This window comes from Aliidiomarina sp. (assembly GCF_047920995.1).
Taxonomy (GTDB): domain Bacteria; phylum Pseudomonadota; class Gammaproteobacteria; order Enterobacterales; family Alteromonadaceae; genus Aliidiomarina.
This window is the reverse complement of sequence record NZ_JBLRWZ010000004.1, coordinates 57,672-111,711: the sequence shown is the minus strand read 5'-3', so window position 1 is coordinate 111,711 and position 54,040 is coordinate 57,672. Positions and strand designations below refer to the sequence as shown.

Annotated in this window: 47 protein-coding genes and 1 tRNA gene (1 of these 48 running past the window's edge); 32 read left to right on the top strand and 16 right to left on the bottom strand. The window is 46.0% G+C overall.

Annotated elements, in window-relative coordinates; genetic code table 11:
* Positions 1–328 (top strand): terminus macrodomain insulation protein YfbV (yfbV, locus tag ACNA7P_RS02245; protein WP_416256972.1); only part of this gene is annotated, 328 nt, incomplete at its 5' end.
* Positions 329–426: 98 nt separating this feature from the next.
* Here the strand turns inward: yfbV and xthA are convergent.
* Entirely contained in the window at positions 427–1,236 is an 810-nt protein-coding gene (gene xthA, locus ACNA7P_RS02240; protein WP_416256971.1) for an exodeoxyribonuclease III, read from the bottom strand.
* Positions 1,237–1,491: 255 nt separating this feature from the next.
* Here xthA and ACNA7P_RS02235 point away from each other — a divergent pair, with 255 nt between their 5' ends.
* The 5 genes from ACNA7P_RS02235 (at position 1,492) to ACNA7P_RS02215 (ending at position 5,456) form a co-directional block, all read left to right on the top strand.
* The gene (locus ACNA7P_RS02235) at positions 1,492–1,818 is read left to right on the top strand and encodes a DUF3392 domain-containing protein (protein ID WP_416256970.1); all 327 of its coding nucleotides are present in this window, start codon (positions 1,492–1,494) and stop codon (positions 1,816–1,818) included.
* An 18-nt stretch (positions 1,819–1,836) separates the two neighbouring features.
* Positions 1,837–2,901 carry an alpha/beta hydrolase gene (locus ACNA7P_RS02230; RefSeq protein WP_416256969.1) on the top strand — a complete coding sequence of 355 codons (1,065 nt, stop codon included), beginning with the start codon at positions 1,837–1,839 and terminating at the stop codon, positions 2,899–2,901.
* Positions 2,902–3,116: 215 nt separating this feature from the next.
* Positions 3,117–3,326 carry a DUF3185 family protein gene (locus ACNA7P_RS02225; protein WP_416256968.1) on the top strand — a complete coding sequence of 70 codons (210 nt, stop codon included), beginning with the start codon at positions 3,117–3,119 and terminating at the stop codon, positions 3,324–3,326.
* Positions 3,327–3,412: 86 nt separating this feature from the next.
* The gene (locus ACNA7P_RS02220) at positions 3,413–4,285 is read left to right on the top strand and encodes an AAA family ATPase (protein WP_416256967.1); all 873 of its coding nucleotides are present in this window, start codon (positions 3,413–3,415) and stop codon (positions 4,283–4,285) included.
* 4 nt (positions 4,286–4,289) lie between these two features.
* On the top strand, positions 4,290–5,456 hold the full coding sequence (locus ACNA7P_RS02215) for a vWA domain-containing protein (protein WP_416256966.1): 1,167 nt from the start codon (positions 4,290–4,292) through the stop codon (positions 5,454–5,456).
* Here the strand turns inward: ACNA7P_RS02215 and ACNA7P_RS02210 are convergent.
* The 3 genes from ACNA7P_RS02210 to ACNA7P_RS02200 form a co-directional block, all read right to left on the bottom strand.
* Positions 5,453–6,256, bottom strand: a complete 804-nt coding sequence (locus tag ACNA7P_RS02210; protein ID WP_416256965.1) for a prolipoprotein diacylglyceryl transferase family protein — start codon at positions 6,254–6,256, stop codon at positions 5,453–5,455. The two genes, ACNA7P_RS02215 and ACNA7P_RS02210, sit on opposite strands and share 4 nt — an antisense overlap.
* Before the next feature lie 116 nt (positions 6,257–6,372).
* Positions 6,373–7,245 carry an MBL fold metallo-hydrolase gene (locus tag ACNA7P_RS02205; RefSeq protein WP_416256964.1) on the bottom strand — a complete coding sequence of 291 codons (873 nt, stop codon included), beginning with the start codon at positions 7,243–7,245 and terminating at the stop codon, positions 6,373–6,375.
* An 84-nt stretch (positions 7,246–7,329) separates the two neighbouring features.
* Entirely contained in the window at positions 7,330–8,202 is an 873-nt protein-coding gene (locus tag ACNA7P_RS02200; RefSeq protein WP_416256963.1) for a LysR substrate-binding domain-containing protein, read from the bottom strand.
* A 136-nt stretch (positions 8,203–8,338) separates the two neighbouring features.
* Here ACNA7P_RS02200 and ACNA7P_RS02195 point away from each other — a divergent pair, with 136 nt between their 5' ends.
* The 11 genes from ACNA7P_RS02195 (at position 8,339) to trxC (ending at position 21,971) form a co-directional block, all read left to right on the top strand.
* A complete protein-coding gene (locus ACNA7P_RS02195; RefSeq protein WP_416256962.1) occupies positions 8,339–9,457 on the top strand; it encodes an S-(hydroxymethyl)glutathione dehydrogenase/class III alcohol dehydrogenase in 1,119 nt (372 codons plus the stop codon).
* 34 nt (positions 9,458–9,491) lie between these two features.
* Positions 9,492–10,358: an S-formylglutathione hydrolase gene (gene fghA / locus ACNA7P_RS02190; RefSeq protein ID WP_416256961.1), complete on the top strand. Its 867-nt coding sequence runs from the start codon at positions 9,492–9,494 to the stop codon at positions 10,356–10,358.
* 124 nt (positions 10,359–10,482) lie between these two features.
* On the top strand, positions 10,483–11,841 hold the full coding sequence (locus ACNA7P_RS02185) for an MBL fold metallo-hydrolase RNA specificity domain-containing protein (RefSeq protein WP_416256960.1): 1,359 nt from the start codon (positions 10,483–10,485) through the stop codon (positions 11,839–11,841).
* Between the two features lie 10 nt (positions 11,842–11,851).
* Positions 11,852–13,135: an acetyl-CoA hydrolase/transferase family protein gene (locus ACNA7P_RS02180; RefSeq protein ID WP_416256959.1), complete on the top strand. Its 1,284-nt coding sequence runs from the start codon at positions 11,852–11,854 to the stop codon at positions 13,133–13,135.
* Positions 13,136–13,140: 5 nt separating this feature from the next.
* Positions 13,141–14,829, top strand: coding sequence for a cation-translocating P-type ATPase (locus tag ACNA7P_RS02175; protein WP_416256958.1), 1,689 nt, complete (start codon positions 13,141–13,143; stop codon positions 14,827–14,829).
* A 2-nt stretch (positions 14,830–14,831) separates the two neighbouring features.
* Complete coding sequence (locus ACNA7P_RS02170; protein WP_416256977.1) at positions 14,832–15,863, top strand: HAD-IC family P-type ATPase; 1,032 nt, start codon at positions 14,832–14,834, stop codon at positions 15,861–15,863.
* Between the two features lie 61 nt (positions 15,864–15,924).
* Entirely contained in the window at positions 15,925–17,475 is a 1,551-nt protein-coding gene (locus tag ACNA7P_RS02165; protein ID WP_416256957.1) for a phospholipase D family protein, read from the top strand.
* A 110-nt stretch (positions 17,476–17,585) separates the two neighbouring features.
* A complete protein-coding gene (locus ACNA7P_RS02160; protein WP_416256956.1) occupies positions 17,586–18,386 on the top strand; it encodes an alpha/beta fold hydrolase in 801 nt (266 codons plus the stop codon).
* Positions 18,387–18,396: 10 nt separating this feature from the next.
* Positions 18,397–19,359 (top strand): diguanylate cyclase domain-containing protein, encoded by a 963-nt coding sequence (locus tag ACNA7P_RS02155; protein WP_416256955.1) that lies wholly within the window; start codon positions 18,397–18,399, stop codon positions 19,357–19,359.
* 122 nt (positions 19,360–19,481) lie between these two features.
* Positions 19,482–21,266, top strand: a complete 1,785-nt coding sequence (locus tag ACNA7P_RS02150) for an EAL domain-containing protein (RefSeq protein WP_416256954.1) — start codon at positions 19,482–19,484, stop codon at positions 21,264–21,266.
* Positions 21,267–21,524: 258 nt separating this feature from the next.
* Positions 21,525–21,971: a thioredoxin TrxC gene (gene trxC, locus ACNA7P_RS02145; RefSeq protein ID WP_416256953.1), complete on the top strand. Its 447-nt coding sequence runs from the start codon at positions 21,525–21,527 to the stop codon at positions 21,969–21,971.
* A gap of 14 nt (positions 21,972–21,985) precedes the next feature.
* Here the strand turns inward: trxC and ACNA7P_RS02140 are convergent, their stop codons facing one another.
* Positions 21,986–22,519, bottom strand: coding sequence for a hypothetical protein (locus tag ACNA7P_RS02140; protein WP_416256952.1), 534 nt, complete (start codon positions 22,517–22,519; stop codon positions 21,986–21,988).
* A 155-nt stretch (positions 22,520–22,674) separates the two neighbouring features.
* On the opposite strand from ACNA7P_RS02140, the gene ACNA7P_RS02135 reads away from it, so the two are divergent.
* A tRNA-Val gene (locus ACNA7P_RS02135) sits at positions 22,675–22,751 on the top strand.
* Positions 22,752–22,880: 129 nt separating this feature from the next.
* Positions 22,881–23,369: a DUF2569 domain-containing protein gene (locus tag ACNA7P_RS02130; protein ID WP_416256951.1), complete on the top strand. Its 489-nt coding sequence runs from the start codon at positions 22,881–22,883 to the stop codon at positions 23,367–23,369.
* Here ACNA7P_RS02130 and ACNA7P_RS02125 read toward each other — a convergent pair.
* Complete coding sequence (locus ACNA7P_RS02125) at positions 23,366–23,674, bottom strand: hypothetical protein (RefSeq protein ID WP_416256950.1); 309 nt, start codon at positions 23,672–23,674, stop codon at positions 23,366–23,368. The genes ACNA7P_RS02130 and ACNA7P_RS02125 overlap by 4 nt on opposite strands.
* Positions 23,675–24,008: 334 nt before the next feature.
* On the opposite strand from ACNA7P_RS02125, the gene ACNA7P_RS02120 reads away from it, so the two are divergent.
* The 3 genes from ACNA7P_RS02120 (at position 24,009) to katG (ending at position 29,206) form a co-directional block, all read left to right on the top strand.
* Positions 24,009–26,099, top strand: coding sequence for a TonB-dependent receptor family protein (locus ACNA7P_RS02120; protein WP_416256949.1), 2,091 nt, complete (start codon positions 24,009–24,011; stop codon positions 26,097–26,099).
* Positions 26,100–26,191: 92 nt separating this feature from the next.
* Positions 26,192–26,779 carry an acyl-CoA dehydrogenase family protein gene (locus ACNA7P_RS02115; RefSeq protein ID WP_416256948.1) on the top strand — a complete coding sequence of 196 codons (588 nt, stop codon included), beginning with the start codon at positions 26,192–26,194 and terminating at the stop codon, positions 26,777–26,779.
* 219 nt (positions 26,780–26,998) lie between these two features.
* Complete coding sequence (katG, locus tag ACNA7P_RS02110; protein ID WP_416256947.1) at positions 26,999–29,206, top strand: catalase/peroxidase HPI; 2,208 nt, start codon at positions 26,999–27,001, stop codon at positions 29,204–29,206.
* A 95-nt stretch (positions 29,207–29,301) separates the two neighbouring features.
* Here katG and ACNA7P_RS02105 read toward each other — a convergent pair whose 3' ends face one another.
* On the bottom strand, positions 29,302–30,012 hold the full coding sequence (locus tag ACNA7P_RS02105; RefSeq protein ID WP_416256946.1) for a pseudouridine synthase: 711 nt from the start codon (positions 30,010–30,012) through the stop codon (positions 29,302–29,304).
* 150 nt (positions 30,013–30,162) lie between these two features.
* Here ACNA7P_RS02105 and ubiG point away from each other — a divergent pair, with 150 nt between their 5' ends.
* From ubiG to ACNA7P_RS02080, 5 genes are all read left to right on the top strand, one after another.
* Positions 30,163–30,921, top strand: coding sequence for a bifunctional 2-polyprenyl-6-hydroxyphenol methylase/3-demethylubiquinol 3-O-methyltransferase UbiG (gene ubiG / locus ACNA7P_RS02100; protein ID WP_416256945.1), 759 nt, complete (start codon positions 30,163–30,165; stop codon positions 30,919–30,921).
* A gap of 40 nt (positions 30,922–30,961) precedes the next feature.
* Positions 30,962–32,788 (top strand): long-chain-acyl-CoA synthetase, encoded by a 1,827-nt coding sequence (locus tag ACNA7P_RS02095; RefSeq protein ID WP_416256944.1) that lies wholly within the window; start codon positions 30,962–30,964, stop codon positions 32,786–32,788.
* A 168-nt stretch (positions 32,789–32,956) separates the two neighbouring features.
* Entirely contained in the window at positions 32,957–33,385 is a 429-nt protein-coding gene (locus ACNA7P_RS02090; protein ID WP_416256943.1) for a hypothetical protein, read from the top strand.
* Positions 33,386–33,463: 78 nt separating this feature from the next.
* Positions 33,464–34,633 (top strand): murein transglycosylase domain-containing protein, encoded by a 1,170-nt coding sequence (locus ACNA7P_RS02085; protein WP_416256942.1) that lies wholly within the window; start codon positions 33,464–33,466, stop codon positions 34,631–34,633.
* A gap of 88 nt (positions 34,634–34,721) precedes the next feature.
* On the top strand, positions 34,722–35,162 hold the full coding sequence (locus ACNA7P_RS02080; RefSeq protein WP_416256941.1) for a DUF3010 family protein: 441 nt from the start codon (positions 34,722–34,724) through the stop codon (positions 35,160–35,162).
* Between the two features lie 82 nt (positions 35,163–35,244).
* On the opposite strand, the gene ACNA7P_RS02075 is transcribed toward ACNA7P_RS02080, so the two are convergent.
* Complete coding sequence (locus tag ACNA7P_RS02075; protein ID WP_416256940.1) at positions 35,245–36,192, bottom strand: 1-phosphofructokinase family hexose kinase; 948 nt, start codon at positions 36,190–36,192, stop codon at positions 35,245–35,247.
* Positions 36,192–38,276, bottom strand: a complete 2,085-nt coding sequence (locus ACNA7P_RS02070; protein WP_416256939.1) for a prolyl oligopeptidase family serine peptidase — start codon at positions 38,274–38,276, stop codon at positions 36,192–36,194. Before ACNA7P_RS02070 ends, ACNA7P_RS02075 begins: the two co-directional genes overlap by 1 nt.
* A 263-nt stretch (positions 38,277–38,539) precedes the next feature.
* Here ACNA7P_RS02070 and ACNA7P_RS02065 point away from each other — a divergent pair, with 263 nt between their 5' ends.
* Positions 38,540–38,749: a cold-shock protein gene (locus ACNA7P_RS02065; RefSeq protein ID WP_416256938.1), complete on the top strand. Its 210-nt coding sequence runs from the start codon at positions 38,540–38,542 to the stop codon at positions 38,747–38,749.
* Between the two features lie 89 nt (positions 38,750–38,838).
* Here the strand turns inward: ACNA7P_RS02065 and ACNA7P_RS02060 are convergent, their stop codons facing one another.
* The 3 genes from ACNA7P_RS02060 to ACNA7P_RS02050 form a co-directional block, all read right to left on the bottom strand.
* Complete coding sequence (locus ACNA7P_RS02060) at positions 38,839–40,758, bottom strand: propionyl-CoA synthetase (RefSeq protein WP_416256937.1); 1,920 nt, start codon at positions 40,756–40,758, stop codon at positions 38,839–38,841.
* A 111-nt stretch (positions 40,759–40,869) separates the two neighbouring features.
* The gene (locus ACNA7P_RS02055) at positions 40,870–41,553 is read right to left on the bottom strand and encodes a cupin domain-containing protein (protein WP_416256936.1); all 684 of its coding nucleotides are present in this window, start codon (positions 41,551–41,553) and stop codon (positions 40,870–40,872) included.
* A 160-nt stretch (positions 41,554–41,713) separates the two neighbouring features.
* Positions 41,714–43,942, bottom strand: coding sequence for an NADP-dependent isocitrate dehydrogenase (locus tag ACNA7P_RS02050; RefSeq protein WP_416256935.1), 2,229 nt, complete (start codon positions 43,940–43,942; stop codon positions 41,714–41,716).
* 167 nt (positions 43,943–44,109) lie between these two features.
* On the opposite strand from ACNA7P_RS02050, the gene ACNA7P_RS02045 reads away from it, so the two are divergent.
* Positions 44,110–45,366, top strand: coding sequence for a cation diffusion facilitator family transporter (locus tag ACNA7P_RS02045; protein ID WP_416256934.1), 1,257 nt, complete (start codon positions 44,110–44,112; stop codon positions 45,364–45,366).
* On the opposite strand, the gene ACNA7P_RS02040 is transcribed toward ACNA7P_RS02045, so the two are convergent.
* The 4 genes from ACNA7P_RS02040 to ACNA7P_RS02025 are packed head-to-tail and all read right to left on the bottom strand — an operon-like array spanning position 45,349 to position 51,761.
* On the bottom strand, positions 45,349–46,764 hold the full coding sequence (locus ACNA7P_RS02040; RefSeq protein WP_416256933.1) for an efflux transporter outer membrane subunit: 1,416 nt from the start codon (positions 46,762–46,764) through the stop codon (positions 45,349–45,351). The two genes, ACNA7P_RS02045 and ACNA7P_RS02040, sit on opposite strands and share 18 nt — an antisense overlap.
* Positions 46,764–49,898 (bottom strand): efflux RND transporter permease subunit, encoded by a 3,135-nt coding sequence (locus tag ACNA7P_RS02035; RefSeq protein WP_416256932.1) that lies wholly within the window; start codon positions 49,896–49,898, stop codon positions 46,764–46,766. The genes ACNA7P_RS02040 and ACNA7P_RS02035 overlap by 1 nt, the downstream gene beginning before the upstream one ends.
* A gap of 10 nt (positions 49,899–49,908) precedes the next feature.
* A complete protein-coding gene (locus ACNA7P_RS02030) occupies positions 49,909–51,075 on the bottom strand; it encodes an efflux RND transporter periplasmic adaptor subunit (protein WP_416256931.1) in 1,167 nt (388 codons plus the stop codon).
* The gene (locus ACNA7P_RS02025) at positions 51,072–51,761 is read right to left on the bottom strand and encodes a TetR/AcrR family transcriptional regulator (protein WP_416256930.1); all 690 of its coding nucleotides are present in this window, start codon (positions 51,759–51,761) and stop codon (positions 51,072–51,074) included. The genes ACNA7P_RS02030 and ACNA7P_RS02025 overlap by 4 nt, the downstream gene beginning before the upstream one ends.
* Positions 51,762–52,080: 319 nt before the next feature.
* Between ACNA7P_RS02025 and ACNA7P_RS02020 the strand changes: the two genes are divergently transcribed.
* The 3 genes in view from ACNA7P_RS02020 to ACNA7P_RS02010 are tightly spaced (at most 28 nt apart) and all read left to right on the top strand, a layout consistent with a single transcriptional unit that may run on beyond the window.
* Positions 52,081–53,250 carry an amino acid ABC transporter substrate-binding protein gene (locus ACNA7P_RS02020; RefSeq protein ID WP_416256929.1) on the top strand — a complete coding sequence of 390 codons (1,170 nt, stop codon included), beginning with the start codon at positions 52,081–52,083 and terminating at the stop codon, positions 53,248–53,250.
* Complete coding sequence (locus ACNA7P_RS02015) at positions 53,240–53,794, top strand: M48 family metallopeptidase (protein WP_416256928.1); 555 nt, start codon at positions 53,240–53,242, stop codon at positions 53,792–53,794. Before ACNA7P_RS02020 ends, ACNA7P_RS02015 begins: the two co-directional genes overlap by 11 nt.
* 28 nt (positions 53,795–53,822) lie before the next feature.
* Positions 53,823–54,040: the 5' end (the start) of a patatin-like phospholipase family protein gene (locus ACNA7P_RS02010; RefSeq protein WP_416256927.1), read on the top strand. Its footprint extends 2,113 nt past the window's final position; 218 of the gene's 2,331 nt are visible here — the first part of the coding sequence; its start codon is at positions 53,823–53,825; the stop codon falls past the right edge of the window.

Sequence of the window (54,040 nt, the reverse complement as noted above, 5' to 3'; positions counted from 1 at the left end):
TAAGCTTGGGGTTAAAGTACTGCCTGTAGCGGCAGTAGCCAACTTCTTTGTGCAATTTCAATATTTAGGTAGTGAATTGTTGCCACAAATATTGGCAACTTCGTTATTTATTCTGGTACTGCCGTTACAGGGGTATTATTGGCTTGGCAAACGGGCATATCAGATTCTGCCTCCGGCATTGAATAATTGGTATTTTGAGTTACAGAACAAATTGAATGCAGCGGGTGAAGACATCCGCTTGCCGGGCCATCGGAAAGGCCCATGCTATGTAGATTTAGCACGAGTATTACGCAAAGCCTTAGCGGTGTTACCACCTGAAGAGCAGTAAGGCTATGCTTGATTATCAAGTAATTAAAAAGCCAGAACATTGTTCTGGCTTTTTGTTTTCTATAGCTAAGTTACGCAGTTTAAAAGCAGGGGTGCCCGCTAGAGTTTGAACGTACTCCAAATGGGTGCGTGATCAGAAGGCTTTTCAATGCCACGCAATTCATAATCGATACCGGCATCAACACAACGTTCGGCCAGCTGTGGCGTAGCAAGAATCAAATCAATGCGCAGCCCGCGATTATCATCGAATCCGCGTGAGCGATAATCAAACCAGCTAAACTGGTTATCAACTTCAGGATTAAGAGCGCGGAATGTATCCGTAAAACCCCAATCCATTAAACGCTGCATCCATTCCCGCTCTTCCGGCAGAAAACTACACTTGCCAGTAGCTAACCAACGTTTTCGGTTTGGCTCGCCAATACCGATATCGGCGTCCGTAGACGAAATATTCACATCGCCCATCAAAATTAGCGGTTGCTCGGGGGATTGGGTGGTATTCAAGTAATCCATTAAATCAGCATAGAATTTTTCTTTTGCTGGAAACTTGAGTGGGTGGTCACGGGATTCCCCTTGTGGAAAGTAACCATTCATTACGCGGATGTTTTCACCGGTAGGGGTGGTTACGGTTGCCATAATCATTCGGCGTTGGGCTTCTGCATCATCACCAGGCCAGCCGTAGCAAACATCGGTGTACGGTAACTTAGTAAGCAAGGCTACGCCATAATGGCCTTTCTGGCCAAAATAGAGCACCTGATAGCCCATTGCTTCTACCGCGGCGAGGGGAAATTGCTCATCATGCACTTTAGTTTCTTGTAAGCCAATTACATCGGGTTGATGCTTATCAATTAAGGCTTGTAGTTGGTGTAAGCGGGCGCGTAGGCCATTGATATTAAAACTAATAAATTTCATAAAAAGATTCTTATAAGGTTCTTAATGGATGATTACGAAAGATGTTGATGAAAAGAATACCATTGCCGAGCAATTGATGCAGCACAGAAGTGTGGTAATCCTTTGCGCATGTTGATTTGCCAAGTTTAGCGCCACCAGCAAGCGGCTTGTTGCAAAGGAAAATAGCCACCGCTATCTGTACATCAATGCGGCTCTGGTTATACTATGGCGCTTGTAACCGCATAGATAATAATAAATAACGTTCAGGAATACGCAGTGATCAACGAATTATTAGTGGAAATCGGCGCATGGATGCGTGGTCATCTCGCCTATATCAGCCTAATGATTGCCGCCACTTTGTTAGTGATTTTTGGCAATGATATTAATCGCGCAGTGAAACGGCAAATCAGCCATTATCATTTTCTCTTTCGTACCATTATTTTTGTCCTTTTATGTGCGTTTGGCTATGGCATTCTCATGAATTGGATGGCGCCATTTATTCAGTTGCAACTAAGCCAACTATCGGTGCGATATCTAGGGCTGGTAGTGATCGGAATTATGCTTGCGCTTGGTATTATCGCTGAGCGTAAACACACTTTTTAATTAGGATTTTGAGTTCTCATGATGAAATGGGCAGAAATAAAAGCTGGGGCTGATGCACTTGTGCACATTCGTGAGCAAGGTTTAGCGGCTAATGATGTGAGTACAATGCTTGGCGCATCGGGTGGCCCAAAGTGGTTTATTTTACAAGGTTTAGATAACTACTTTTTTGGTGAGTTTTTTGCCCATCGCCAAGTACCTTTGAATTTATTGGGCACCTCAGCGGGCGGTTGGCGTTTTGCCAGCTTAGGGCGTAGTAATGCCGCCGAGGCAAGTGCGCTGTTTAGTAGGCTATATCGGGCAACGGTATACACAGAAAAGCCGGATGTGCGCGAAATTACTGATAAAGCAATCGATTTGCTACACGAGTATGTACCCGATTCAGCGGTAACCGAGATATTGCAACAAGATACGTTTCTACATCATATGATCGTAGTGCGTTGCAAAGGCTTAAATGCCGCTAATGGGCGATTGGGTCAGGGCTTAGGCTTAGTAAAGGCTGCTGCACTTAATATGCTGTCTCGAAAAACCTTACAAAGCAGTTATCAACGGGTGGTGTTTCATCATCCTAATGCGCAGCCGCCAATGGGTAGAAATTGGCATGATTTACCCACTGAGCATGTGGCGTTAAGTGCGGATAACTTTCGCCAAGCATTACTGGCTACGGGCTCGATTCCGTTGGTTTTAGATGGGGTGCGTGATATTCCCGGTGCGCCGCCTGGGGTGTATCGCGATGGTGGCGTAACCGATTATCACTTTGATGTACCGCTTGATGATCAAGCGGGTTTAGTGCTGTACCCGCATTTTCAGCGTGAGGTGATACCGGGGTGGTTTGATAAGAATACTAAGCGCCGTACTACCGGAAAAAATTGGCGAAATGCGGTAATGATCATGCCAACGCAAGCGTTTATTGATGCATTACCTTATGGGAAAATTCCAGATCGGCATGATTTTGCAAATTTAGATGTGGCGGCTCGACAAAAATTTTGGCAGCAAGCAACTGATGCTGGCTATCGTTTAGCCGAAGAAGTAGCGGAAAGCTTGGCCACGGGTAGCATTCGCGAGCATGTACAAGCGTGGGAATAGCTGCTGATTCTCTAGAAAATAAATGTAGCTTACTGTTAATTAAAAGGAAATATTAATAAGCAAACTTTACTTTCGGTCAACATGAACTACTCTATTGGGGTAGTTGAAAAAAGTGTGAGTTAAACAAATCAATAAACAGAACAACGAACAACGAATAAAGTAAGAATGAGCTAGAAAGGATAGAAGAACAACAACATCTCATAGGAGACGTGTTTATGAATAAATTTGTATCACTTGCTATTTTAGTTGCCGGCTTAATTGTTTTATATTTTGGTTGGCAAGAGCGCGAATCGGCCGCAGGGCAGATTTCTGAAGCGATTACTGGGCAACCAACCGACAACGCGATGTGGTTCTTGATTGTTGGTGCTGTGCTTACCATTATCGGTATCGGTGGTGTACTTACTGGCTTGAAGAATAAATCCTAACTTAGATTTATTTAGGTTCTGCGATTAGCGCCATGATTTGTTATCATGGCGCTAATTTTTTGGGCGTTCGAAAAGTGAGATGATGTATGGCGGTAAATGAAACAGTGGGCTTGCACAAGCAAGGTTTTCAGAGCACAGAGAATTATATTGTATCAAGCGAGCTAGCGTTGGCTGTAAACGCGGCTGTTACCTTGCAAAAGCCGTTGCTGATTAAAGGTGAACCGGGCACTGGTAAAACAAAGCTAGCAGAAGAACTCGCGGCGGCCTTGCACACCGATTTATTGCGTTGGCATATCAAATCAACTACTAAAGCTCAGCAGGGGTTGTATGAGTATGATGCTGTATCGCGCTTACGTGATAGCCAATTAGGTAGTGAACGAGTACACGACATTAGTAATTACATCAAACCAGGCAAGCTATGGCAGGCATTTACAGCTGAGAAGCGCCCTGTGTTACTGATTGATGAAATTGATAAAGCCGATATCGAATTCCCCAATGATTTATTGCATGAGCTGGATCAGATGGAGTTTCATGTTTATGAAACTGGTGAGCAGATTAAAGCGCAGCAACGTCCTATTGTGATCATTACCTCGAATAATGAGAAAGAGCTTCCCGATGCCTTCTTGCGCCGCTGTTTCTTTCATTATATTCGCTTCCCGGATGCGGAAACGCTGGCAGCTATTGTGCAAGTGCATTACCCAAATATACAGAAGCAACTGCTGGCTACCGCATTAGAAGTGTTTTTTGATTTACGCCAAGTGCCGAACTTAAAGAAAAAACCCTCTACATCGGAGCTTTTAGATTGGTTGAAGCTATTACTGGTAGAGGAAGTGTCGCCGCAAGATTTAGCAAATAGCCAAAGCGGCTTAATGCCCATGTTCGGTGCGTTATTAAAAAACGAGCAAGATGTGGAATTAGTTGAAAAGTTAGCCTTTATGGCTCGTCGTAACTCACGGTAATCCGATGCTAATTGAATTCTTTTTTCGGCTACGAGTGCACGGTTTAAAGGTAAGTATTACCGAGCTATTGGATTTGCTGAATGCATTAGAGCAGCAGGTTGTTTTTGCCAGTGTGGACGATTTCTACGCCTTATCGCGCATGATATTGGTGAAAGATGAAAGCCAGTATGATCGCTTTGATCGAGCATTTGCAGAATATTTTGCGGGCGTAAATGAAGTAGATATTGCTGCCAGTATTCCGCAGGAATGGTTGCAAAAGAGCTTACAACGCCAACTCAGTGATGAAGATAAAGCAAAGCTGCAAGCGCTTGGTGGCCTAGATGAACTGTTAAAACAATTCAATGAACGGTTAGCCGAGCAGCAAAAGCGCCATGCCGGCGGTAATAAATGGATTGGTACTGGCGGCACTTCGCCTTTTGGTGCCTATGGGTATAATCCGGAAGGTATTCGTATTGGCCAAGAGGGTAGTAATGCCCGCCGCGCGGTAAAAGTGTGGGATAAGCGCGAATTCGCTGATTTGGATACCGATGCAGAGCTCAGTAATCGCAATATTAAGTTAGCATTGCGAAAGCTGCGTAAATTTGCCCGTACTGGGGCAGCTAGCGAACTTGATTTAGCAGAAACGATTCGAGCTACGGGCAAGCAAGGTATGTTAGATCTACGTTGGCAGCCGGAGCGCCATAACGCGATCAAAGTTCTTATTTTGTTTGATGTTGGCGGCTCAATGGATGATTATATTTATGAGTGCCAGCAACTCTTTGCAGCAGTTCGCTCTGAATTCAAACACCTCGAGTTCTATTACTTTCATAATTGCGTGTATGAAGGCGTGTGGAAAAGCAACCAACGGCGTTTGCATGAGCAAACCCCGCTTGCCGAAGTGCTCAATAAGTATGGTAATGATTACAAGCTGATTTTCGTGGGCGATGCCACCATGGGGCCCTATGAAATCGCTTATCCAGGTGGCAGTGTGGAGCATTGGAATGAAGAGCCAGGGCAGGTATGGATGCAGCGCTTGCTTAACCATTACCCTAAGGCAGCTTGGTTAAATCCACAGCCACAAAACCGCTGGGGTTATTATCATTCGGTACAAATGATGGCGGAAATCATGGAAAACCGCATGTTTCCGCTCACCTTAGATGGCTTAAGTTCAGCAATTGCCGCGCTACGTTAGCGAATTCGTTCGATAGCTTGTTGTAACCGCGCAGCTGAAAACTCACCAACATGGGTATCAATTAGCATACCATCGGCATTAAAAAATAATGTGGTGGGTAACGCAAATGAACCAATTTCGTTACTTAAGCGGCTATTGGTATCCAATAACATATCGTTTAGGTTTAAGCCTTGCTCGGCAACAAAGTTGAGCACCATATCTTTGCTATCGCCTTGGTTTACCGTAACGATGGCAACATCGGGCCATTTTGCTTGTGCATCCTCCAGCAGTGGCATTTCGCGCACGCAAGGTGGGCACCAAGTAGCCCATAAGTTCACAACCATAGGTTTGCCACGATATTCGCGATCTAGATAAACGCTACGCTCATCTAAGGTTTGCGCTTGTATGCGGGGCACAAATAATTCACCGCCGTAACGGTGTTGATAGAACCCTTGCATAGCACTGTAAGCAACTACGCCGGTAATACATGCAATAGCTAGGGGTTGCCACACTTTACGGTTACGGCTAATTTCCCAGGTTGCCATGAGTAAACCACCGATAACCCCAGCCCATAAATCAAAGCCGCCATCGCGAATATTAATAATTTGCCAAGGCGCCTCCGCATAAAGCTCAAAATATCGAATCACAAAACTGATTCGAGCCACAATGATGCTCACGGCGAGAACATGAAATACGGCATCGCTGATGGATAGTTTATAACGCTTACCAATCAACCAAGCGGCAAGCATCGTGATCACCACGGCAAGAATAAATATGAATTGCGGCATACCCATAGCAAATGGGCCAAATGAAACAGACATAACCTACCTTGTATTTTAATGGGTAATATTGGCTCGTATTAGCAGCCATTTCTTGCTGGCGAAGTTCTCATCCCACAGTTGCTGAGGCCTGCTACTACTCATGTTGAACTCGCTTCTCATAATTGATTCAACGGAATCTTTAAATATACGATGCCATTATCTTCCGCAGGAGGCATTTCACCAGCACGGATATTCACCTGAATTGCCGGTAAAATCAAACGCGGCATTGCTAGTGTTGCATCTCGTTCTTCGCGCATACGTACAAATTCGGCTGCGGTAACATCGTTACGCACGTGAATATTATTCGCACGTTGCTCTGCAACAGTGGTTACAAATTGGTGAGCTCGGCCTGCTGGCGGATAATCATGGCAGATAAAGATTTGTGTTTCATCTGGGTAACTCAGAAGCTTGCGAATGGAGTTAAATAGTGTGGCCGCGCTACCGCCCGGAAAATCACAACGCGCGGTACCTACATCGGGTAAAAATAGGGTATCGCCAACGAACAGAGCTTTGCCATTAATGAGATAGGCAAGATCCGCTGGGGTATGGCCTGGGCTGTGAATTACTTGAAAGTGTAAACTGCCCACAGCAAATGTATCACCATCGGCGAATAGAGCATCAAATTGCTCTCCGTTGGGTAGAAATTCCTTCTCTAGATTAAACACATCTTTAAATATGCTTTGTACTTTAGTGATGTGCGTACCAATGCCGATTTTGGCATGCAAGGCATCGCGCAAAAATGGTGCCGCTGAGAGGTGATCTGCATGAGCGTGAGTTTCAAGTATCCACGGAATGGTAAGTTTTTGCTCGCGTACAAATGTGAGCATTTCTTCAGCACTGCGGGTGCTTGTGCTGCCAGCTTGCGGATCGAAATCAAGTACCGGATCAATAATTACTCCGTATTTCCCTGAGCCTTCGTATACAATGTAACTAAAGGTTTCGCTATCGTTATCTAAAAACGCTTTTACCTGAAAATCTAACCCGTTCATGCTTACTCCCGTATCTAATATTACCTTGTGCTAATTTGCCACACTTTACAGTACTTTTATATAACCTTAGCATCGCCCGGTAGGCTATAAACGCGCAGCAAGGAATTCTACCAACCGGCGCACTTTTGCTGAGAGATGCCTATTTTGCGGGTATACCGCCCAAATACCATCATCGGGTAAACGAAAATCTTCTAGAACTGCTACTAAATCGCCAGCGCTTAGCGCGCTTTGAACATAGTAATCCGGTAGCTGCACCAATCCCAACCCTTGTATCGCCGCATTTAATAGCGTGGGGCCGCTATTACAGCGCATGCGGCCTTTAGGTTTGGTGATTACAGTTTTACCCGTACTATCGCGTAGGCGCCAACCTTCCACACTGCCCACTAAGCATTGGTGCTGATGCAAATCGGCGATAGTATATGGTGTACCCTTGCTTGCTAAGTAATTAGGCGCGGCAACAATATGCTGAGTTCGGTTTGCTAAGCGCTTGGCAATCAGTGATGAGCTTTCGAGTTGGCCAAGGCGAATAGCCAAATCAAAGCCACCTTGAATGAGATCGAGCTTATTATTGGTAAGGTGTAAATCGAGCTCAACTTCTGGGTATATAGCTAAGAATTCGTTGAGTAATGGGGCTAGGTGATATTCGCCGTAATACACCGGTGCGGTGATCTTTAATAGCCCGCGCGGCGTTGCCTTTAAATTAGTAATAGTGCGATTCGCTTCATCTAGGCTACTAACTAGGTTGCGGCAATGCTGCAGGTAAAGTGCACCTTCCTCACTTAAACTGACTTTGCGAGTAGAGCGGTATAACAGTTTTATATCCAAGCGATGCTCTAATTCACTAATATTTCGGCTCACTTGCGCTACCGATATCTGCAAACGTTTAGCAGCCTCAGTGAAGCTGCCGGTATCCGCTACAGCAGTAAATTCGCTAATGCCTTGCCAAATCTTGGTCATCGCAGCGATTATTCCATATATGAAAAAGTGAATTTAACTATACGCCATTATCATTCAGTAAGAAACAATTACAATGTACTACACTGTTGATATGCATCATGTGCAATAGCGCATGGAATATAAGAAGGAATCAAACATGGAAATGATTAAAACACGCGCTGCTGTAGCTTGGGCGGCCGGCGAGCCTTTAAAAATAGAAGAAGTAGATTTGATGCCGCCGCAAAAGGGCGAAGTGCTAGTGCGTATTGTGGCCACAGGCGTTTGCCATACCGATGCGTACACTTTGTCGGGCGCTGATCCTGAGGGTATTTTCCCGGCAATTCTGGGCCACGAAGGGGCCGGTATTGTAGAAGCTATCGGTGAAGGCGTTACTTCAGTTGCAGTGGGCGATCATGTGATTCCGTTATACACTCCTGAATGCGGTGAATGTAAGTTTTGCACGTCCGGTAAAACGAATCTTTGCCAAGCGATTCGCAGCACTCAAGGTAAAGGGTTAATGCCTGATGGCACTACGCGCTTCTACAAAGACGGCCAGCCTATTTTCCATTATATGGGCACCAGTACTTTTGCGGAACGCACTGTAGTTCCGGAAATAGCGCTGGCGAAAATTAACAAAGAAGCACCATTAGAGAAAGTGTGTTTACTTGGCTGTGGTGTAACAACAGGGATGGGTGCAGTAAAGAATACGGCAAAGGTAGAAGCAGGCGATACCGTAGCGATATTTGGCCTTGGTGGTATTGGCTTATCAGTGATTATTGGTGCAGTAATGGCTGGTGCAAGCCGAATTATAGCCATTGATATTAATGAATCGAAATTTGATATCGCGAAAAAGCTTGGTGCTACTGAATGCATTAATCCAAATGATTACGATAAGCCGATTCAAGATGTAATTGTAGAACTCACTGATGGTGGTGTTGATTATTCATTTGAATGTATTGGTAATGTGAAAGTAATGCGCTCGGCGTTAGAAAGTTGCCACAAAGGTTGGGGTGAATCGGTAATTATTGGTGTTGCGGGTGCTGGAGAAGAAATTTCCACCCGGCCGTTTCAGTTGGTTACCGGCCGCGTATGGCGAGGAAGTGCGTTTGGTGGTGTAAAAGGCCGTAGCCAATTGCCAGATTATGTTAATCGCTATCTTGCGGGTGAGTATGAATTGGATACTTTTATTACCCATACCATGGGCCTTGAAGATATTAATAAAGCATTCGATTTAATGCATGAAGGTAAATCGATTCGCAGCGTGATTCACTATTAATCATAGCGTTACATGCTTAAGCTAAGGAGGTTGCATGGAGTATTTCAGCAAGCGCGCAGATGTTGAATTAACTGATCAAAAGAAAGTGTTTGGTGGCCAGCAGCTGCGTTTCTCGCACCGTTCCGAAACGCTAAATTGTAGTATGGAATTTTCTGTATTTTTGCCGCCACAAGCGGCACAACAAGCGGTTCCTGCGGTGTATTGGCTTTCTGGTTTAACCTGTACGGATGAAAATTTCTCAAGTAAATCAGGAGCTCAGCGGGCAGCTGCCGAGCTAGGCATCGCTTTAATTATTCCTGATACGAGCCCGCGTGGCGAGGGTGTAGCTGATGATCCCGATGGCGCTTATGATTTCGGCTTAGGTGCAGGGTTTTATGTGAATGCAACGCAAGAACCTTTTGCCCAAAATTATCAAATGTACGATTACATCGTGTATGAACTACCAACGTTGGTAGAGGCGGGGCTGCCGATTACTGCAGATCGAGCCATCAGCGGACACTCCATGGGTGGCCATGGTGCGTTAGTAATCGGCTTACGAAACAGCGAGCGCTACAGTTCAATTTCGGCATTTGCGCCAATTGTAAATCCGATGCACTGTAGTTGGGGAAAGAAGGCATTTAACGGCTATTTAGGCGCAGATGAACAACAATGGCGAACCTACGATGCTTCGGTTTTATTAGCCGAACGTGGCCAGCAGAAGATTCCGCCGATTTTAATCGATCAAGGTGACGCAGATAACTTCCTAGCAGAGCAATTGCGTACTGATACGATCATTAAAATCAATGCGGAAACTGGTGCTGGCGCAAATATCCGCTATCAACCTGGCTATGATCATAGCTATTACTTTATTGCTACTTTTATTGACGAACATTTGCGCTTTCACGCAAGTAATTTGCGCTAGCGCAAGATGTTGATAAATAAATAAGCTTTGTGCCCAATACGAGTGAAATTTAACCTTTAGCGCTCTAGTTTCCTTGCCCAACAGGGGCTATGCTTAAACTCTATGATTGCTAACGGAGTTGCATATGCGCATTGTATTTCTTGGCGGCACGGAAACAGTTACTGGCTCTAAGTATTTAGTAGAAACTGAAACAACCCGCATTCTTATTGATTGCGGGTTATTTCAGGGTTACAAGTGGCTGCGAAAACGCAATTGGCAACCACTCCCTTTGGGCATTGATAACGTTGCTGCTGTGCTCCTCACCCATGCGCACCTCGATCATTCTGGTTATGTTCCTGTACTCTACAAACACGGTTATCGTGGGCCGGTGTATGCCCATCAAGGCACCCTCGATTTATGCCAAGTGTTGTGGGCCGATTCGGGCCGTATTCAAGAAGAGGATGCTAAGTATTTAGGCAAGCATCGCTTGAGTAAACATGAAAAGCCCGAAGCTTTGTACACCGAAGATGATGCTCTGAAGGCATTTAAACTATGCCGCTCGGTAGAGTTTAAGAAACAGCTACAGATTGGTGATATTAGCGTGGAGTTTACTGCGGTTGGCCACATTTTAGGTGCGGCAAGTATTGTAGTAGAAGCCAACGGCAAACGTGTTGGCTTCAGCGGTGATGTTGGGCGTAGCAACGATTTGCTGATGAAGCCACCGGAGATTCTCCCGGCAGTTGATGTATTGTTATTGGAATCAACCTATGGTGATCGCCGTCATGAAGAAGTGGATCTTTGTGGGCAGCTTGCAGACATTATTAATAGCACGATGAAAGCCGGTGGTGTAGTGCTGATTCCAAGCTTTGCAGTGGGCCGTGCGCAATTATTGCAGCACCTGATTGTAACTTTAATGGATGCTGGAAAAATACCGAAAGTACCGGTGTTTTTAGATAGCCCTATGGCGATTCGAGTTTCTCATATCTATCGCCGCCATCATGAGTATCATCGCTTGAGTGCCGAACAATGTGAGCGCGCTGAGCAGGTAATCGAATACAGCAAAACAGTAGATGATTCGAAAGCCATCGGCAGCGTACAAGGGCCGCATATTATTATTGCAGGCTCGGGCATGGCTACCGGCGGGCGTATTTTACATCACTTTAAACACTGGCTTGCAGACCATAGAACAACAGTACTGTTTTCTGGCTATCAAGCGGGCGGCACACGTGGCGCAAAGATGCAGCAAGGCGTGCAGCATATCAAAGTGCATGGCGATTGGATTCCCGTGCGCGCGCGAATTGAGATTCTCGATGGTTTATCCGGCCACGCCGATTACTTTGAGCTTCATGAGTGGCTCAAAGCATCGAGGTTGCCAGCGGGCACGAATATTCAATTAGTGCATGGCGAGCCAGATACCTTGGAATGCTTCCGTGATTACCTTTCTGAACATAGTGATTATGATGTTGATATTCCAGATTACATGAGTATTTTGCGAGTTGAATAAGGAGTTTGTAATGCGGGTAAACACGGCCGTAGAGGCTGTTTCTGTAATTGATAATAACGATGTGATTTGGTGCCAATCAATGGCGGCAACGCCTTATCTACTTCTTGATGCACTCGCCGAAGTAGCGATGGAGCGGCACAATCTTACATTGTTGCAGTTACATACCGAGAAAAGTGGCGCCTTGTGTAATCCCGAACTGCAAGGCCATCTTCGCCAACGAGCATTTTTTGTGGGTGCCGCAACTCGCAATGCAGTTAAACAGGGCTTGGCCGATTATGTGCCGATGTTTTTATCGGAGATACCCAAACTATTTCGTTCCCAAGAGCAGCATTTAGATGCAGTTCTAATTCAGGTGTCACCTCCAGACGCGCATGGCTACTGTAGCTTAGGCATATCAGTTGAAGCTACTCGGGCAGCACTGCAAATGGCGAAGAAAGTTATTGCGTGGATTAATCCGAGAATGCCAAGAACCCATGGCGATTCTTTCGTACACGTGAGCCAGTTTACCCGTTATTTTGAACACAGCGCGCCAATGCCATTGCATGCGCAGCCGCAGCAAAGCGAAGTAACACAACAAATTGGCCGTAATGTGGCAGCATTGATAGGCGATGGTGATTGTTTACAAATGGGAATTGGTGCAATTCCCGATGCTACTTTGGCCTGTTTAGGTGATCGGCGTGATTTAGGTATCCACACAGAAATGTTTTCTGATGGAGTGCTACCGCTAGTGCGAGCTGGCGTAATCAATAATTCCCGCAAACGCAAGCATCGAGGCCGTATTGTTACAACCTTCGCGATGGGCAGCCAAGCTTTGTATGATTTCGTAGATGATAATCCCGAAGTGGCGTTTCTTGATGTGGAATATACCAATGATACCTCGGTAATTCGCCAGAATAAGCAAGTGATGGCAATTAACAGTGCTTTACAAGTGGATTTGAGTGGCCAAGTGTGTGCTGATTCGCTGGGTACTGCAATTTACTCAGGAGTTGGTGGGCAAATGGATTTCGTGCGCGGGGCGAGTTTGTCGGAAGGCGGGCGCTCGGTAATTGCGTTGCCAGCTACTGCAGCAGGTGGTTCAGTATCGCGGATTAGCACGATGCTTAGCCCCGGTGCTGGTGTAGTTACTACGCGGGCGCATGTGCATTACATTGCTACCGAATATGGTGTAGCCAACCTGCGTGCACGCAGTATGAATGAACGCGCTAGTGAGCTTATTAAGGTAGCGGCGCCGCAGTTCCAGGAACAGTTAGCTCGTGAAGCCCGCGATACGTGGGGCTTACATATCACAGGATAGTTATTATGCAGGGCTGGCATGCGAAATCCGCAAGCGAAATTCAGCAACACTTTGCAACCTCACTTGAACAGGGATTAACTTCCCAAGAAGCTGAGCGTAGGCTAGCGGAAAACGGCCCTAATGAATTGCCAACCAAGCCTGCAGTTCCGGCTTGGAAGCGCTTTTTACAGCAATTTAATAATTTGTTGATCTACGTGTTATTGGTAGCCGCTTTGCTGGCGGGCATATTAGCTGAATGGCTTGATATGGCGGTGATTTTAGCGGTAGTGATCGTCAACGCGAGTATAGGCTTCTATCAAGAAGGACGTGCTGAAAAAGCCCTTAATGCTATTCAAAAAATGCTGCAGATTCAGAGTACAGTGCGGCGCTCTGGCAAAAACGAGAAAATACCCGCTCGCAATTTAGTGGTGGGCGACATCGTTATTCTTGATGCGGGTGATAAAGTGCCAGCCGATTTACGGTTAATTAGCACTCATAATGTGGCCATGCAAGAAGCACCGTTAACCGGAGAATCTATAGCTGTGGAGAAATCCACTGCGGCGATTGATTCGAACACTCCCTTGGCGGATCGTAACAATATGGCCTATTTTGGCACCCTTGTTACCCAAGGTAGAGCCGTAGGTGTGGTGATTGCTACAGGCCTAAACACTGAACTTGGCCGCATTAATCGGTTATTGAACAAAGTAACCACATTAACCACGCCGTTAATTCAACAAATGGCGCAGTTTGCTAAGTACCTTACTTTGGTTGTGGTGGGCTTTGGTTTGCTAGTATTTTTACTCGGCCTATTGCGCGGTAACGATCCTACGTACTTGTTTATGGCGGTAGTGAGTTTAATTGTTGCTGCGATACCCGAAGGATTACCCACAGTTCTCACTGTTGCACTAGCCATTGGTGTAACCCGGTTAGCCCACCGTAAAAGTATTATTCGTAAACTCCCCGCCGTAGAAACCTTAGGTGCGGTGTCTACGATCTGTTCAGATAAAACGGGCACGTTAACGCGTAATGAAATGATGGTGGCGCAAATTGTTACCGAATCTGAGGCGTGGGTTATTTCTGGAAGTGGTTATAACAAAGACGGAACGTTTAGCCACTCTAAGTTTAATAATCCAGATGCAGATGCGAAACTAATTAACCTGCTGCATGTGGGGGTGTTGTGTAACGATAGTGAAGTAAAGGATGAAGGAAATGCTTGGGAAGTAGTAGGTGATCCTATGGAAGGGGCGTTACTTGTTGCCGCACAGAAAGCTCAGATCTCTTGCGAACAGATTACTAGCGCGCATGCTCGGGTTGATTTTATTCCGTTTGATTCCCGCCACAAGTATATGGCTACTTTGCACAATGCGGATTTTTTACAATTTGCTGATGAACCCAGCCCAGTTAGATTAGAACAAAAACGAATTATTTTAATTAAGGGCGCGCCAGAACGCATCATAGCGATGGCACACTTAAGTAAGGAAGAAGAGCAGGGCTTACATGAGCAGATTGATAATCTAGCAACCAACGGTATGCGTGTACTGGGGTTTGCATATAAATTCGTGAATGCTGAGTGTACGAAAATAACTCATGATGATCTTAATGCCTCATCGCCATTGAACGGCATAAGTTTCCTCGGTTTTGCTGGGCTAATAGACCCGCCGGCGAAGAGGCGAAGCAAGCAATCGCAGAGTGCAAAACCGCAGGGATTCAAGTGAAAATGATTACCGGCGATCACTTGGGCACCGCAAAAGCGATCGGTGCTCAGCTAGGTTTAGAGGATACCGATAATGCCTTGTCGGGAACTGATATTGATAATATGAGTGACGAGGAGCTGGCAGCAACTATCGGCAAAGTTAATATCTATGCACGAACAACGCCGGAACATAAATTACGCTTGGTAACTGCGCTGCAAAAGAATGGTGATGTAGTAGCAATGACCGGCGATGGGGTGAATGATGCTCCTGCATTGAAGCGTGCCGACGTTGGTATTGCGATGGGCAAAAGTGGAACTGAGGCCGCGCGCGAAGCGAGCGAGATGGTGATCACCGATGATAACTTTGCCAGTATTGTAAGCGCAGTGCGCGCAGGGCGCACTGTGTACGATAACCTGAAGAAAGCGATTGGGTTTTTATTGCCTGTGAATGGGGGAGAATCGTTAGCGATTATCTTAGCGCTTTTGTTTGCTCTTACGTTACCTATCATGCCGCTGCAAATATTGTGGGTGAATATGGTAAGCTCTATCGCCTTAGCATTAGCGCTGGCCTTTGAGCGCAGTGAGCCAGGGGTAATGCAGCGCCCGCCAAGAAACCCACTAGAGCCATTGATTTCCCGCCTATTGTTGTGGCGCATTGCATTTGTTTCTGTGGTGTTTACTGTGGGTATTTTTGGTGTATTTCAATGGTCTCTTGCGCAAGGGCTTTCCGAGAGTTACGCGCGAACCATGGCGGTAAATACGCTGGTAGCAATGGAAGTATGGTATTTGTTTAGCGTACGTTATTTACATGGCAAATCGCTTTCATTGCAGGGCATTAAAGGTACTCAGCCAGTTCTTATTGCGGTGTGCTTGGTATTTGTATTGCAAGCGATTTTCACTTACGTACCCTTTATGCAGCAATTATTTGGCACCACAGCATTAACATTCCAACACGGATTGATTTGTGTTGGTATTGGTATCTTGGTGTTTTTCGTGTTGGAAATGGAAAAAACGATTCGCAAAGCGCGGCTGGGCAAAACGCTGCAAAAACAGTAAACTTAGCGCCGCAAAATCGATCTATGTAGTTGGCTTACCCACCGCAGAGGATGAAAACGCTGTGCGTTATGTTCAAATATTCGTTGTGTTGTTACTAGCTCTGTTGCTCAGTGCATGCACCACGTTACCGCCATTAGAAGAGCGTACGCTATCGCAGGCGCTTAGTGTTGACGCAGCAAAACAAACACGCCTAGGCAAAGAGCTTGCCCCGGTACTTTATGAAAATGGTGATAACTCGGGCATTTTGCCGTTAGCAGATGCCTGGGATGCGTTTGCCGCGCGTATTTTAATGGCTGAGCGCGCGGAAAAAACACTCGATGTGCAATATTATATCTGGCGCGCCGATGATACTGGGTTACTGTTGTTATCTGCCTTGTTTGAAGCAGCAGAACGCGGCGTACGTGTTCGTTTATTGCTTGATGATTTAAATACTACTGCGCTTGAGGGGTATTTACTGCACGTACATCAGCATCCCAATTTTGAAGTTCGTTTATTCAACCCATTTGTGCATCGCCGATCACGAGTGCTAGGTTTTATTACTGATTTTGATCGAGCAAACCGGCGCATGCACAACAAATCCTTTACTGCCGATAATTTAGTAACCATTGTGGGTGGCAGAAATGTAGGTGATTCTTATTTTGGCGCTGGCGAGGGCATGTTGTTTAACGATCTTGATATTCTTGCCGTTGGGCCGGTAGTAAATGAGGTATCGCAAGATTTTGATTTGTTCTGGCATAGTGGTTCATCTTATCCATTACATCAAATAGTTGATATCGACAACCAGCGTTCACGTTATTCACCACGCCCAGTATCCTTACTTTTGCACGAACGCGCAGAGTTACTCGATTACATGCAATCAGTTATGGATACGCAGTTTATTCGTAATATTTTAAGTGGTGAAGTAGAGTTCGATTGGGTGCAAACCACCATGGTAAGCGATGATCCCAGTAAAGGCCTAGGTAACGCGGAAGGTGAGCAACTTATTAGCTACCAACTTCGCAAAGCAATTGGTGAACCGCAAGCATATTTTGAGCTCATTACTCCTTATTTTGTTCCTACCCGGGCTGGTACCGAGGCATTGATAGCTTTGGCAAACCAAGGAGTGCAAATTACCATTTTAACTAATTCGTTAGAAGCAACAGATGTTGCAATGGTGCATGCTGGTTACGCGAAGTGGCGGAAAAAATTATTGCGGGCTGGTATGCAAATTTTTGAGGTGCGGCGAACACAAACTCAGCGCGAAGGCAAAGGTGACGCAGATCTTGGGCGATTCGCAAGTAGTGCTGGAAGTTTACATGCGAAAACCTTCGCGATTGATGGAGAGCGGGTGTTCGTGGGCTCGTTTAACTTTGATCCCCGATCTGTAAGCTTAAATACAGAGCTAGGCTTTGTGATTGATAGCCCCGATTTAGCGAAAATGATCGATGAAACCTTTCATGAACGGATGCCATTTCAAGCATATGAGCTGAGGCTTGCTGATAGTGGCAGGTTATATTGGCTTGAACGCCAGCCTGGTGAAATGCGCCGATATGATTACGATCCTGGCACTACCTGGTTACAACGCATGTCGGTGCGCTTCTTCTCATTACTCCCCATCGATTGGTTGCTTTAAGTTAATAACTTCTTAAAGTATTTTATAGCTTGCATCGTGTTGGCATTGATACTGTGCTCGATGAGTGCAATTATTTGCTTATTATTTTTTAGGTAATGCGGAAACGTTGCATGAATATTTTGCAAAGAAATAACGTTAAGGTGATTGGTAATGGGCCAAAAACTTTGGTTTTTGGCCATGGCTTTGGTTGTGATCAACATATTTGGAATGCCGTTGCGCCAACCTTTACAAGTAATTATACCGTAGTGCTTTATGATTATGTGGGTAGCGGTAATTCTGATAGAAATGCATTTAGTGAGGAACGCTATGGCAACCTTGAAGGCTATGCACAAGACTTGTTAGAGATTCTCGGTGCGCTGAATTTAGAGCAGGTTATCTTTGTTGCGCACTCCATTAGTGGGGTTATTGGCTATTTAGCCGCAATTCAAGAGCCTCAGCGTTTTCAGCAAATTATCGCTATAGGCCCCTCGGCTTGTTATATCGACCACCCTAACGATAACTATCAGGGCGGATTCTCAAAAGATGATATCGATAGCTTACTTAACATGATGGAACACAACTTTTACGAGTGGGCAGGGCTACTAGCACCACAAGCAATGGCGAATGCGGAAAACCCGCAGTTTGCTAATCAGTTAACAGAACGTTTTCGGGGTAACGAGCCACGAATGCTTCAGTGTTTTGCGCGTGCAACGTTCTACGCGGATTTCCGCAATCAACTAAAAGAGCTGCGGGTTCCGGTACATATTCTATTTGCGCGCGCTGATGTAGTAGTTCCGCGCCAAGCGATTGATTATCAATTGCAACATATTCCAGCCTGCACATCGCAGGAACTTAATGCCACCGGACACTATCCGCATATTAGTAAGCCAAGCGAAGTTATTCGCGCTCTAAATGAGCAATTAACAAAGTAGTGGTGCAATTATGAACGATTCTAACAGTGCTTTAAGTACCTGTAATATCGGAGATATTAACGCTCTACCAGCTGGAGTGTTGTACGTAAATCATGAAGGGATTATTCAATACTTAAACACAACTTTGCAGAATTGGTTGGATGGAATTGATTGTATTGGCCTTCCGTTTGCAGATATTTTATCGGGTGCTGGCCGAATTTTTAATTTAACTCACATTCAACCATCGCTACAACACAGTGCACAAGTGGAAGAAATGTTTGTTCAACTTAAGAGCAGCGCTGGAAGCTTGGTGTCGTTAGTACTTAATGCTAAACGTTTCGCGAATATGGATGTGTACGTATTTACCCCAATGGGGAAACGACAACATTTCGAAGCTGAAATTATCAATGCTCGAAAAAAGGCTGAGCAATCGGCATTCGCAACCAATGAAGCATATAATACTCTGCAAGAACTGCAGCAAGCACTCGAAGAGAGCAACCGCGAGCTAGAGGCATTAGCAAGTACAGATGCTTTAACTGGGATCGCGAACCGTCGCCATTTTCAAAATGCGTTTAAACAGCAAATTTCCATATTTGAGCGAACACAAAATCCCTTGGCATTACTAATGTTAGATGTTGACCATTTTAAATCAATTAATGATTCTGCGGGCCACGATGTTGGTGATCAAACGCTCCAACGCTTGGCTGAATTAGTGAGTAGCTGTATTCGACAGGGCGATATTTTTGCTCGAACTGGTGGCGAAGAATTTGCCATAATTATGGCAAATACAGATTTAGACACTGCCACAAATGTAGCAGAGAGAATTCGTACTTTAATAACAACCAGTAAATTCCCCCATCAAATGGTAACGATAAGCTGTGGTATCGCCGTGGCAAAGCCAGCAGATACACCACAAAGCTTGTACATGCGAGCAGATAAAGCCCTTTATGTGGCTAAAAATAACGGCCGTAATCGAACGGAAGTTGCTGAATAGTTAATCACTTTTTCCTTTCCGCTTCATGGGGGTTTCCCCCAATTTTATGAACGACATATATCGTCGCAGTTAGTTATTGGTTATAGTAAATTTATTAATAGCTTAAGTGGGTAATGATGCACATGGAGGCAAGCACCAACGAAGTGTTTAGAGCACTCGCCGATACGTTCAGTTTTAGCGAGCAGGAACACTTTTTTGAACTGATCTGTGAGCAACTGACAGAAATTCTAGCAGTTGACCATGTGCTATTGGCGCGGGTGAAGCCCGATGAACTCGTGGCTAAAACAATTGCGCTCTACTCAAATGGCCAGCATCATGGTGAGTTCGAGTATTCTCTCACGGGCACACCCTGTGCAACGATTAATGAGCAAAATGTTTGCTTATATAACGGCGATGTAGCGAAACGATTCCCTAATGATCTAATGCTCTCCGATATTGGCGTGGAGAGTTATATTGGCTTCCCATTAATAAACCGACAAGGCAAGAAACTCGGTTTAATTGCTTTGATGCACAATCAAAAAATTGCCAATCCTGAACTTGCTATCGAAGTATTGCGGGTTGCGGCTAGTTTCTTGGCTATGGAAATGCAACGGCGTGAACACGAACGTAAAATTGCTGATATTGCATTTACTGATCTGGTTAGTGGGCTTCCTAACCGTGTTTCCTTTATTCACCGAGTGGATGCGGCTATCGAAAAAGCTCAACTTACTCAGCAAACATTGAGTGTATTGATGATTAATATTCGCCGCTTTAAAGAGGTGAATGATACTTATAATCATGCAGTGGGTGATGCGCTTCTTAAAGCAGTTGGCCAAAGGCTAGTAGAATATGTAGATACAGGCAGCTGTGTTGCTCGATTCAGCAGTGATGAATTCGGTATATTGTTACCACAAACTAGCGTAGCACAGTTGCCGCAAGCAATTGAGAATGTTAAATCTGCCTTCTTTGAGCCCGTGCAGGTTGATTCCCGTAACTTTTCGGTACAAGTGCTAGTAGGCGCTGCCAATTATAGTGCGTTAGATAGGCAACAAATAGCGCACGGCATTTCAAGTGATGGCTTGTTACAACGCGCAAGTATCGCACTGGAACACGCTCGCGTAGCAGCTACACAAAGCCGCATATATGATGTATCGATGAGCGAGGCACTGCTAACAGAACAGCACATGCTGGAACGCTTGCAGCTGGCAATTGCCAACGAAACATTGTTGCTCTACTACCAACCGCAATTTGATATCGATACCGGCAAGCTGCGCGGTGCTGAAGCATTATGTCGTTGGTATGATGACGAACTCGGTTGGGTAAGCCCAATGCTATTTATCCCGTTAGCAGAAGAGCGGGGTTTAATTCATGAGCTCGGTGATTGGGTGATGCGCAAAGCTGTACATCAGTTACATGATTGGCTTCCCAGCTATCAAGGCTATTTAAGCGTAAACATTTCCGCGCGCCAATTTGATGACCCCTATATGGCAGATTATCTGATTGAGCAAACGCGTAATTTACCGAAAGGGCGGTTGGTTGTTGAGTTAACGGAAAGCATTATGATGGGAAAATCCGTGCAGGCTTTGCGCCAATTTCAGCGTATAAGTGATCATGGTATCTCGATTGCTGTGGATGATTTTGGCACTGGCTTCTCTTCACTTGCTTATTTAACCCAATTTCCGATTTCAATGTTAAAAATTGATCGCTCGTTTGTGCAAAATCTAGCGGCGGGAGCGCACGAATATACGATAGCCGCCACCATTATTGCGATGGCAAAGGCATTGAACTTATCCACGGTAGCTGAAGGTGTAGAAACTGCTGAGCAGGAAAAAATGCTAGCAAACCTGGGTTGTAATCGCACTCAAGGCTTTTTGCGCGGCAAGCCAGTAGCAGCAGAAGAGTTTGCAGCACGCTGGTTTAATCAGTAGTTTGGTGCTTAAATGTACGCTACATAACTGATTAAGTTTGCGTAAGCAAAGGAGCACTGCATGTCGTTAGGCCCAGTTTTAATGTTGGTATTTATTCCAGTGGTATTTATCGCCATCATTGGCGGTTATTTATTCTGGTTTTTTCGTAACGAAGAAAAGAAACGGTAATTCCTTTGTAGTTCATGTTAACCGCGTGAGTGTGTATAGCATGAACACCCTGAGCAATGATAAGAAGAATAAGTAAGTAAGGCGACCCATATGAGTGAAGCGGTAGTTATCGCATGTTTACACTGTGGCAAACGGAATAAATTTGCTGCCGAGCGGCTTAGCGATCATCCCCATTGTGGTTCCTGCAATGAGGAACTTATTACGGGCGTGCCGTTTAATTTAACCTTAAACAATCTTAAAACACACATGAGCAGTGATATGCCAGTAGTGGTAGATTTCTGGGCCCCTTGGTGTGGGCCATGTAAGCAATTTGGGCCAATTTTTGAAATGGTTGCTGCACCTTTCGCCGAACGTGCTCGCTTCGCAAAAGCCAACACCCAAAACGAAACTGTTCTTGGCCAACGCTATAATATCCGCAGTATTCCTACGCTGGCGGTATTCCATTATGAGCAGGAATTAGCTCGCGTTTCTGGTGCAATGCCACCGCAACAGCTGCATCAATGGTTAGATTCGGTGCTAAGCAAAGTAGGGTGGTAACCCTACGTGTAGAACTAACGTTGTGTGATTCGTTTATGCCCGCGCCGTATCCAAACAAGGAACATGAGATATGGGTAAAGAACTAACACGCAAATAAATATAAAAAAGCCTAATCCGTGTGTTTCTTCTTCTAGGTAATCAATTTCTGCAGCTGCATCTAGCGCATATACTCTCGGATCGCTAGCGAGCGATACAATAGGCACCTGAGAGAATGATTCAGGTATGTGATAACTATATACGGTTCTCCCAGACATTCTTGGATTATCATCTGCGAATAAAAACTTGAACGAGTAGCGTTGATTGTGCCTACCTTCGTTATGAATGAAGTAGTTATCTTGCAAATTTACGTATCGCACCTGAAGCGAGTTAAGCGCTTCATAATCACCGGCAAAGTAAGCTTCTTGCAAGAAGCCGAGTTCCCAATGCTGTTCTAACCGTTTTTTGTCATCTTCCATAGTGACATAGCCCGTTGTGATAAAAGCAAAAACGATAAGCGTTACAACTATAGTAAATAACGAGCGCCAAATTATTGAAAATACTTTACTCACAACTATCTCCGGTATAAATGTTTCGGTAACCTTTTATTTCTAATATATATACGTTCCGGTTCGAAAAATCACTGAAAAAAGCAAAAAAACTTGCAGCTGAGTGGGCCTCGCACTATTATAGCGCCCGCTTGCCAAGGCAAGCTTCTGCAATATGTGCGTCCTTAGCTCAGCTGGTTAGAGCACCACCTTGACATGGTGGGGGTCGGTAGTTCGAATCTACTAGGACGCACCAATTTTTCCCGCTAATGCTTTTGCATAAGTTGCCCCTTGTAGTATGGTTTCCTCCCGATTATCGGCAACTCGCTTCCAAGTGTAATGAGATCGTAGAATCGTAATTCAAGCAATTTGTGAGGATAGGTTTGTGGGAAATGAAAAGAATCTACAGGGCCTTCGGGGCTGGCTAATACTGGTAGCGATCGGCGTGATCATTGCACCGATCCGATTGCTTTCGGTAGAGTTGCCAATGTATACCGAAATCCTCAATGATGGCACCTGGGAGCTGTTAACTAGTGCTGATTCGGAGCTTTACCATCCTTTATGGGCGCCAGTGCTGATAACAGAGATTACGTTTAGTTTTGTGCTATTGCTTGCTTCGTTGTATTTGGTAGTGCTGTTTTTTAGTAAACATTACCTTTTTCCTCGAGTGTTTATTGCGATAACCCTGGCAATGCTGATTTTTATTCCGTTCGATTCGTGGTTGGTATCGCAAGTATTGCCTGAGGAATCGTTTATAGATACGCAAACCATACGTGATTTCTCCCGTACTGTGGTATCTGCCGCAATTTGGATTCCGTACATGTTGGTTTCGAAGCGAGTTAAGGCCACATTCGTTGAGAAAAAGCTGGGTTAACCGAAAACTAAGATGATGATTACGCCAAGATAGGCAACCGCTTGCGCGCTATTCAGCGCCAATACAAGCCACCAAAACGGCCTGGTAAATCCATACTCTGCGCGTGCTGCGCGAGTGCGTAGCTTGAGGCTTGATACCGTTGCGAATACGGCCGCCGTAGCGCACATAGGTACCGCAATTAAGGCAACAAAAAATAGCACGCCGCCGGCAGGAGCTGCGCTATTACTGGCTTGTGATTGCATTAGGCCGAGTAACAATAGTGCCCCAAGGGTAAGGCTTAGGGCTGTAAGTTGGATATTTCGCATGGCTCAACCCGATGCATAGTGTGTGTTTCCCTTCTTTATTTAAGGTTACCCGTTTATTTAATGCTCCCCTTTATTTAACGCAAACATGCGATGGGTTCAAGCATCAGTAAACCTATTAAGTACTATCTCTCTCTGTGGGTAACTCCAATTGTTCGCTTTTTTTTGCAAAAATCTACTAAACCTAATTGACAATCATTCTCATTTGCATCTATTATGCCCTCGCCTTTTCAAATGATAACGATTCTCATTACTGATTAGCCTCGTTATTGCTATTTGCCTTACTTCCGTAACTGCTTTGCAGCCAACATAGAAGAATAATATATTGGAGCTCTTCATGCCTTTAACCAAGTTACCACGCTACTCAGTATTAGCTTCTGCTATCACCCTTGCACTTATGCCAACCTTTGCACTTGCGGATGATATTGATACTGAAGAATCAACCAATGAAGCGCGTAAATCGCGTGCCCCAGCAATCGAAGTAATTCGCGTATATGGTGCTCGCGGTGCGCACAGTTACGATGAAACCGGTACGGTAAATATCGTGAGCCGTGAGCAAATTGAACGCTTGCAGCCATTATCAAATGAAGACGTTTTACGCCGGATTGCGGGTATTAACGTGAAAGGGGAAGAAGAAAGCTCGATTGTAGCCAACTTTGGTATTCGCGGTTTAGCGGCAAGCGAATCAAAATCTTTAGTGCTGGAAGATGGTGTGCCAGTGGCGCCAGGTTTATTTATCGGTAATGATCGCTATTTCAATCCGCGTATTCAACGTGTAGAGCGAGTAGAGATATTGAAGGGTTCTTCTTCATTGCGTTATGGCCCTTCTACAATTGGTGGGGTAGTGAACTACCAAACGAAAACGCCAGATGAGGGGCTGTTACTAAGTGGTCGTGCGGGTTCGTATAACATGCGGGAAGTGAACATTGAAGCAGGCAACAGCACCGCTTCAGGTGATGGCTATGCAGGTGTGGTATTCACGCATGCGCAAAGCGATGGCTTCATGGATAAAGGCTATGATATGAAAGATATCATGGTAAAAGCAGGCATGGCACTAGCCAATAATCAGAGCATTGGTATGAAATTCTCTTATCTTGAGAATGATGCCAATATCTCTTATCGTGGTTTGTTGCTTGATGATTATTTAGCAGGGGAGCGCTATAACCCAGCCCCAGATGATAGGTATTTACAGGAACGTGTTGCGTTTGATGTAAACCATGAATGGCTGATTAGCCCTGATGTAACCCTAAATACCATTGTGTATTGGAGCAATGTAAGCCGTGATTACTGGCGTTACAATGTGGATACTGCGGCTTCGAATGAGGCGGGAAGATGGGTATATACCGACGCTCTTACGGGCAATAACCGAGCGTTTGAACGCTTTGGGGTAGAAACCCGCTTAGCGTATCGCCATACGATGTTCGATATGGATGCAAACTCAGAATTTGGCTTGCGCTTTATGACCGAGGAATCCGACGATGCCCGTATTCGCGCTACTCGCGAGAATGATCGTACCGGTATAAATGATCGTCACCGGGTAGATAGTGCTGATAGCTATGCTGCATATGCGCAAACTCGCCTTGCACTCTCAGAACGTTTTGCCCTTACTCCTGGAGTTCGAGTAGAAAGCTATGAGCAGCAGCAAGTGTTGCTATCAGGCGGGAATGCATTGGCAACAACATCGCATACCGAAATATTGCCAGGTGTAGGCGCTACTTTTGCAGTAACTAATAATGCTGAATTATATGGTGGTGTATATCGAGCTTTTTCTCCCGCTGCAAATGGCGTGGCGTTAGATGGTTTAACGGATCAGAACCTTGATGGCGAGCGCTCTACAAACTATGAAATAGGTATTCGTGGTGCCAAGGGAAGAGCAAACTATGAAGTTGCAGCGTTTTTTATGGATTTCAGTAACCAAGTGGTTACTGGCAATAGTAACCCAAATCTTTCGCGCTCAAACGCTGGTGAAACAGAACATTATGGCGTTGAAGTGGCCTTTGGTTACGATTTAGGTGCTGGTTTTAGTATAGATTCGAACGCTACATGGGTACCGAAATCAGAGTTTATGAGTGGCGATTTCGCTGGTAACCGCTTGCCTTATGCTCCAAAACGAATGGCTAATTTGGCATTGAATTATAATCTTGAACGTTTCAGTGTGGCCGTTACCGCACATTATCAAGGCGAGCAGTTTGGTGACCCAAGCAACCAAGTAGATATTCCGAGTGGCGCAGCAGGTGGAATTTGGGGCGGCTTGCTTCCTTCATATACCGTGTTTGATGCGTTTGCCCAAATGCAGATAAATGATCAGTTGGCGGTATTTGGTTCGGTGAAAAACCTTACTGATAAGCAGTATATTTCTGGCTTGCGCCAAGGTATTTACGTTGGCCCAGAACGCGCATTTGAAGTAGGTGTTCGTTACCGCTTCTAAGCAAATTAACAATTACTAGTACATCAGTGAACGCCCTATGTGATATGCAGGGCGTTTTTATTTAAACGGGCGTTTAAAAAATTGGGTTTACGGTGTGGTTGTGGCAGAAATATGCTGAATCAGGGTTATTATCGGCGCGGCATGATTACGATGCCGGTGGTATGCAGTTACCAGCGCTACTCAGTATGGCCTGCAATAGTTACTTTATGGCGGCTAATCCTGCTACAGCGGCTTATCCATTCTTAACTACCGCCGCAGCCAACGTTATTCAAGCCTTTGGCAACGCAGAACAAAAAGCACATTTCCTGCCGGGTATGTTCAGTGGCCGTTTTGCCGGCACTATGGCGCTCACCGAACCCGATGTAGGCTCTTCTTTAGGTGATTTAGCAACAAAAGCGAAGCCGTACAACGATGGTACGTATCGCCTGAGCGGGCAGAAGATGTATATTTCGGGTGGCGATCAAGATATTACCGAAAACATTGTGCATTTGGTGCTTGCGCGGATTGAAGGTGCAGTTGCGGGCGTAAAAGGTATTTCCATGTTTATTGTGCCGAAATTCTTAGTAACGGATGCTGGAGATATAGGCGCCCGTAATGATGCACAGTTAGCTGGCTTGCTGCTGCGCGCTACTTTATGCGCTGGGAATTGGCCGAAGCCGAGGTACACCTGCAGCGCTTAAAAGAGCAGGATGATAGCTGGTTCAGTATTGAGAACGAGTGGCTTTGAGCAAGTGGATAACTTGAAAGGTAATATCAATCTATTTTTTGAGATAAAACAAATTAACGCAAACGGTATTTTAGATTGGTAGGGATGCATCCGCACTGCTATAACTAATAGTGAAAAATAACCTTGTAGTGTTATTTCAATAACATATCTTGCAACAATCAAGGAGAATAGCATGAGTGATCAAAATTCTACTGGCAAATGCCCAGTGTTGCACGGTGCAAACACGCGCATGGCTGGTAATGGTACGAAGAACGTAGATTGGTGGCCGAACCAGCTTAATTTGCGCATCCTGCATCAGAATGATAAGAAATCGAATCCACTAGGTGAAGATTTTAATTATCGCAAAGAATTTAAAAAACTTAATCTTGCGGAAGTGAAGCAAGATATTGAAACAGCGCTCACCGATTCTAAAGATTGGTGGCCTGCAGATTATGGCCATTATGGCCCATTCATGATTCGCATGGCTTGGCACGTAGCCGGTACTTATCGCATGGGCGATGGCCGCGGTGGTGCGGGTACCGGTAACCAACGTTTTGCGCCACTAAACAGCTGGCCAGATAATGGTAACCTTGATAAAGCGCGCCGCTTGTTATGGCCAGTGAAGAAGAAATATGGCAACAAACTTTCGTGGGCCGATTTATTTGTGCTAGCAGGTAACGTTGCGATTGAATCCATGGGTGGTAAAACCTTTGGTTTTGGTGGCGGCCGTGAAGATATTTATGAGCCAGAAGAAGATATCTACTGGGGAACCGAAGACACTTGGTTAGGCAACAAGCGCTACACCGGTGATCGCGAGTTGGAAGATCCACTGGCAGCAGTGCAAATGGGTTTAATTTACGTGAACCCAGAAGGCCCAGATGGCAACCCAGATCCACTCGGTTCTGGCCGCGATGTGCGGGAAACCTTCAAGCGCATGGCGATGAATGATTATGAAACCGTAGCACTTACTGCCGGTGGCCATACCTTCGGCAAAGCGCATGGTGCAGCACCTGATTCGCATCTGGGCCCAGAGCCTGAGGCTGCGCCATTAGAAGAAATGGGCTTCGGCTGGAAGAACAGCTACGGCAAAGGTAAAGGCCGCGATACTATTACTAGTGGTATTGAAGGTGCTTGGACACCAACGCCAATTACCTGGGATAACAGCTACTTTAGTGTGTTGTTTGGTTATGATTGGGAGCTTGTTAAGAGCCCAGCAGGCGCTTACCAGTGGGCAGCGAAGCAGTTAGCCGATAAAGATCATGCGCCGGATGTAGAAGACGCCTCGATTAAAGTGGGCATTATGATGACCACAGCAGATATGTCGATGCGCGAAGATCCAGAATATCGCAAGATTTCTGAGCATTTCTACAAAAACCCTGATGAGTTCCAAGATGCCTTTGCGCGTGCTTGGTTTAAATTAACGCATCGGGATATGGGGCCAAAATCACGCTACTTAGGCCCAGAAGTGCCAGCAGAAGATTTAATTTGGCAAGATCCAGTGCCTGAGGTTGATCACGAGCTGATTGGTAAAGGTGAAATTGCTGAACTGAAGAAAACTATTTTAGCTTCTGGTTTAAGTGTACAAGAATTGGTGTACACAGCATGGTCTTCGGCCGCCACTTTCCGTGGTTCCGATAACCGTGGTGGTGCAAATGGTGCACGAATTCGTTTAGCACCGCAAAACACCTGGGAAGTGAACCAGCCAGATCAGCTGAAAAAAGTGTTGGCCACATACGAAGGTATTAAAAAAGATTTCGATTCTGCGCAACTTGGTAATAAGCGCGTATCGTTAGCTGATTTAATTGTGTTAGGTGGTTGCGCCGCGATTGAGAAAGCAGCAAAAGATGCCGGCTATTCAATTGATGTGCCATTCAGCCCAGGCCGCACCGATGCAACAGCAGAGCAAACTGATGCAGAATCGTTTGAGGTGCTTGAGCCAATTGCTGATGGTTTCCGGAATTATCAGAAGAAGCGCTACTCGGTTGAAGCTGAAGAGTTGCTGCTGGATCGGGCTCAGTTACTTACTCTAACAGCGCCAGAAATGACCGTGCTAGTAGGTGGCATGCGTTCATTAGGTGCGAACTTCGGTGGTAGTAAGCATGGCGTGTTTACTAGCAAGCCAGGTACATTGAATAACGATTTCTTCAATGTAATTACCGATACATCGATTGAGTGGAAACCTACCTCTGAAGCGGCACAAGAGTTTGAAGGTCGTGATCGTAGTACCGGTGCAGTGAAATTCTCTGGTACTCGGGTAGATCTCGTGTTTGGTTCGAACTCGCAATTGCGAGCACTTGCAGAAGTGTATGCGCAAGATGATGCGGGAGAGAAATTTGTTAAGGATTTCGCCAAAGCATGGGTGAAAGTGATGAATGCAGATCGTTTTGATCTAGCTGATTAATCACGTTTTGTTCTTTACCAAAAACGCTCACTTCGGTGAGCGTTTTTTTTTAGTGCGTGAACAGTATGTATGGCGAAGAGAATGTGATGGCACATTTACTTTGGCCAATGATAGAGCCACGGTGATTGGATGTGTGGGAATTGTTGCCAATCGATAGCCACAAAATCGTTGCTCTGCTCTGGTAAACATACAAAGCACTGTGGCTCGCCATTCCATAGGAAGCGTAATGCACTTGCATGCAGCATTAAACGCTCGGCAGGCTCACCGCCGTATCGTGTATCGCCCAAAATTGCTGCCCCAATGCTTTTCAATGCAACTCTGAGTTGATGCGTTCGGCCGGTGCTCGGTTTAAGAATATACAAACGTGCATGCATGCCAGCAATATTCTTGGCGGGAATGTTGTGGCTAAAAAAATGAGTACGAGCAGGATTCTCCATGCTTCGTAATAATTTGTAACCGCCATTTCGGCTTTTCGCCATATCGCCTTGAATTAGCCCTTGTTTCTTTTTCGGCTTATGGCCAGCAATGGCAACATAGTATTTATCAATCGCGTGTTCACTGAACAGTGCGCCAAATGCTGTAGCAGCTCCTTTATTGCGAGCTACCAGAAGCAAACCGCTGGTACCTTTATCGAGCCGATGAACGGGGAAAAGGGGAGCTGCACTTGGGTTCGGGGCTAGTAATTGTTGTAGCTGCACAATGATACCCAGCTCACTTTCCTCGGTATGCATGCCTATGCCCGATGGTTTATTGATCACATAAAAATCAGGGTGTTCGGCAAGAATGGCATTACTAGTAAGGTGCATGGGCTAATTCCAAGCGGTTTGCGTATGATGAAACAACAGTATTAAGAACTATTATGGGAAATCTGGTTCAGTTCATCGCTGTTCTAGATTACTGATATAAACGAAGCGTTTGTTTAACAACGCAAGGGTTTAAGTATACACGGGGGCATTATGCTCGATAAGAGTAATAAACAATTTATTGATAGCGCTGAGCAAATGCAGGCAGATGAGCTGGCAAAATTCAATGCACTCGCACAAGAATGGTGGAACCCGGAAGGCAAGTTTAAGCGCGTACTGGAGTTCAATGAAGCGCGCGTTAATACCATTATTAGTGGTATAGCGGAGCATTTCGCTCGCGATTTAGCTGCTGAAAAGCCATTTTCGGGGTTGCGTATATTGGATATTGGTTGCGGTGCCGGCTTAATTTGTGAACCGCTTGCGCATCTCGGAGCTGATGTTACCGGAGTTGATGGTAGCGAAATGAATGTGCAGGTTGCCAAAGCCCATGCAGCTGAAAGTAACGCAGCGGTGCACTACAAACATGCATTAGCAGAAGATTTGCCGAGCGATGCACAATTTGATGTAGTGCTAAATACGGAAGTAATAGAGCATGTGCCGGATCAACACGCACTCGCGGCTACTTGCGCGCGCTTAGTGGCGCCGAAAGGCCTACTGGTAATGGCAACTTTAGATCGCAGTATAAAATCATTTTTAGTGGCTATTGTTGGTGCTGAGTATGTGCTAAAAATGTTACCTAAAGGAACACATGATTGGCGTTTCTTTATTAAACCGAAAGAATTAGCGGTAATGCTGGCGAAATACGGTATGCAAGTTAAGCAGCAACGCGGCTTCGCTTTTAATCCCATTCGGCAAAAATGGCGGATTACGGCAAAACCGAATGTGAATTACATGCAATTCTATGTGCGCTAGCGTTCCAAACCGAACCACTAACTAGCAACGAAACGAAGCGATGGCAAAACATTATAATAATAGCCACACATGGCAAGATATCGGCATTGCGGTGTTAAAAGTGTTACCGCGGTTACCTACTTTTATTGCTGTGAATATAGCGATAGAACGCGCAAAGCATCAGCAAATTGGGTCTACCGGATTATTTTTGCAACGCGCGGCGCAACGCTTTCCCGAGCGCATATTCTTACGCTTTGAAGATCGTACTTATAGCTATGCGGAATTTAATGCGTGGGTAAATCAAATTGCTCATACGTTACAGGCGCGAGGCTTACAGAAAGGGCAATGCGTGGCACTAATGTTTACAAACAGCCCTGAGCAATTGGCCTGTGCTTTTGCAGTGAACAAGTTAGGCGCTGTTGCTGGCATGGTAAATTATAAGCAGCGTGATGCGGTATTGGGGCATAGTTTTTCGGTATTGCAGCCAGCCATGGTTATTATCGCCGAGGAGTTTGTTGAGGCGGTGAACTACGCGCAACCACCGCTTCGGGAAATTTCTGAGGATAGTGCACCACAATGCTTTGTTATGGGCGGAAATGCGCAAGGTTATACTAATTTAGCTGAACTATGCGCTACTGAAAGCCAAGAAAACCCATCGCAAACGGCGAATATTAAGCTTGGCGAAAACTGTTTTTATGTATTTACCTCGGGCACAACGGGTTTACCTAAAGCCGCTGCAATGACCCACCTGCGGTGGTACAAAGCAGGGCTGGGGTTTGGCCGCATGGCGCTCGGCTTAGGTAAAAATGATGTGCAGTATTGTTGCTTACCGTTTTACCACAACACTGCGCTTTCCATTGCCTTAAGCTCGGTGGTGCTTACCGGCGCTGGTTTGGCAATTGCGGAAAAATTTAGTGCGTCGCAGTTTTGGCCGGATATTCATCATCATCAGGCTACCTGTTTCACCTATATTGGCGAGTTATGTCGCTATTTGCTGAATCAGCCTGAAACACCGCTAGAGGTTACGCATAATGTGCGGGCAGTGGTGGGGAATGGGTTACGCGCAGAAATATGGGATGCTTTTCAGCAACGCTTCGGTATTCCGCGAATTTGTGAACTTTACGGGGCAAGTGAAGGCAATATCGGCTTTGTAAATGCCTTTAACTTGAAGCGTACTGTTGGGTTTTCGCCAATGAAATTTGCTGTGGTGGAATTCGATGTGGATAACGAACAACCGGTAATGGATCAACGTGGGCATTTGCAACCAGTTGGCAAAGGCGAAATAGGGCTTTTGCTGGCCGAAGTTTCCAATAAGGCTCCCTTTGATGGCTATACTAATCAGGCGGCGAGTGAAGCTAAATTAATGCGCAATGTGTTTAAGCCAGGCGATTGTTGGTTTAATACCGGGGATATTGTGCAACACCAGGGCTTTCGGCATATTGCGTTTATTGATCGCGTAGGCGATACCTTTCGTTGGAAAGCAGAAAATGTGGCCACTACAGAAGTTGAAGCACAAATTCACAGTATTGCTGATGTAATTGAGGCAGTAGTGTACGGCGTAGAAGTGCCAAATGCAGATGGCCGTGCTGGCATGGTATCGCTGATCCTCAATCAAGATGCGCCATTTAACCCTCAGGTTTTTTATGAAAATCTGCGCAAGCGCCTCCCTGATTATGCGGTACCTTTATTTGTGCGCTTGCGTAAACTCGCCTCATATCATGAAACAACGGGTACATTTAAAATCAAGAAAACGGAACTGAAGCAGCAAGGCTATAAACCCGAGGGGGAGAACGACACCGTATTTGTGTTACTCGATCGAAGCCTTGGTTATCAACCGCTGAACCCGCAAATTCTTGCTGAAATTGAAGGGGGCAAGCGCCGTTTTTAATCACCGTAAGGGCAGCACGATTCTGCCAAGTATCTGCAATAGCAATTATAATAGCGATCCTTGTTTGTGATTAAAAGTAATAGTTAACTTTACCAAAAGTACAGAAAGTGCTTTTGCGTTTAGGAAAAGAAATATACACTACGTGCATTATTTGAGTGGAGAAAATCAATGCACATTCGCCTTTCCTTATTAACTATATCTGCTGCTTTGCTGTTAAGCGCCTGTAGCAAACAGGTGGCCTGCGATAGTGATGCAGCCCAAAGCAAGTTGTTGCATGAGAGTGCGCTGCGTTTCCAAGCTCGATTGCAGGAGGAATATGAACTTACCTTTGTTAATGCGTTAAATCTCGGTAAATCTGTGCCGGTGCGTATTGCCGAACAAGAGGTATTCAATAACACTGACATTGAAAAGTTGGCTCGGGATACCGCGAAAGATTTACGTTTTGAGGGGGGCCGCTTAATTCGTAGAAACTACGTTGCAGGTGAGTTGCTTTGCGCCGGCACATTGATAACACCCAATGATACTAGAGTTCCGGTATCCTACGAGGTATCGAAAGATGATAACGATGGTGTAGCTGTTCAAGTAAGGGGGATTTAATTGCCATTACTGTTTGGGGAGAACGCGCTAAAATAGCACCTGTAAGCCCAATATTAATACGCGGATAGGATTTAATTTATGGCGGCTTGGTTGGTTAAGTTCCGGCTAGTGCAATTGAGTTTAACGGTGTTGGTTACTGTTGCTTTAGTAAGTTGCTCATGGAGTACAAATGATTGGAGGAATATTGCTGAACGCGCTGGCGCCGAAGATTATTTGCGCATTATTCTAGATGATAAATTAGATCCATACGGAGGTGTTGATGGCCTTAAGAACATCTCTAATGTACGTGAAATTCTCGAGCTTTTAGCTGCTGTTATTAAAGAGGTGTGGGGTGATGAGAATGAAGAATCGTCATCGGAAAAACGCTACGTTAAATATAGTAATGATTACTTAGCCCGGGCTATTGTTGATTTTGAGCAAGGCTACTTGTTGGTAGAAACAATAGCCGAAGAGAACCCTCAAGAGATGTTGCAAAGTGCCTTAGTTCTCACTTTGCTTACGCCAAAAGACATAACTGTAGAAGATATATTCACCGATCAAGCGCCACGTATCGGTGATGAACCATTTCTTTATGAGCAGGTTCTTGATGAAAACAATCAGCCTATTCGCACAGAGAGCGATGCGGAACGTTACGCACGTTCGTTGATTGCTAACCAATTTCAGCAACGGCGCAGTGATGGCAGGCTCATTAGTTCTGTGCGCACCGAGTTAGTAGACAATCATTTACATTTACGGCAATTGCAATTTTCTAACTCAGTTTTACGCTACGCACGAGAATATGCCATTGCGCCATCGTTGGTATATGCAGTAATTGAAGTGGAAAGCGCTTTTAACCCATTTGCTGTGAGCCATGCCAATGCACTCGGGTTAATGCAGATTGTGCCAGCAACTGCTGGCCGAGATGTTTTTGAGCGTGTTAAAAATCGCAGTGGCGAACCCACTCGCGAAGAATTATTTGTGGCTGATTTCAATATTGATATTGGCACTGCATATTTATACCTGCTGGATCGTGTTTATCTGCAACGAATTATTGATCCACAAAGCCGTAGGTATGCAAAAATATCGGCATACAATGGTGGAGCTGGAAACGTATTTCGAACCTTTGCAAATGACCGTGAGCAGGCCCTTCGGCAGATCAATGCACTAAGCCCAGAGCAGCTGTATCAACAATTAGTGCGGAACCATCCATTTGCAGAAACGCGGAATTATTTGCGCAAGGTTCGTGAAGCGGAGCGCAAATATATTTAAGCGCAATGGGCAAAAGTTGCATTTCGATATAGTTATTGCGTTACAATTGCGATGTTGAACTCAACTATGGCAGCAAGGAACCAGTAACATGCGTGTATGTGGAATTGAAATTAAAAGTAATGAAGCAATTATTTGCTTGATGGATATGGATGACGGTTTGTTGCAGATTCCTGATTGTCGGCAAACGCGTTTTCAATTGGTGAAAGATAACGTTGCTGAAAACGTACGCAAATTTCAATTTACCTTTCGTAAATTAGTTGAAGATTACCGCATTGATTGCTTGGTTATTAAAGAACGCATGCAGAAAGGTAAGTTTGCTGGTGGTGCTATAGGCTTTAAAATGGAAGCGGCATTACAATTGATTGATACAGTTGATACGCAATTGCTTTCTGGCTCCAAGCAAAAGGAAATTTTGAAACGCAACCCTGTGCCTATTGAATTCTCTTCTACAGGGTTAAAGGGTTTCCAAGAGCCAGCATTTACTATTGCTTATGCATATCTAATGGGCCAAGAGTACGGTGTTGAGTAAAGATTATTAGAACCCTTTCTATGGTAATAAAAAACGCGCTTAGCGCGTTTTTTTGTGTAAAAAATTAACCTATCGCATGCCACTAGCTTCCGGCAAGTGGCTGGGTTTTCTGGTAAACCTCTTCAAGGCGCTGTAAATCATACAGTTGATTACCTTTGGTTTGCACTGTTACTGATGCAGCGGCCACGCCGTAGCGAAAGGCGTTTAACATTGGTTCACCCGCGTGCAAGCGATACACCAACGCCGACATAAAACTATCACCCGCGCCAACGTGGCTAACAATCTCATGTTTTGGTGGCATATATGCGTGCTCTTCACCCTTATCGGTTACCAGCAGTGCACCGCCTTTCGAGAGTGTAACAATCAAGTTTTGTACTGCGTGTTTGGCAACTAAAGCGCGCATTTGGGCAAACAACGTGGGGATATCATCAAACTCATAATAACCTAACGATGAAAACTCTTTACGGTTCAGTTTAGCCACATAAGCGCCAGAATATAGCGCACTTGTTAGCGCCGCCCCCGAGCTATCGAGTGCAACTTTAATACCTTTTTCTGCGGCTGCCTTAGTAAGATCCCCGAAGAAATTGCTGGGTACAGATTCGCCAATACTCCCACTTAGTACCAGAAAATCGGGTTGGGTAGGGCGCTCAAGCAAAGCCTTTCTGCATTGCTTGAGCTCGTTTTCCGTTAATGCTGGTCCTGGAAACACAAAGTGGAACATTTTTCCGCTACTGCGTTCGGTTATAGCGAGGTTTTGCCGTGTATCTGCGGCAATGCTGATGGCTTCAAATGGCGTATTATCACGCGCCAAAAGTTGTTTTAACAGTTCCCCATTTAAACCTCCAGCAGGGAAGATGGCCACAGCCGGTGTGCCCATGCGTGTAATATTGCGGGCCACATTTATGCCACCACCGCCTGGCTCTTGGCTGCTTTGGATACAGCGGCTTTTACTATCGTTGTGAACCTTTTCGGTTTCTCCGAAAGTATCCACCGCTGGATTCATCGTAAAAGTAACGATGGATGCGTGCATTATTGCGCGCCTGGCTCGGCATATTTTTCGAACCAATCACGTACTTCACCATACCAATAAACGGAATTATTTGGCTTCAAAATCCAATGATTCTCATCAGGGAAGTAAATCATTCGTGAATCAATTCCCTTCGTTTGTAAGGTGCGGAATATTTCAAAACTTTGGCCTACCGGCACACGCAAATCCGTTTGCCCGTGGCTGATTAGAGCAGGGGTATTAAAATCGCCAGCACGGTAATGTGGTGAAATATCTTTATAGATTTCAGGGTTTTCCCAAAAACTGCCATAGCGATCCGAATGTACTGCAAAATCGGCCGACATTTGCGAATACATGTTGTATACCGGCGCATGAATCAATAGGGCATTAAACGGATGTGGTTTGCCCAACAGAATAGAACTGAGGTAGCCACCATAGCTAGCTCCGCCAGCTACCATGCGCTCATTATCAATCCAATTTTTCTCCATAAACCACTCAGCAGCGGCGATGGTATCTGCGTAGGGTGCAGTTACCCAATCGGGGTTGATATAATCAGTGAAATCTTGGCCGAACCCACTAGAACCATGGAAGTTATGCCATGCGGTAACATACCCCCAAGAGGAGAAGGTTTGCGCGTTCCAACGGTAATGGAACCCATCGGTGATCGCACTATGCGGGCCGCCGTGAATTAGCAAAAACAATGGGTATTGCTTACTGCTATCGAAACCGGGTGGATAGTGCACCCACATTTGAATATCTGCGCCGTTGTGGCCTTGGTAGGTTACTGATTCGTAGCTACCGAGATCAACATTGGCAAGCATTTCATCGTTAAAGCTATCTAAACGAGTGGTATTGCCGTTCCGCGTGTTGATAGTTACTAAGCGCGCAGGGTACATAAAGCTCTCGTTGGTGCCTACCAGTGTACCGTTGTTGCTAACGCTGATATTGCCATGGTTAGTTGCACCGGTAAGTGCTTGCGCACGGCCATTGCGAGCATTAATTGAGTAAACTCGCGAGGTGCCAGCATCATCAATGATGGCATAAAAACCACGGCCATTTGGCATCCAAACATAGCCACCAATCGAGCGATCGAAATCACTGGTGATTTCACGTTCGCTACGGTTACTTAAATCAACTAACACAAGGTTGGTTTGATCAGCATAGAAGCCTTGAATGCGTTGGCGGGTGTAAGCCAATGTTTTGCCATCGGGGCTAAATTGCGGGTTCGCATCAGGCGCTTTATTACCTTCAGTAAGGTTATCTGCCGTATCGCTACCAATTCGTGCTAGGAATAAATCAATATTTGGCACCACTGATTCTGTTTCTGAGTTTGCGGTAAAAGCGATATAGCGGCCATCAGGCGATACATCGAAGTTACTAGCTAGAGCCATGCCAAATTTTTCCGTAATACGTTCTATATCACCACCGCTTGCAGCTACACGAAATACGTGAGTTTCACGTGCTTCATCGAGATAGCGATCAAAGGATGCATAGGGCATTTCGCGCCACTGCATGGCGGAAACATGGCTGGCTTTGTTCGCACTCTGCTGGGCTTTCATGTTTTCCCAGCTCTTGGCTGGCCATACGCTGCTGGTAAAGTAGATATGATTGCCGGCCCAGAGCAGGTTACCTACACCGGTTGGCACACTAGTGATGCCAACTGCTTCGCCTGGCCCATCCATTGGCAGAACATATACTTGGCCGGCATCGTCTTTGTCGCGCTGGCTGATAAAAGCAAGCTGTTTGCTATCTCTAGAAAACACAGGGCTGCTAGCACGCATACCTGCGGCAGTTAACGGGCGTTGCTGTTTGCCATCGGCACTGAAAAGCCACAGTTGCGTGCTGCCAAGATCTGTTTCTATATCATATTCGCTAACAGGTACCACAATGTGCTTGCCATCCGGGCTTATTACGGGAGCGCCAACACGTTTGAGTTGCCATATTAACTCAGCGGAAAGGAGAGTTTGCTCTTGCTCTGCGGTACTAGTAATCGCAGCGCTGGCGGAGTTTGTGAGTGCGGAAATACTGGGTACAGAGGCGTTTGCAGTGGTTACCGCAAGGCCTGTAGCCATGGCGATACTTAAGCAAAGGATGTTTATTTTTTTCATAAGGCTCTCTACTTCTTCTTAAGGTTAGCGTGGGGAGCAAGATATTTCGCTGTGGTTGAAAGTTTCGGTATCTTTTTCGTGCATTTACTGTATAATAGTCATCAATGCATGAAAGATACAATTTAACACTCCAATTCGTCGTATTACCATAATCTTCGTCCTGTAGTTCTTAAGTTTTAGTTTATTTTTCCCGCATGACCGCACCAACCATGCCAATTTCGGCAGGGGTGCACATTTAACATTTAAAATTTCAGGAAATTATTATGTCTAATACAGTTACTGGTACCGTAAAGTGGTTTAACGAAACTAAAGGTTTTGGTTTCATCGAGCGCGAAGGCGGTCCAGATGTATTCGCTCATTTCAGCGCGATCTCTGGCAACGGTTTCAAAACTTTGGCTGAAGGCCAAAAAGTTTCTTTTACCGTTACTCAAGGCCAGAAAGGTCCTCAAGCTGAAAACATCGTAGCTTTATAAGCTATCTGATGTTGAGCTTACTGCGGTAAGCACTAGCGTAGAGAATTATAAAGGGTAGCCAAATGGCTACCCTTTTTAGTATCTGGCGTTTAAGTATTCAAGCCATTAGTTAAGCGCGCTAGTGCGTGCTCAATTTCGGTTACACTCTCTGGATCATCAATCGTAGAGGGTACAACATATTCTTTGCCATCGGCGATATTGCGCACTACATTGCGAAGTATCTTGCCAGAGCGCGTTTTCGGTAACCGCTTCACGGTAACGGCAACTTTAAAGCAGGCCAGCGCCCCAATTTCCTCTCGCACCAATGCAACCAACTCTTTTTCCAGTTCAGTGGCACTCAAATCAACGCCATTTTTTATTACTACTAAGCCAATGGGTTGTTGCCCTTTTAGGCTATCATGAGCGCCCACAACGCAGCATTCAGCAACTGCAGGGTGGTTGGCTAACACTTCTTCCATTTCGCCGGTAGATAAGCGGTGCCCGGCCACATTAATCACATCATCCGTACGGCCCATAATGAATACATAACCCTCTTCATCAATATAGCCGCCATCACCACTCGCGTAATAGCCTGGAAATTGCTGTAGGTAGCTGGTGTGGAAACGTTCTGGATTTCCCCAAACGTTAGTAAAGCAACCGGGCGGCAACGGCAACTGAATGGCAATATTGCCTTGGTCGTTGGTGGCGATAGGGTCACCAGCCTCGTCTAACACCACAACCTTGTAGCCCGGCACCGGTAATGAAGAAGAACCGGCTTTTACGGCGAGTTTCTCTATACCTACAGGGCTGGCACAAATTGGCCAACCCGATTCAGTTTGCCACCAGTGATCAACCACTGGTTTCCCGGTTTTTTCGCAAGCCCATGCAAAGGTTGCCGGATCGAGGCGTTCACCAGCCATGAAAATGGTTTCAACGCTACTGATATCATACTGTTGTAGAAATTCAGCGTGAGGATCTTCTTTACGAATAGCGCGAAATGCGGTGGGCGCGGCAAAAATAACTTTAACGTTATACTCATCACAAATCCGCCAGAACGCTCCTGCGTCTGGAGTAAATACTGGCTTGCCCTCATACATTATGGTGCTACATCCGGCCAAAAGGGGCCCATATACAATATAGGAGTGGCCTACTACCCAACCTACGTCTGAGGCTGAAAACATTACATCGCCAGCGGTTAAGTTATAGATCGCTTGCATGCTGAAGTGCAGGGCAGTTGCATAGCCCCCTGTATCACGCACCACGCCTTTTGGTTTGCCAGTGGTACCTGAGGTGTAAAGAATGTAGAGCGGATGGTTGCTGGGCACAGGAATGGCTGCAGCTGGCTCGGCAGTAGCCATGGCGGTTTGCCAATCGAGATCGTAGCCAGCTAGCATTTGGCAGCTTACTTGTTTGTTTTCTGGAACATTATTGCGCTGGTAAATAATGGTACCGAGAGGTTTATAATCCGCTTCAGCAATCGCTCGATCTAACAGGGGCTTGTAAGGAATTAATCGGTGCGGCTCAATGCCATGAGAAGCGGAGATTACTAATTTGGGCTGCGCATCATTAATCCGAACGGCTAGCTCGTGGGCGGCAAAACCACCAAACACAACCGAGTGAATTGCGCCTAACCGAGCAACAGCGAGCATGGCGATGGCCGCTTCAGGAATCATGGGCATATAAATCACCACCCGATCACCTTGTTCAATACCTTGTGCGCGCAGCACACCAGCAAAGTGTGCTACCTCGCGGTGCAGTTCAGCATAGGTGTAACTATATTTATTGCCGGTAACAGGTGAATCATAATACAACGCCACTTGGTTGCCGCGGCCTTGTTCAAGATGGAAATCAAGGGCAAGGTAGCTGATATTTAATTCACCATCGGCAAACCATTCATAACCGCTTGGTTGTGATGGATTGTTACTAAGTATTTGCGTAGGTTGCTTAAACCACGCTAGTTTTGCGGCTTGTTCGGCCCAAAAGTGTTCCGGCTTGGTTATCGATAACTGATGGATTTGCCGATAATTCATAGTATTTCCCCGCCAACGTTATGCTGTTTCAGTCCATAGACATATACGCATATAGGTACTGCGTATACCTCAATGTACGCTCACGTGAGAAAATTGGAATTCGACTTTAGGTTAATACGCAGGTAACGGTAAAAAATCGGCACCGAGATGCCCTACTTTCACATAGATAAGGGCACCCTCAGCACCAGTGAAGGGTGTATGCTTGCTCCAGCGCGGATTACGCAGCCAGGAACCCGCAGGGTATTCGCCATATTCGTCACGAAATAATCCCTGTAAAACTAAAATCTCTTCCCCACCCGGATGCATGTGGGATTGGAATTGGGTGTTCGGAGCCCAACGCACTAGAGCGGTACTAATGCCATCATGTTCGTGCAAAGGCAGTACCGATAGGCCCGGCACTAATCCGGGCCGCCAAGTGGATTGATTAGTATCAATAGTAAGCTGCTCGGTATCACCTGCAGCAAATTGCCATAGCTTCACTAAAATAGTGCAGCCGTCTTTGCTAAACGGGGTATGCGAGGTTCCCGGTGGATTGCGTAAGTAGGTGCCGGCTGGGTAATCACCATGTTCATCAGAAAACACACCATCGAGTACAAAAATTTCTTCGCCACCGCCATGGGTATGCGCGCTATAACCCGCACCAGCGGCGTACTTTACGATACTAGTAGCGCGAGCAACTTCATCGCCCATACGATCGAGCATCATGCGCGATACACCGGGTAGCGGGGAGGGAACATAAGTATACTTGTTAGCAAATACTACTTCGCGTTTCTGAAATTCAGCTCGAATTTGCATTGTTCCTCACATAATTGGTGGCTGTTATTGCCGCTAATATAAATACGAACATCTCGTATGAACATGCCGAGTAAAAATATTAAGCTTAGCTCGCATTAGCGTGCAGGCAAAAAAATAGGCTCCGAAGAGCCTATTGTTACGCTAACTTTTGCGAAACCGATTACAAGCTGGCAAGAACATCATTCAAAATGCTGCTTGGGCGCATTGCGCGGCTTACTAAATCAGCGTTTGGCTGGTAGTAACCATCGATTTCTACGGCAACGCCTTGCACATCATTAAGGTTCTGCATAATGGCATCTTCATTGCTGTTCAATGCTTCGGCAAGTTTGCTAAAGCGCTGTTGTAACTCACTATCACTGGTCTGCGCGGCTAATGCCTCAGCCCAGTACATAGCTAAGTAGAAGTGGCTACCACGGTTATCAATTTCACCCGCTTTACGAGAAGGTGATTTATTGGTTTCTAAAAATTTAGCCGTGGCTTGATCCAATGTATCAGCTAACACTTGGGCGCGGGCATTACCGGTTACTTGGCTTAAATGCTCTAGCGACGCTGCTAATGCTAAGAACTCACCAAGAGAATCCCAGCGTAGGTGATTTTCTTCTACAAACTGCTGTACATGTTTCGGTGCAGAACCACCAGCGCCAGTTTCAAATAATCCGCCACCGTTCATTAATGGCACAATAGAGAGCATTTTAGCACTGGTGTTAAGTTCTAAAATTGGGAACAAATCAGTAAGGTAATCACGTAATACGTTACCGGTAACTGAAATAGTGTCTTTGCCTTCTTTCATGCGCTGTAATGAGTAACGAGTTGCTTCTACTGGTGTCATGATGTTGATCTCAAGGCCATTGGTATCATGGTCTTGTAGGTAGGTATCTACCTTAGCAATCAATTCACGATCATGGGCACGGTTGCTATCAAGCCAGAAGATTGCCGGCATGCCACTTTGCTTCGAGCGATTTACTGCAAGTTTCACCCAATCTTGAATCGGTGCATCTTTCACTTGGCACATGCGCCAAATATCGCCTTTCTCTACCGTGTGGGAAAACACGATTTCGCCAGCGCTATTGGTTACTTGCACTGTACCTGCAGCTGAAATTTCAAAGGTTTTATCGTGCGAACCGTATTCTTCCGCTTTTTGTGCCATTAGGCCCACGTTTGGAACTGTGCCCATAGTGGCTGGATCGAATGCGCCGTTCTCTTTACAGAAAGAGATAGTTTCTTGATATACACCGGCGTAACTGCGATCTGGAATCATTGCTTTAGTATCAGCTTGCTTACCGGCACGATCCCACATTTTACCGCCATCACGAATCATTGCTGGCATTGATGCATCAATAATAATATCGCTTGGTACGTGCAGGTTAGTGATGCCTTTATCAGAGTTCACCATCGCTAGCTCAGGCTGCTTTTCGTAAACTGCAGCGATATCCGCTTCGATCTCAGCACGCTTTTTAGCCGGTAGCTCAGCTACCTTTGCTACTACATCACCAAAACCATTGGTTAAATCAACGCCAATTTCTTTCAAGGTATCGCCATGTTTAGCAAACACATCAGCAAAATAAACTTTCACTGCATGGCCAAACAAAATCGGATCTGACACTTTCATCATGGTTGCTTTCAAATGCAACGAAAGCAGCACATTCTCTGCTTTTGCAGCAGCCGTTTGCTTGGCGTAAAATGCTTGTAGTTTCGCAGCGTTCATTGTAGCTGCATCTACTACTTCACCAGCTTGAACCGCAACAGCATCTTTCAATATAGCTTCTTCACCGTTATTCGTTTTTAAAACAATCTTTAAGCTATCTGCGTTTTCGAATGTAGTAGACTGCTCACTTGAGTAGAAATCACCATCTTCCATGTGCGCTACGTGAGTTTGCGAATCTTTACTCCAAGCGCCCATACGGTGTGGATGTTTCTTAGCGTAATTCTTAACTGCAGCAGGAGCGCGACGATCAGAGTTACCTTCGCGTAATACTGGGTTCACAGCACTGCCTTTGATTTTATCGTAGCGAGATTTCACATCACGTTGTTCATCGTTCTGTGGCTCAAATGGATAATCTGGTAGCGCATAACCTTGCGATTGCAATTCTTTGATTGCTGCTACAAGTTGTGGAATAGATGCACTAATATTAGGTAACTTAATAATGTTAGCGGCTGGTGTTTTGGCGATTTCACCAAGCTCGGTTAATGCATCATTAATGCGCTGCTCTTCTTTTAGGTATTCTGGGAAGTTCGCAATAATCCGACCAGCAAGAGAGATATCACGGGTTTCAACGGAAATACCGGCGGCTTTGGTAAATGCTTGAATAATCGGCAATAATGAATACGTAGCGAGGCGTGGCGCTTCATCAGTTTCGGTATAGATAATCGTTGATTTATCGTTAGACATTGTAATTCCTATAGGTTAGAACACAGATACATTAGTGTACTGCAATGCGGCGAAACAACGATGCTTCGCGAGTGTAAAGCACATACGAAAGCCGCTAAAATTCGGCCCATAGTATGCCCGTTTTTGCGCTATTATTCAATGCAGCTAATTTATTCAGAGGGTTTGCAATGCGTTCATCGCAGCACCATAGCCACAAAAGCCAGAACACAAAAGAGCATGATGAAACTCGCAGTAAAGCCGGTAAACGGGTTAGTTTAGTGGGTGCGCTTACTAATACCGGCCTTAGTGTATTGAAAATTATTACGGGTAACCTTGGTGGTTCGGCGGCATTAGTAGCAGATGGTTTCCACTCGCTTTCGGATGTTCTTTCCGATGTGATGGTGTGGCTTGTTTTTGGCGCCGCGCAAAAACAACCTGATCGACAGCACCCATGGGGGCACCGGCGATTTGAAACCATCGCCACTATATTACTCGCACTTATTCTTGCCCTCGTTGCCGCAAGCATGACATGGCAGAGCAGCCAAGCACTGTGGTTAGGTGAGCCGTTGCATTCTCCTGCATTGATTACCGCTATAGCGGCTGCTATATCGATCATAGTGAATGAGTGGTTGTATTGGTACACGCTAAAAGTTGGTAAGCAAGTAAATTCGCAATTATTGATTGCCAATGCTTGGCATCACCGTAGCGATGGTTGGTCGTCGATTGTGGTATTGCTGGCTATTCTTGGCGCTATGGCCGGTTATTGGTGGTTAGATGCACTTGCCGCTATCGTGGTTGCACTGGTCATCGGCAAAATTGCGCTTTCCATGTTACTCAATAGTATTACTGAATTAGTTGATACCGCAGTGCCACCAGCGCAAGAGAAACATATTCGTGAGTTGGCATTGCAGGTTGAAGGCGTGCAAAGCGTTCACAGCTTAAAAACGCGGGGTAGTGGCGGTGCAACCTTACTGGAAATCCATATTCGTGTGCGGCCGCACACAAGCGCGGCAGAAGGGCATTTCATTGGTGAACAAGTTCGGCAGGTGTTGCTGAATAACATCGCTGATTTACGTTACGTTATTTATCACATTGATGTTTGTAATGATGCCGAGCACCAGTTGTTGTTAAGCTGGCCTATTCGCGCGCAAATTGCTCCGGTGGTGGCGCAAGCAATTACCACTGCCATTTTGGCTGAGCGTTTAACCCACGGCGAAGCAACATCCGAAAAGATGCCAGTTGTTGAACATCATATTGATTTATTTTATTTACCTAACGCGTTAGAAATCGACATAAAACTATCAGTAGCGATTACTGATAAATCACTCCATGTTTATCAGCAAGTTGCAGCGGAAATCACTGAAGAGGTGAAGAGTAAGCTCACGCGAATCAGCTCAGGACCGATTCGCGTGCGCCTATGGTTGGCCTTACCAGCCACCACCTAATGCTTTAAACAGGTTGGTACGAGCGGTAAGCTGTTGGCTTTTAGCATCACTTAATGTCATTTCGGCAGTAAGCAATGCACGCTGGCTTTCCAGTAATTCAAATAGGCCTATGGCCCCTTGATCATATTGCCGTTCAGCAACCGTTACAGTGTTCGTAATAGCTTGATATTGCTGCTGTGCCGCATTTAAGCGTTGATCGGAAATGCTCAGCAAATAAAGCGCATCGCTCGCATCACGAACGGCTGCAACTATTGCTTGCTGGTAGCTTAATTCGGCTTCCTGTAGTGCTGCCTCAGCAGCTAAAACTACATTTTTCCGGCGGCCAAAATCAAAAATCGGACCCGCTAAATCGGCACCAATGCTCCAAATATCGCTACCTGATCCAAACAGATCACTGCTATCACTAGCTGCACTCCCCACTAACCCAGATAGATTCAGGCTTGGAAAACGTTGTGCCACGGCAACGCCCACTTGTGCAGAAGCCATTTGCAAGTTAGCTTCAGCAGCACGAATATCCGGCCGCCGCTTTAATAACTCTGAAGGTGTAACAGTTGGAAACTCACTAGGTGTGCTAATAGCGCTAAAATTACTGGTAGCGAATTCAATGGTACCGAGCATTTCTTCAGGGCTGTAGCCCACGAGCAATGCCAATGCTGAACGGGCAGAACGAACCGCTGCGTTTAAATCGGGTAGGGCAGCTTGCGCACTAGCAACCGCGGCTTCGGCCCGGCGAACATTTAGTGCACTACTTGCGCCACGTTCGTAGCGATATTGTTCTATGGCTAAGGTTTCTTCTTGGGAAGCAAGCATTGCGGTTGCCGCAGCCTGTTGCTGCTCTAGGGCTAGCAGGCTGAAATAGGTGCTAATCACATCGCTAATTAAGCTTAATTGTACCGCTTCAGCACCAAATACCGATTGCGCCAACATAGCATTTGCCGCTTCTCGCTGACGGCTGATGCGTCCCCACAAGTCCACTTCATAACTTAATACGCCCGCTACCGCAAACTGGTTACGTGGGCTGCCGCCGCCGAGTGCGGCCGGCATCAGCGAGCTAGGCTGCTGCTCCCGTGCTGCGCTGGCCTGGGCACTCAGCATTGGCCAGCGCTCAGCCTCACGTAAGCCAAGTTGTGCTCGTGCTTGCTCAATACGACTAATTTGTATTTGCAAATTTAGGTTGTCGGCCAAAGCCCGATTTACCAGCGCGTTTAGTGTAGGGTCTTGATATTGCTGCCACCACTGCTGCCATTCTGCGGAATTTGCACTACTAGTGGCAATGGCTGCTTGTTCCAGTTCAGGCCACTGTTCTGATAATGGTGTTGCCGAGGCCTGATAATCAGGCCCCACCGTACACGCACTTAATACGCTTACGGCTATTGCAGCTAAGATAAATGGTTTCATTAGGCGCTCTCCTCTGCATTAGCTTGATTACGGTTTTTCCGCCAAGTGGCCATATCGTCTAAAAGCTTGTAACCAAGGGGTACAAACAGCAAGGCGAGGGTGCTTGCCGCAAGCATACCGCCCACTACCACAGTACCAATTTCTTGTCGGCTTACAGCGCCAGCGCCACTTGCAAATACTAGCGGTAGCGTGCCAACTATAAAGGTTGCTGCGGTCATGATAATTGCCCGGAAGCGCTGGCGTGCCGCGGCAACAGCTGCTTCTGTGGAACTCATCCCTTCTTTGCGGTTTTGCGCCGCGAACTCAACAATGAGAATGGCATTTTTTGCCGCTAAGCCAATGAGTACTAACAGCCCAACTTGAAAGTACACATCGTTGGGGAAGCCGCGCAACATTGAAGAGAGGGCTGCACCAAAAATAGCAAAGGGCACTGCAGTGACTACTGCGAAGGGAAGGGTAAGGCGCTCATACTGGGCAATGAGGATTAAAATTACCATTAACAAACCTAAACCAAAGGCGGTTCCGGCAGCACCAGAAGCAGCATCCAGCTGATAGGCTTCACCCACCCAGCCCATTTGAATATTGGCTTCGCTGCGCAGTTCTTGAATTACCGCATCAAGCGCATCTTTCGCTTGGCCAGTGGTGTAGCCCGGAGCAGGATCACCCATGATTTTTGCTGCTGCATATAAGTTAAAACGGTTCAGAATATCGGCGCCCGATACACGTTCGGCAGTAACTAAGGTGCTTAACGGCACCATTTCACCATGGCTAGAGCGAACGAACACATCACGTAGGTTTTCTGGCGCAACGCGGTATTCCCCTTCAGCTTGCAAGTTCACCTGCCATAACCGGCCTTGGTAAGTGAAATCATTTATGTAGGTAGAGCCAAAGGTGGCTTGCATGGTGCTAAATAAATCATTCAATTGCACGCCAATGGCTTTCGCTTTTTCGCGATCTACGTGAATCATATAGCGAGGAATATTGCTCTCTAAGGTGCTACGAACGCCTACTAGCTCTGGCCGTTGGTTTGCCGCAGCGACCACTTTTTGCGCAATAGCATTCAGTTCTTGCGGATCGATATCTCCCCGCAACTGCATGTAACCTTCCACGCCACCGGTAAGCGAGAGCCCTTGAATGGGAGGTGGCACAAATACAAACACATTTGCTTCTTGCATGCCAAAGCCCATGCCCATGACTTGCTGGGCGATTTCTTGCGCACTTAAGCCTGGGGCTGTTCGTTCGCTCCAATCAGAAAGGTTAATAAAGCCCGCCAACGCGTTAGTACGTAGCGAACTAGCAATGATGTCAAAGCCAGCGAAGGTAATGAAATCATCTACCCCTTCCATTTCCCGAATGCGATAAGAAAGTTCGTTACGGAACTCTTCAGTGCGCTCTAACGAGGCGGTTGCCGGAAGCTGGGCTACAGCTAAAGCAACCCCTTGGTCTTCACCGGGAACTAGGCTAGATGGCATGCGTAGCATAAGCACTACAGTAATAACACAGAAACCAATGAACAGTGCAACCCCAAGTACCCAACGGCGAATTAGCCATGCCACGGTATTCACGAAGCCATTGGTAAGCTTATCAAAACCAGCATTAAAGAGGGCAAAGGGTTTAGCTACTTTGTGGCTTTGTTTATCGAGCAGTAATGCACACATTGCGGGAGTAAGCGTAAGAGCTACCACGCCAGAAACCACCACCGATACCGCAATAGTAACGGCAAATTGCTTATATAGTTCGCCACTTAAGCCACCTAAGAACGCAACAGGGGCAAATACCGCTACGAGTACTAAGGTAGAAGATACTACCGCACCAGAAACCTGTTTCATGGTTTCAATCGATGCTTCTTTCGCTTTCATACCCTTTTCTTGAATTAAGCGCTCTACGTTTTCCATGACGATAATGGCGTTATCTACCACAATACCAATGGCTAGCACGAGGCCAAACAAGGTAAGCATGTTGATAGAAAAGCCCATGGCTTGCATACCGGCAAAAGTACCAATAAGCGATACCGGAATAGCTACCACGGGAATTAATGTAGCGCGTAAATGCTGCAGGAATAAGAAGGTAACGAACACCACTAAAACAACAGCTATTAGTAGTGTAACAATAACTTCGTTCACGGAAATTTGAATAAACTCAGTAGTATCATAGGGAACGTAGTAGTTTAAGCCGGAAGGGAAGTTTTCCGCCAATTCAGCCAAGGCGTTGTGCACGTTTTGTGCGGTTTCTAAGGCATTAGCCCCAGGCTGTAAGAATATTCCCATCGGCACGGCATCTTGGTTGTTGTAAATTGCCGAGAAGCCGTATTGTTGCGCACCCAGTTCAACCCGCGCTACATCGCCCACGCGAATGGCATTGCCGTTGCTATCAGAACGAATAATAACGTTGGCAAAATCTTCCGGATTACTTAGTTGCGTATCAGTGGTTGCGGTTAAGGTAAAGGCATTGCCTTTAGGTGCAGGGTCAGCACCAAAACGGCCTGCGGCGTATTGCGCACTTTGTTCCCGAATAGCGTTGGCCACATCACTTGGGTTGAAACCAAATTCTGCTAACTTTGCTGGATCGGTCCAAATCCGCATAGAATAATCTTGCGCCCCAAATAATGAGGCATCACCTACACCATCCACTCGCACTAGCTCATCAAGAACGTTAAGCAAAGCATAGTTACTGATTTCCAGTGGATTCATACTGCCATCTTGCGAGAACATGGTGGCAACCATAAGTATGTTGGTAGAGCGTGATTCAACACGCACACCTAAATCGCGCACAGCTTGGGGTAAACGTGCCGTAGCTGCTTGCACGCGGTTATTCACATTAATGGTGGCTTGGTCTGGGTCGGTGCCCATGGCGAATGAAATAGAAATTTGCAGCATACCGGAATCGGTGCTGGTTGTTTCCATATACAGCATATCATCTACGCCATTTATTTCTTGCTCGAGTGGCGCCGCTACCGAAGAAGCTAATACATCAGCACTCGCGCCAGGGTAAACAGCACTTACCACCACTTGCGGCGGCACTACATCGGGGTACTGCTCGATGGGCAGGGCACGAATGGACACGATCCCTGCAATCATAATAATCAATGAAATAACCGACGCGAATAGCGGACGGTCGATAAAAAAGCGTAACATAATCCGTCCTCTAGTTATTGTTGGTAACTACTACAGCGGCACCATCTTGCAAGGCTACATGGCCGTTAACGACCAGTTTATCGCCATTGTTCAAACCACTTAAAATTACTTGCTTATCGTTAATAACAGGCCCTAAAGTAACCGGCCGTGCTTTGGCGGTTTCACCGTTTTCAATTACATACACTTGAGCGCCATTTTGCCCTTGGCTCACGGCGGTTCGTTCAATTAACGCCACATCACTAAACTGTTGCAGCGCAATGGTAACGCGTAAAAACTGGCCGGGCAGCAATTGCTGTTCAGGATTAGTAAACTCAGCGCGTAAAGCCACTTGGGCTGTACTAGGGTTAACCGCAGTTTGCACGAAATTTATGGAACCTATCTCGCTATATTGATCACCGCTGGCGAGTGTAAGCTTTGCGTGATTCCCGTTTTCGCTGTTTTGCATGTGGTAGCGCAGCAAGCCTGCTTCATGCTCTGGAATGGCAAAGTGAACATGAATTGGATTAATTTGTATAAGGTGAGTAAGTTCGGTGCCAGTGCTAATTAGATTACCAACCGATAAGCTTTCAATTTCAGCGATGCCAGAAATAGGAGCCTCTACTCGTGTATAGCGTAAGTTTCGTTCACTGTCTTGCACTGCTGCCTGAGCTTGCAATAATGCTGCATTGGCACCCTCAATAGCGGCCTGTGCGGCATCATACTCTCGGCCACTCGCAGCATCATTGGCAAATAAATCGGCAACGCGTTGCCACTCTCGTTTGGCTTGAGCTTGGTTTGCGGTAGCGGTAGCTAGTGCAGCTTGTGCATTGTTCAATGCCAGTTGATAAGGTTCGGGATCTATTTGAAATAAGGTTTGCCCTTGTTCTACGTATTCACCTTCAGCATAGTGACGTTGCTGAAGAATACCACCAACTTGCGCTTGAATAGTTACTTCACGCGCACCTCGAGCGCGGGCTGGATAAGTTACGTAGTGAGTGGTGTTGGTTAATTGAACATCAGCAATGGTAACCATCGCTGGCGGCATACCGCCACCCATGCCTCCGGATGCTTGGTTATCACTAGCATCACCACTGCAGGCGCTTAAAAAGGTAATACCTACGCCTGCGGTAAAAATAGCCAGCCAGCGAGTGGCTAAACGCGTTTTTGTTGTTCCATTTGGGGTAATGGCTACATTCATGGATTGTTTTCTCCGTAACTGCAAAACACCGAGGGTGATTGAAGGTTATAGTGTTGAAGTAATTGGTTAACATTGGGGCATTCACACAAACTGTGTATGTAAGCTCGATAAACTTGCTCTAAGCGATCTTGCACGCGTTTACGTGGCACCACAGCCATGCATAAATACACGGCGCCGTGCATAAGCTCGCCGCATAATTGCATCATTTGTTCGATAGTGAGGCTGCAATTAGGCACCACCGCACGTAAGCTTTCGAAAAAAGGGATCCATTGTTCTGTTTGCTCGTGCATACGAGCAAAATACAAAGGGGTTTCTTCGTGGCCAAACTCGGCGCGTTCATGCACAAATAACTCTATGGTTTCTGGATGCTCATCGTAGAAACGAAAGTATGCGCGCATTATTTCTTTCATTTGTACCAAGGGCTGCTGGTGATTGGTGAGAGCTTCGTCTACTCGTTTGCGCAATATATCGAGTTGCCATGTCAATGCCTGTTTAAACAAAATTTCTTTCGTGGGGAAGTGGCGGTATACCGTACCTTTGCCCACTCCAGCGCGTTCGGCTATGGTTTGCACATCGGCTACTTGATAGCCACGCTCAGCAAAAACTTGCTTCGCCGCTTCTAGTATTTCACTCTGCCGCTGCTCAGTAGATACCCGAGTACGTTTATTGGTATGTTCTTCCACCATAATTGCTCACTTCCTAAACGGACGGACCAGTCAGTCCGTTAATGATAAAGCCTTGCTTAAGGGCTGTCAAACAACCGACTTGCTGTTAACATCAAATTATTAAGATGACGATGAAAACGGGGTTGCGCTAAGAATTATCAGTAGGTAAGTTTAGGTCTCTATTGGTTACCGAGCTGGTTCGTGAGCATGAGTAAAGTTTCGGCACGTTAGCGGATAAAGTAGTTGTAGCAATGATTGCCGCTAAGGGAGGCCAGTTTCATCAGCAAGTGCGGCAGCGTTGTTTACAGCTGTTGCTAAACGCCACCGAGGGAGAAACAGAATGAGATGTATTCGTGGAACGTTAGCACTTGCGCTGTCTAGCGCACTGTGTTTGAGTGCTTGTGGTGAGAATAGTGAACCTATTCGTGTAGGGGCAACGATGTCGGCTACGGGGGCTTACGCCACTCAGGGTATAGCCGCCCGAAATGGCTACGAATTATGTGCTAGCCACGTGAATGCCGCTGGTGGAGTTTTGGGGCGGCCAATAGAGTTGGTGATTTACGATGATGAATCAAGCAGCGAGCAAGCGCGCATTTTATATCAACAATTAATAACTGCAGATAAAGTAGACGCCATTATGGGGCCTTATGGCTCTACTTTAACCGAAGCAGTTGCACCTATCACTGAGCGCTATCGTATGGTACATATCTCGCCTTTAGCGGCTACCACTTCGATTTGGGAGCAGGGCCGGCATCATTTATTTATGGTGTTGCCGCCTGCTGAATTATTTTTGGTCGGTTTGCTTGAATTGGCCAAAGAACAGGGCTTAGAAAAAGTTGCGGTATTACAAGAGCAGGCGCTGTTTCCCGCGGCAGCGGCGAGTGGCGCGGTAGCCCATGCGAAGGCTAATGGGCTAGCGGTGCTTGAGCATTATACCTACCCTAGCGGCACAGCTGATTTTAGTGCGTATTTAAACGATATGGCTGAACGTGGTGTAGAGGTGTTGGCTATGACCGCATCGGCGTTAGATGATTTTATTAGCGTACGCTCTCAGTTAAATGTCCTAGGCATCGAGCTACAGTTATTCGGAAACTCTGGGGCGGTTGATCAGTATTATGCAGCGCTAGGTGAGGCTGCCGACGGAGATTTGGGGCTTTCGGCGTGGGAACCTAGTGTGCCAAACCCGGGAGCTGGGGCCTTTGTTACTGCGTATGAGGAAACTTATGGCCTAGCGCCTAGCTTTCATGCTGCCGGAGGCTATGGAAGTTGCCAGTTGTTTGTGCAAGCCATTGAAACAGCAGGTAGTTTGCATAGTGATGCAATGCGAGAGGCGTTACTGAATATGGATACACAAACGGTTTTTGGCGCCTTTAAAGTAGATAAACGCGGCTATCAAATAGCCAATCAAGGGGTGTTTGTGCAGTGGCAGCAGGGCCGAAAAGAGGTGGTATGGCCAGCCGAATTAGCTACTGCACCTTTGCAACTGCCGGCGCTAAACCGTGCACAGTGAGCATGAAGTTGCCGGAGTAGCGTTTCGTTTAACCCGTAAGCGCATGAAAAACATTCGATTACGAGTGCTAGCGAATAGTGGCCTAGTGTGTGTTTCGGCGCCACAGCAGGTTGAGTTTGCACAAATTGCCCATTTTATAACTAGTAAGCAAGCGTGGATATTGCAAGCTCAGGCGCACATAGCCGCAGAACCGCAAGAGCCGAACCTAGCTGATTTAGAAATATTGCGTGAGCCTATGCGTGCACAGGTTACCGTTATGTTACCAGTGTGGGAGCAGGAAATAGGTGTAAAAACCTCTAGCTTTGGGATAAAAAAAATGCGCACGCGCTGGGGCAGTTGTAATGTGCGTACTCGGAAAATTTGGTTAAGCCTTGAGTTAGCAGATAAACCGCCGGAATTGCTCGAGTATGTGCTTGTGCATGAGTTGGTGCATTTACTGGAAGCTAGCCATAACGCCCGTTTTTATCGCTTTATGGATACTTTTATGCCGGATTGGCGTGATAAGCACCAACGTTTAAATCCACTCGCGCGCCGCAGGCTCTAGGCGTTTTGTTGAACTTGGAGAAAACTCTGTGCAGTTAGCTCGGTTGAATATCCATTATTATCGCTTGCCCATTATGTTAATGGTGCTGGCTATTTTATCTGCACCGTTATCTGCACATGCGGCTGAAGCAGCGCCACAGGATCTGCGCACCTTACTAACGCTAGATAATGAAGCGTTAGATAATGAAGCGCAAGAACCGATCGTACCGATGTTGCCAGCGCGAGAACGGCCAGTTGTGGGGCTAGT

What these genes read in the sequence shown, in the direction of transcription:
- ACNA7P_RS02125 (WP_416256950.1), bottom strand. Translation starts at nt 23,674, where the DNA reads ATGCGAAATATCCAACTTACAGCCCTAAGCCTTACCCTTGGGGCACTA.
- ubiG (WP_416256945.1), top strand. Translation starts at nt 30,163, where the DNA reads ATGCTCGATAAGAGTAATAAACAATTTATTGATAGCGCTGAGCAAATG.
- ACNA7P_RS02195 (WP_416256962.1), top strand. Translation starts at nt 8,339, where the DNA reads ATGGAAATGATTAAAACACGCGCTGCTGTAGCTTGGGCGGCCGGCGAG.
- ACNA7P_RS02210 (WP_416256965.1), bottom strand. Translation starts at nt 6,256, where the DNA reads ATGTCTGTTTCATTTGGCCCATTTGCTATGGGTATGCCGCAATTCATA.
- ACNA7P_RS02050 (WP_416256935.1), bottom strand. Translation starts at nt 43,942, where the DNA reads ATGTCTAACGATAAATCAACGATTATCTATACCGAAACTGATGAAGCG.
- ACNA7P_RS02175 (WP_416256958.1), top strand. Translation starts at nt 13,141, where the DNA reads ATGCAGGGCTGGCATGCGAAATCCGCAAGCGAAATTCAGCAACACTTT.
- ACNA7P_RS02150 (WP_416256954.1), top strand. Translation starts at nt 19,482, where the DNA reads ATGGAGGCAAGCACCAACGAAGTGTTTAGAGCACTCGCCGATACGTTC.
- ACNA7P_RS02045 (WP_416256934.1), top strand. Translation starts at nt 44,110, where the DNA reads ATGCGTTCATCGCAGCACCATAGCCACAAAAGCCAGAACACAAAAGAG.
- ACNA7P_RS02060 (WP_416256937.1), bottom strand. Translation starts at nt 40,758, where the DNA reads ATGAATTATCGGCAAATCCATCAGTTATCGATAACCAAGCCGGAACAC.
- ACNA7P_RS02035 (WP_416256932.1), bottom strand. Translation starts at nt 49,898, where the DNA reads ATGTTACGCTTTTTTATCGACCGTCCGCTATTCGCGTCGGTTATTTCA.
- ACNA7P_RS02200 (WP_416256963.1), bottom strand. Translation starts at nt 8,202, where the DNA reads ATGACCAAGATTTGGCAAGGCATTAGCGAATTTACTGCTGTAGCGGAT.
- ACNA7P_RS02120 (WP_416256949.1), top strand. Translation starts at nt 24,009, where the DNA reads ATGCCTTTAACCAAGTTACCACGCTACTCAGTATTAGCTTCTGCTATC.
- xthA (WP_416256971.1), bottom strand. Translation starts at nt 1,236, where the DNA reads ATGAAATTTATTAGTTTTAATATCAATGGCCTACGCGCCCGCTTACAC.
- ACNA7P_RS02030 (WP_416256931.1), bottom strand. Translation starts at nt 51,075, where the DNA reads ATGAATGTAGCCATTACCCCAAATGGAACAACAAAAACGCGTTTAGCC.
- ACNA7P_RS02020 (WP_416256929.1), top strand. Translation starts at nt 52,081, where the DNA reads ATGAGATGTATTCGTGGAACGTTAGCACTTGCGCTGTCTAGCGCACTG.
- ACNA7P_RS02070 (WP_416256939.1), bottom strand. Translation starts at nt 38,276, where the DNA reads ATGAAAAAAATAAACATCCTTTGCTTAAGTATCGCCATGGCTACAGGC.
- ACNA7P_RS02075 (WP_416256940.1), bottom strand. Translation starts at nt 36,192, where the DNA reads ATGCACGCATCCATCGTTACTTTTACGATGAATCCAGCGGTGGATACT.
- ACNA7P_RS02155 (WP_416256955.1), top strand. Translation starts at nt 18,397, where the DNA reads ATGAACGATTCTAACAGTGCTTTAAGTACCTGTAATATCGGAGATATT.
- ACNA7P_RS02080 (WP_416256941.1), top strand. Translation starts at nt 34,722, where the DNA reads ATGCGTGTATGTGGAATTGAAATTAAAAGTAATGAAGCAATTATTTGC.
- ACNA7P_RS02105 (WP_416256946.1), bottom strand. Translation starts at nt 30,012, where the DNA reads ATGCACCTTACTAGTAATGCCATTCTTGCCGAACACCCTGATTTTTAT.
- ACNA7P_RS02085 (WP_416256942.1), top strand. Translation starts at nt 33,464, where the DNA reads ATGGCGGCTTGGTTGGTTAAGTTCCGGCTAGTGCAATTGAGTTTAACG.
- ACNA7P_RS02220 (WP_416256967.1), top strand. Translation starts at nt 3,413, where the DNA reads ATGGCGGTAAATGAAACAGTGGGCTTGCACAAGCAAGGTTTTCAGAGC.
- ACNA7P_RS02065 (WP_416256938.1), top strand. Translation starts at nt 38,540, where the DNA reads ATGTCTAATACAGTTACTGGTACCGTAAAGTGGTTTAACGAAACTAAA.
- ACNA7P_RS02230 (WP_416256969.1), top strand. Translation starts at nt 1,837, where the DNA reads ATGATGAAATGGGCAGAAATAAAAGCTGGGGCTGATGCACTTGTGCAC.
- ACNA7P_RS02025 (WP_416256930.1), bottom strand. Translation starts at nt 51,761, where the DNA reads ATGGTGGAAGAACATACCAATAAACGTACTCGGGTATCTACTGAGCAG.
- katG (WP_416256947.1), top strand. Translation starts at nt 26,999, where the DNA reads ATGAGTGATCAAAATTCTACTGGCAAATGCCCAGTGTTGCACGGTGCA.
- ACNA7P_RS02090 (WP_416256943.1), top strand. Translation starts at nt 32,957, where the DNA reads ATGCACATTCGCCTTTCCTTATTAACTATATCTGCTGCTTTGCTGTTA.
- ACNA7P_RS02170 (WP_416256977.1), top strand. Translation starts at nt 14,832, where the DNA reads ATGATTACCGGCGATCACTTGGGCACCGCAAAAGCGATCGGTGCTCAG.
- ACNA7P_RS02205 (WP_416256964.1), bottom strand. Translation starts at nt 7,245, where the DNA reads ATGAACGGGTTAGATTTTCAGGTAAAAGCGTTTTTAGATAACGATAGC.
- ACNA7P_RS02180 (WP_416256959.1), top strand. Translation starts at nt 11,852, where the DNA reads ATGCGGGTAAACACGGCCGTAGAGGCTGTTTCTGTAATTGATAATAAC.
- ACNA7P_RS02040 (WP_416256933.1), bottom strand. Translation starts at nt 46,764, where the DNA reads ATGAAACCATTTATCTTAGCTGCAATAGCCGTAAGCGTATTAAGTGCG.
- fghA (WP_416256961.1), top strand. Translation starts at nt 9,492, where the DNA reads ATGGAGTATTTCAGCAAGCGCGCAGATGTTGAATTAACTGATCAAAAG.
- ACNA7P_RS02225 (WP_416256968.1), top strand. Translation starts at nt 3,117, where the DNA reads ATGAATAAATTTGTATCACTTGCTATTTTAGTTGCCGGCTTAATTGTT.
- ACNA7P_RS02160 (WP_416256956.1), top strand. Translation starts at nt 17,586, where the DNA reads ATGAATATTTTGCAAAGAAATAACGTTAAGGTGATTGGTAATGGGCCA.
- ACNA7P_RS02095 (WP_416256944.1), top strand. Translation starts at nt 30,962, where the DNA reads ATGGCAAAACATTATAATAATAGCCACACATGGCAAGATATCGGCATT.
- ACNA7P_RS02185 (WP_416256960.1), top strand. Translation starts at nt 10,483, where the DNA reads ATGCGCATTGTATTTCTTGGCGGCACGGAAACAGTTACTGGCTCTAAG.
- ACNA7P_RS02055 (WP_416256936.1), bottom strand. Translation starts at nt 41,553, where the DNA reads ATGCAAATTCGAGCTGAATTTCAGAAACGCGAAGTAGTATTTGCTAAC.
- trxC (WP_416256953.1), top strand. Translation starts at nt 21,525, where the DNA reads ATGAGTGAAGCGGTAGTTATCGCATGTTTACACTGTGGCAAACGGAAT.
- ACNA7P_RS02215 (WP_416256966.1), top strand. Translation starts at nt 4,290, where the DNA reads ATGCTAATTGAATTCTTTTTTCGGCTACGAGTGCACGGTTTAAAGGTA.